This is a genomic window from Nocardia sp. NBC_00881 (genome assembly GCF_045207455.1).
Classification (GTDB): Bacteria; Actinomycetota; Actinomycetes; order Mycobacteriales; family Mycobacteriaceae; genus Nocardia.
This window is the reverse complement of record NZ_CP108798.1, coordinates 1,495,796-1,553,466: the sequence shown is the minus strand read 5'-3', so window position 1 is coordinate 1,553,466 and position 57,671 is coordinate 1,495,796. Positions and strand designations below refer to the sequence as shown.

Genomic DNA, 57,671 nt, shown 5'->3' with positions numbered 1-57,671 from the left:
CGGCCCGCCCCGTGCCCGGCGAACAAGCGCCGCAGGTCCACCGGTATACCCGCCACCTGCGCGTAGGCGAGGGCCGTGACGAACCCGACCGCCTCGTCGACCGATCGCCGCGACGCCGCCACCACGGTCGACTTCGCCTCCACATCGGGACGCGCCGCCAGACATTCGCGGGTCATGGCGGTCAGCACCGCGTCCGGACCCACCTCCACGAACTTGCGCACACCCGTTTCGACCAGGGTGACCACACCCGGAGCGAACCGGACGCAACCACGCACCTGCGCCACCCAATACTCGGGATCACACATTTCGTCGCCGACCAGCACACCCGAGACGTTCGACACGATTGGCAACAACGGCTTCCGATACGTCAACCCTCGGGCCACGGCGCGGAACTCGTCGAGCATGGGCTCCATCAACGCCGAATGGAATGCGTGCGAGACCCGCAACCACGTGTTCTTTCGGCCGGTGTCCGAGAGCCGCTGCTGGATCTCGCGGACGGCATCCGCCGTGCCCGAGAACACCACCGAATCCGGACCGTTCACCGCCGCGAGCGACACCCGACCGCCGTACGCGTCGATCAACTCCACGGCCGCCGCCTCCGATACGGCGGCCGCCAGCATGGCACCTCCCTCGGGCAACGCCCCCATCAACCGGCCACGCGCCGATACCAGCGCACACGCGTCGGCGAGCGACCACACCCCCGCCACGTACGCCGCCGCCAATTCGCCGATCGAATGCCCCGCGACGACATCCGGAGCAACACCGAACGACTCCAGCAACTGGAACATCGCCACCTCGACGGCGAACAACGCCGGCTGCGTCCATTCCGTTCGACCCAGCACCCCGTCGGGATCGGTGAACACGACCTCCCGCAGCGGGCGGTCGAGGTGGCGGCCGAACTCGGCACAGACCTCGTCCAAGGCCGCCGCGAATACCGGAAACGCCTGGTACAGCCCCGCACCCATCCCGGCACGCTGCGCACCCTGACCAGTGAATAGGAAGGCCGTCCTTCCTGGGACTGTCGCTCCTGCGACCACGCCCGATGGCGCCGACCCGGAGGCGAGCCCCGCCAGGCCGGCGAGCAGCTCCGCCCGATCCCGCCCGACGACGACGCCGCGCCGATCCATCGCGGCCCGCGAGTCCACCAACGACCGCGCCACCGCCCACACATCCACGTCCGGACGATCGGCCAACCACGCCCGCAACCGATCCGCCTGCCCCCGCAGCCCGGCGTCCGACTTCGCCGACACCACCAACGGCACGACCGCGATATCGACATTCGACCCCACCGGCGCGAGTTCGGCACCGTCAGAAGGTGTTCCGGTGTGTGTGAACGACGGCGCCGGCGCTTCCTCGATGATCACGTGCGCGTTCGTGCCGCTGATCCCGAACGACGACACACCCGCACGCCGCACCCGGTCGCCCGCAGGCCACGGCTGGGCGGCGGTCAACAGCTGGACCTCGCCCGCCGACCAATCCACGTGCGGGCTCGGCGCGTCGATATGCAGTGTCCTTGGCAAGGTCTCATGCCGCATGGCCTGCACCATCTTGATCACACCGCCGACGCCCGCCGCGGCCTGCGAATGACCGATATTGGACTTCAACGACCCGATCCGCAGCGGCTCACCCGCCCGGTCCCGACCGTAGGCGGCGATCAATGCCTGCGCCTCGATCGGGTCACCCAACGCCGTGCCGGTGCCGTGCGCCTCCACCACGTCCACATCGCCTGGACCCACACCCGCATTCGCCAGCGCCGCCGCAATCACCCGCTCCTGCGAAGGGCCGTTCGGCGCCGTCAAACCATTGCTCGCACCGTCCTGGTTGATCGCACTGCCCCGAACGACCGCTAATACGTTGTGGCCCAGCCGCTTCGCATCCGACAGCCGCTCCACCACCAACACCGCGGCACCTTCGGACCACGCGACACCATCAGCAGCCGCCGAGAACGACTTACACCGACCGTCCCGGGCCAGACCACGCTGCCGGGAGAACTCGACGAACACCGTCGGCGTCGCCATCACTGTCGCACCGCCCACCAATGCCAAGGAACTCTCTCCCTCACGCAGCGCCCGGCAGGCCACATGCAGTGCGACCAGGGACGACGAGCAGGCGGTATCCACCGTCATCGCGGGCCCTTCCAAGCCCAACGCATAGGCCACCCGCCCGGAAACCACGCTGCCTGCCGAACCGGTGGCGACATACCCTTCGATCTCCGGTCCGGCGTTACGCGCCAGGGCGTCGTAGTCCTGGTACATCACGCCGGTGTAGACACCCGTATCGCTGCCGCGCAGCGCGGTCGGGTCGATCCCCGCGTGCTCCAACGCTTCCCACGAGACCTCCAGCAGCAACCGCTGCTGCGGGTCCATGGCGATGGCCTCACGGGGTCCGATCCCGAAGAACCCCGCATCGAAATCGGCGGCATTCTCGAGGAACCCGCCCTCCTCGGTGTAGGACGTTCCCGAGTGGTCGGGGTCCGGATGAATCAGCTGATCCAGGTCCCAGCCACGATCCGAGGGGAACTCACTGATGGCATCGGTGCCCGACGCCACCAGATCCCAGAGCCCATCCGCAGATTCGACACCACCGGGATATCGGCAGGCCATGCCCACGATGGCGATCGGCTCGTCGATGTGCGTCCGACGACGGGTGGGCGCAGCGGTCTTCTTCGCGCCGCCGACCCGCGAGCGGAGATACCGGGCCACGGCCGTCGGGGTCGGATAATCGAAGGCCAGGGTCGACGGTAGCTGTAGACCCGTGGCTTTGGTGAGCCGGTTGCGGAACTCCACCGCACCCAGCGAATCGAAACCCAGTTCACTGAATGGCGTCTCGGCCTGGATCAGAGCTCCAGAAGCGTGCCCGAGCACGCTGGCCATCAGATCCCGGACGAAATCGAGAACGATCGTGTCGTAGCTGTCCGGCGACGCCGACGCCAATCGCCTCGCCAGATCGCCACCACCACCACTGTCGGTGCGACGCGGTGACGGCACCAACGACTGCAGCAGCCCCGGCAGCAGGCCCGCACGCGCCTGGACGGACAGGGGCGCCGGATCGAAGTCGACCGCGGCGACGAAGGGTGTATCCGCGCCACCCGCCGAGTCGAACAGTGCGAGACCATCGGCTGCGGCCAGAGGTCGGAAACCCATCCGCGACAGCCGGTCCACGCCCTCATGGCCCAGGTCGGCCGTCATGCCGCTGCCTTGGTTCCACGGACCCCACGCCATGGAAACGGCGGGGAGACCAGCGTTCGCCCGGCGCCGCGCCAGAGCGTCCAGCACCGAGTTCGCCGCCGCGTAGTTGCCCTGCCCCGGCGATCCGAGTACCGCCGCGACCGAGGAGAACAGGACGAACGCCGACAGGTCGTGACCCAGCGTGAGCTCGTGCAGGTTCAGGGCCGCGTCGACTTTCGGTGCCAGCACCCGGTCGACCTGCTCGGGCGTGAGCGCCTCTATGGTGGCGTCGGCCAGCACACCTGCCGCGTGTACCACGGCGGTCGGCGCCGGACCGTCGGAGAGCTCGTCGAGCATTGCGGCCACCGCGGCGCGATCGCTCACATCGCAGGCCACCACTCGGGCCCGGGCCCCGAGTTCGCTCAGCTCGGTGACGAGGTCGGCAACACCTTCGGCCCGGTCACCGCGCCGGGACACCAACACCAGCTCACGTGCACCGTGCGCCACCGCGAGGTGTCGGGCCACCAGTGCGCCCAGCCCACCGGTGCCGCCGGTGATCAGCACCGAACCGGTCCCGATCGCCAGACTCGATCCGGTCGCCGCCGTATCGCGACGGGTCAGCCGCGGCACCAGCAGTGCACCCGCGCGTACCGCCAGCTGCGGCTCGTCGGCGTCCAGCGCGGCCGATATCAGTTCGGGCCCGGCCTCGCTATCGCTATCGCTGTCCACCAGCACGATTCGGCCGGGATGTTCCGACTGCGCGCTACGCAGCAGGCCCCAGGTGGCTGCCGCGCCCAGATCGGGATCTTCGCCCGGCAGACCCGCCCCGTGGCGCGTCGCAACAACCAAGGGGACATCCGCCGCAGAAGGCAGGCGCAACCAGGAGCGAATGGTCGCCAATACCGAGTGCACACGCCCACGCACAGTCTCCGCCTCCGACGGCTCTTCGTCGGACGACGCCGTGTCGACACTGGACTCCGTGTCGACCGGGTCGGTGAACCACACCACGGCATCGACCGGCAACCGCGCCGCTCCATCGGCACCGGCTGCCTCGATGAGGGCGGACAGATCCCGGTGGGTTTCGTCGAATCCGAGCCTCCCCGGCGAGCCGAAGGCGGCGATTCGACGGATGCCCGTGCCGGCCTGCGCCCGCGATTCGACCGCGGACCACCGCACCTCGTAGAGGTTGTTCGGTCCAACGGATCGTCCCTTGTGCAGTGTCTGGCTGCTTACGCGCCGCGACTGCAGTGCTTCGACGGTCAATACCGGCGCGCCCGCATCGTCGACGGTCTCGAGCCGTACGCTGTCGGCGCCGGTGCGCCGGATTCGAACCTGCACGGCCGTCGCCCCGGGCTGGAACAGCCGCACGCCGTGGAACGAGAACGGCAGCGGCAGATGGTCCTGCGGCAGGTCGGTGACCGATTCATGCACGGCGGCATGCAGCGCGGCGTCGAATAGCGCGGGATGGATACCGAAGCCGACCGCGTCCGCACCGATTTCGGCGGCCGACGCCACATCAGCCACGACATCCTCACCGTCACGCCACAGCCGGCGCACACCTTGGAACGCGGGTCCGTAGCCGAAGCCGCGCGCGGCCAACCGGTCGTACAACGCCTCGCCGGAAATCGCTTCGCCCTCGGTGGACAGCCCGGTGCCGCCGCCGAACGCCGGAGCGTCGATCGGTACGCCCGGCGCCAGAATGCCACGCGCGTGCGTGGTTCCGGATCCGTCGTCCGGCCGCTCGCCAGTGGCTTTGGACGCGATGACGAACCGCCTGCGCCCGTCGTCGTCCGGCGCCTCGACGGTGATCTGGATGTCCACCTCGACGTGGTCGTCCATCCGCAGCGGTGCTACCAGAAACAGCTCGTCGACCAGGGCAGCGCCTACTCGAGCGCCGACCGCCAAAGCCAGCTCCACGAAACCGGTCCCCGGTAAAAGCACCCCACCGAATACCGCGTGATCGGCGATCCACGGATGCGATGCCATAGAAATCCGACCGGAGAACAACCATTCGTCTTTGCCGGCCACAGAAATCGCCGCACCGAGCATGGGGTGGTCGATGGGCAGCAGTCCGGCACGACTCACGTCGCCGACTTCGCTGCTCGACGATATCCAGTACCGGCTGCGCTGGAATGCATAGGTCGGTAACGGAATTCGCTGTAGCCGCCGTCCTGCGTACAGGGAGCACCAGTTCACCTCGAGACCCGCGGCATGCGCAGCCGCCAGAAACGCGGTGAACTGCGCAACCTCATCCGCACCGCGCCGCGCGGCGGCAGCCACCATCGACCGTGCCTCGACCTCGGGTTCCTCGGCCACGCACTGGCGCGTCATCGCCGCCAGGACGGCATCCGGGCCCACCTCCAGGAACCGCCGGGTCCCGGTCGCGGCCAGTGCCCGTACCCCCGGAGCGAACCGCACGGCCGACCGTACCTGTCGCACCCAGTACTCCGGATCGGTCAGCTCACCATCGACCACCTCACCGGTCACGTTCGACATGATCGGAATCGTCGGCGTCCGATAGGTCAAACCCGCTGCCACCGACCGGAATTCATCGAGCATCGGCACCATCCGTGCCGAGTGGAACGCATGGCTGACCCGCAACCGGCTCGTCTTGCGGCCCTGCTCACCGAGCTGTCGGTCGACCTCGTCGACGGCGTCCACATCGCCGGACAACACCACCGACGACGGCCCGTTCACTGCAGCCACCGACAACCGGTGGGAGTGTCCGGCCACCAGGGCGACCGCCTCGTCTTCGGACAGGGCCGCCGCCAGCATTGCCCCGCCCGCCGGCAACGCGCCCATCAACCGCCCGCGTGCTGCGACGAGCGCACATGCGTCCGGCAGCGACCAGACCCCGGCGGCATAGGCGGCCACCAGCTCACCGATGGAGTGACCGAGCAGCACGTCCGCGGTCAGGCCGAAAGATTCGACGAGCCGGTACAGCGCTACCTCGAACGCGAACAGCGCCGGCTGCGTGAATTCGGTGCGATCCAGCAGTGCCACTGCGCCACTGTCGGCGCCATAGCCCGAGGCTGTGTCGCCTTCGGCGAACATCAGATCTTTCAACGGCCGTCCGAGTAGTGGATCGAACACGGCGCACACCTCGTCCAGTGCCGCCGCGAACACCGGAAATGCCGCAGACAGCTCCCGGCCCATTCCGGGCCGCTGGGAGCCTTGACCGGTGAACAGGAACGCGGTGCGCCCCGTACCCACGACGCCGCTGACCACGCCATCGGAGGACGCGTCGGCGACGAGGGCAGCCAGACCTGCCAGCAGCTCCGCTCGATCCCGCCCCACGACCACACCGCGCCAGTCCAACAGCGCCCGCGAGGTCGCCAGGGTATGCGCTACATCCCACACGTTCGCGTCGGGTTCGCCGAGCAACCATTGCCGCAGTCGATCCGCCTGCGCCCGTAGGGCGGGCTCGGACTTCGCCGATACGATCCAGGGGACGACATCCGACGCAACACTCGGCGCCGTCGACGGTACCTCCGCGGAGTCGCCCTCCGCCGAAGTGTCCTCGGCCTCCGCAGTGACCGGATCGCCGGGCGCCTCCTCGACAATCACATGTGCGTTGGTGCCGCTGACCCCGAACGACGACACGCCTGCCCGGCGCACCCGCTCACCGGCGGGCCACGGTTCGGCCTCGGTCAGCAACCGCACCGTATCCGCAGACCAATCCACATGGGGGGTAGGCGCATCCACATGCAGGGTTTTCGGCAAGATTTCGTGCCGCATTGCCTGCACCATCTTGATCACACCGCCGACGCCCGCAGCCGCCGAGGTGTGACCGATATTGGATTTGAGCGAACCCAGACGAAACGGCCCGCTCTCCCGCTGCCGACCGTATACGTCGATCAACGCCCTCGCCTCGATCGGATCCCCCAGCATCGTGCCCGTACCGTGCGCCTCCACCGCATCGATCTCGGAGGGATCCAGTCCGGCATTCGCCAGCGCCGCGGTGATCACCCGCTCCTGCGAGGGACCATTCGGCGCCGTCAATCCCCTGCTTGCGCCGTCCTGGTTCACGGCACTGCCCCGGATCACCGCCAGCACAGTGTGACCCAGCCGCTGGGCGTCCGACAGCCGCTCCAGCACCAGCATCCCGAGACCTTCGGAGAAGCCGGTCCCGTCGGCGGCCGCCGCGAATGCCTTACAGCGTGCATCCGGCGATAGCGCGTGCTGACGTGAGAACGCGATCAGCAAGGACGGATCCGACATCACGGTCACCCCACCCGCCAACGCGAGCGATGTATCGCCCTGCCGCAACGCCTGACACGCCAGATGCAACGCCACCAGCGACGACGAGCACGCAGTATCAACCGACAAAGTGGGGCCCTTGAAGCCGAACGTGTAAGCGATCCGGCCGGACAACACACAGCTCGCCGCGCCCAGGTAGGCATGGCCTTCCGCCTCGGCCGTCAACGTCGGAGAGCCGACGCGCGGACCGTAGTACTGGTGGAAGACTCCGGCGAAGAGCCCGGTATCGCTGCCGCGCAGCGACACCGGGTCGATACCCGCGTCCTCCAACGCCTCCCAGGATGCCTCGAGCATCAAACGCTGCTGCGGATCCAGCACTGCGGCTTCCCGAGGACCGATTCCGAAGAAGCCCGCATCGAAATCGGCTGCCGAATATAGAAACCCACCCTCACGGGTGTAGATCGTGCCCGGCACATCCGGATCCGGGTTGAACAGCCGCTCGAGGTCCCACCCTCGATCGGTCGGAAGAGCACCGACCGCGTCGGTGCCGGAGGCGACCAGATCCCACAGTTGCGCCGGGGTATCCACGCCGCCCGGATAGCGGCAGCTCATACCGACAATGGCGATGGGTTCCCTGGCACGCTCCTCCAACTCGTGGATGTGGCTGTTCGCAGCGCGCAGGTCGCCGGTGAGCTTCCGCAGATACCGGGTGAATTTTTCTTCGTTGCTCATGCTGGGCCGAACTCCTCGTCGATCAGGTCGAACAGCTCGCTACTGGAATGCGCGGCGAGATCGTCGTACTCGTCGGTCTGCCGGCCCTCGCCCAGCTGGGCCCGAAGCCGGTCGCCGATGCCGAGCAGGGCGGTGACGGTCGTCTCGTCGTCGCCCGCCACGGCCAGAACGCGGTCCACCATCGCTTCGAGGCGGGCGAGGTCGCCGGGTGCGGCCCCCGCCGCAGCGCGGTCGGCGGCGGGGGTCTCCGCAGTAACGGTCAAGGCCAGCCGGTCGTGCAGAAATCGGGCCAACTCGGTCACCGTCGGATAGTCGAATACGAGCGTCGAGGGCAACTGGAGGCCGGTGGCTTGGGAAAGCCGGTTCCGGAACTCCACACCACCCAGCGAGTCGAAGCCCATATCGTCGAACCACTTGTCGGGCCGGATATCGCTCGTCGACGCATGACCGAGGACCGCAGCGGCTTGCTCGAGAACCAGGTCGACAACGGCCCGCTCTCGTTTGGCCTCCGGTATTCGGCCCAGCTCGAAACCGCGGGATCGCGTCTCGCTCACCACGTTGCGCTCCGAATGCGCTACCAGCCCTCGCAATACGGCGGGGACCGCGTCAGCGCGGATGTCCCGTCGCAGGTAGTTCATATCGAGGCGAAGCACAACCAGCGCCGATGCGCCCGCCGGATCCGATCCGATGCCGGCAGCAGTATCGAACAGCCGAAGGCCCTCCGCCTGGGTCAGTGGACGCATACCCAGCCGGGCCAGCCGTGCGATTCCGGCTTCGTCCAGGGTGTCCGCCATACCGCTGGATCCTGCTCCGGTCCGCTCCCACAGACCCCAGTCCAGAGCCACCGCGGGCAGTCCTTCGGCACGACGCCGCGCGGCCAACGCGTCCAGGAAGCTGTTCGCGGCGGCATAGTTGGCCTGGCCCGCAGACCCGAAGACACCGGCAATCGATGAGAACAGCACAAACGCCGAAAGGTCCGCGCCCCGCGTCGCCTCATGCAGATTCCACGCCGCATCGACCTTCGGTTCGAACACCCGATCCAGCTGGTCGTCGGTGAGGGTTCGGATCGTTGCATCATCGAGCGTGCCGGCTGCGTGGACCACAGCCGTCAATGGTTTTTCGGGCTCGATCGAGTCGAGCAGGGCGCGCAGTGCCGGCCGGTCCGCGACGTCACAGGCCGCAATGCGCACCTCGGCCCCACGCTCACTCAGTTCCGCGGCCAATTCCGCTGCACCCTCGGCGTCTGCGCCGCTGCGGGACACCAGCAGCATATGCCGGACATCATGCTCGGCAACCAGGTGCCGGGCCAGCTGCCCACCGAGCCCGCCGGTACCTCCGGTGATCATCACGGTGCCGGAACCGAAAGACGGCCTCGTCGCGGCGGACGCCTGCACCTGCACCAGTTTCGGCACCAGTACCGTGTCCCCCCGAACAGCCACCTGGGGCTCATCGGTTGCGAGGATCGTCCGCACGGTGTCGCTCGATAGCGGCGGTGCGTCGAGCGAGGACTGCCAGTCGAGCAAAACGATCCGGCCGGGGTATTCGGTTTGCGCACTGCGAACCAACCCCCACACCGCAGCTACGGCGAGATCCGGCGTCTCGCCCGGCAGTCCCGCGGCGTTGTGGGTGACGACGACCAGCCGGGTTTGCTCCAAGGCATCCTGGTCGAGCCACGTCCGGAGCATATGGAGCGTCGAGCGCGCTCGGTCGTGCGTGGCAGCCGTGATGTCGTCGTTTCGGGCAGCGATGGCGTCGACGACGGACCACACCACCGCCTCCGGTACAGCGGCGGCAGTCGTTACCAGGCTACCGAGGTCCGGATATCGCTCCCGTACACCCGCAACCGAGATCGAGCCGAGTGCGGCAATCCCATCGGAGACAGCGCCGGCGGACGACGCGTCCACCTGCGTCCACCGGAGCTCATATGCCCCGATATCACCGCCCGACAGGGAGTCGCGCAGCTGGGCGACGCCGTATGACCGGACAACGACCTCGTCGACGGAGACGAGCGGGTTCCCGTTGTCGTCCATCGCCGCAACGGCGATGGCGTCCTCCCCCTTCGACGTGACGATCGCCCGCACCGCCGTCGGCCGTGCGACATCGTAGAATCGGGCACCGCCCCAGCGAAACACCAACATGCCTCGGTCCGGATCGTTCCCGAGCTCCGGCCACATCAGACGGGCGAGACCGGCGTGCCCGATAGCATCCAACAGGCCCGGATGCAGCACGAAACCCGCAGAGTCGACGGCCGGATCCAAGATGATCTCGGAGAAAACGGTGTCGCCGCGCTGCCACGCCCGCTCGGTGCCGCGAAAAGAAGTCCCATATTCGAGTCCCGCGGCCGCCCGGATATGCGCGTGGATCCGTTCCGGATCGATCGGGTCGGCCTCCAGCGGCGGCCACGGCTCGGCCCGGAGCCGCTCCATCAGCGGCTCCGTTGCCGGTAGGGCGCTGGCCAGGACTCCGCTCGCGTTGCGTACCCACTCGCCGTCACCGGCGACCCGATAGTGGAAGCGGAAGTGACGCCGCCCCGTTTCGTCCGGCTGGTCGACCAGCACTTGAAGTTCGATATCACCGTCCTCAGGCGGAAGGATCGGGGTCTCCAAGGTGAGTTCTTCCACGCCGCAGGAGCCGAACTGGGGTCCGGTCGCCAAAAGCATCTCCAGCATCGTGGTACTCGGCACAACCATGACGCCATAGCTTCTGTGGTCCGCCAGCCAGGGATGTGTCCGCCGTGCGAGTCGGCCCATGAGCATCCATTCGTCCTTACCCGCAACCTGCACCACCCCCGTCACCACCGGGTGCCCCGATGCGTTCGGCGATGCCTGGACCGCCGGCTCCAGCCAATACCGCTGATGCTGGAATGCATAGGTGGGCAACGGCACCCGCGACGTCGCGCGACCTGCGTACAGCAGCGCCCAGTCCACCCAGATCCCCGCTACGTAGGCCTGCGCCAGCGCGGACACGAATTGGGTCGGCTCGTCGGTCGAGCGTCGAGCCGTCGCGACCACCGTCGAGCGGTTCTCGACATCTGGAGTCTCGGCCAGACACTGTCGAGTCATCGCGGACAGCACAGCGTCCGGTCCGATCTCGACAAATCGACGCACGCCCGCGTCGACCGCAGTGTCGATCCCCGGCGCGAACAGGACACACGCTCGCACCTGCTCGACCCAATAGCCTGGATCGGTCATCTCGGAATCGACCAGGACCGCCGAAACGTTCGACACGATCGGCAGCGACGGCTCCCGATATGTCAATCCTTCGGCGACCGTTCGGAACTCGTCGAGCATCGGCTCCATCAGGCCCGAATGGAACGCGTGACCGACCCGCAGCCGGTGGGTTTTCACACCCTCCACCGCAAGCTTGTCCGCGAGCTTGTCGATCGCGAACACATCCCCGGACACCACCATCGACGATGGACCGTTCACCGCAGCCAGCGACACCTGACCGGAGAACTCCTCGAGTACCGTGGTCACTCGATCCTCGGCCGCGGCCACAGCCAGCATCGCCCCACCGCCGGGCAGTGCTCCCATCAACCGCCCACGTGCCACGACCAGGACGCACGCGTCGGGTAACGACCACACCCCCGCGACATATGCCGCCGCCAACTCCCCGATCGAATGCCCGATCAGCACATCCGGTATCACACCGAACGACTCCATCAACCGGAATAACGCCACCTCGAACGCAAACAACGCCGGTTGGGTGAAGTCCGTGAGATCCAGCAGCGCCGCGTTGTTCTGATCGAACACCACATCCTTCAGCGACCAGCCGAGCAAGGGATCGACATGGGCGCACACCTCGTCGAACGCCGCCGCGAATACGTCGAAGGCCGCGTACAGACCCGCCCCCATCCCGGACCGCTGCGCACCCTGACCGGTGAACAGAAACCCGGTCTTGCCCGAACCCGCCGTCGCCTCGATCGTGCCCGGCGAACCCGCCGCCACATCGGCCAGCCCGGCCAACAGTTCCTCGCGTTCTCGGCCGAGGACGGCTGCACGCCGATCCAATTGGGCCCGCGACGTCACCAGCGAATGCGCGATATCCCACACGTCCGTGTCGGGATGGCCGACCACCCACTCCCGCAGTCGATTCGCCTGTGCCCGCAAACCCGACTCGGAACTCGCCGAGATCACCCAGGGCACCGCCACGGCACTGCCGGGCCGGTCTGCGGATTCCACCGGCGACACCGGAACTCGACGGGCCGGCGCTTCTTCCAGGACGGCATGTGCGTTGGTGCCGCCGAGGCTGAACGAGGACACCCCGGCGCGGCGGATTCGCCCGGCGCGCGGCCACGGCTGGGCCTCGGTCAGCAACTGGACGTCGCCCGCCGACCAGTCCACGTGTGGGCTCGGCGCATCGACATGCAACGTCTTCGGGAGAGTTTCGTGCCGCATCGCCTGCACCATCTTGATCACACCGGCGACACCTGCCGCAGCCACCGTATGTCCGATATTCGACTTGATCGATCCGATCCGCAGCGGTGCTCCTGACCGGTGCTGCCCGTACGTGTTGATCAACGCCTGCGCCTCGATCGGGTCACCCAAGGTCGTACCGGTCCCGTGACCGTCCACCGCATCCACGTCCGACGGCGCCAAACCGGCATTCGCCAGCGCTGCCGCGATCACACGCTCCTGCGAGGGACCGTTCGGCGCGGTCAACCCATTGCTCGCACCGTCCTGGTTCACGGCCGTACCACGCACGAGAGCGAGGATGTTGTGCCCCAGGCGCTGGGCGTCGGAGACCCGTTCCAGCACCAGCACTCCGATGCCCTCGGCGAATGCGACGCCGTCGGCCGCGGCGGAGAACGCCTTACACCGTCCATCGGGCGCCAGGCCACGCTGCCGCGCGAAGTCGACATGGAGGTACGGACTGCCGTAAACGGTCACGCCGCCGGCCAGCGCCAGCGAGCTCTCACCCTGCCGTAGCGCCTGGCAGGCCAGATGCAGCGAGACCAGCGACGACGAGCACGCGGTATCCACGGTTATCGCAGGCCCTTCCAAACCGAAGGCATAAGCCACCCGGCCGGAGATCACACTGTTCGTATTGCCGGTGAGCCGATAGCCCTCCAGCTCACCGGTTACCCGAGAGACGTAGTCCGCGAAGCTGGCGCCGGTGAACACACCGGTATCGCTGCCGCGCAGCGAAATCGGATCGACGCCCGCGTTCTCCAATGCTTCCCAGGAGACCTCCAGCAGCATCCGCTGTTGCGGGTCCATGGCCGACGCCTCTCGAGGGCCGATCCGGAAGAACCCCGGATCGAAATCCGCTGCATTGTCCAAGAACCCTCCGCGGCGGCTGTAGACCGTACCGGGCTTGTCCGGGTCCGGATCGAACAGTCGTTCCAGATCCCACCCGCGATCCGACGGGAATTCACCGGTGGCATCAACTCCGGCGGCTACCAGCTCCCATAACTCGTCCGGCGAGGTAACCCCACCCGGGAACCGACACGCCATGCCCACGATCGCAATCGGCTCGTCGACTCGCACCCGCCGTTGTGCCTTCCTGGGCGCGGTGTGCGTTTTCAGCTCGATCCGCGAGCGCACCACAACCGCCACTGCTGCTGGAGTCGGATGATCGAACACCAGAGTGGATGGCAGCGACAACCCGGTGGCCTTACCCAATCGGTTACGGAACTCCACCGCACCCAGGGAATCGAAACCGATCTCATCGAAGCGCTGATCCGGCCCGACGTCATCGACCGAGTCGAACCCGAGCGTCGCGGCGGCCTGTTCCCGGACCAGATCGAGAACGATCGCGCCATGCCGCGCCTCCGGCACACCTGCCAGCCGTCCGCCCAGCAGGCCGGTCGCCGACAGGCTCGCCGAGGAGTCGGCCACCTCGGTGCGCCGCGTCTGCCGCACGAAACCGCGTAGAACCGCCGGAATCGTGTCGACATCCGCAGTGCGGCGCACCGCGTTCGCATCGAACCGCATTGCGGTCGACGCGCCGTCCGAGCGAAGCACAGCCTCGTCGAACAGCCGGACACCCTCGGCATCGGCAAGCTGATCCAGCCCCCACCGCTCCAATCGGGCGAAGGCCACCCGATCCAGACCGCCGGTCATACCGGTGCCCTGGTTCCAGGGCCCCCATGCCACTGCGGTTCCCCGCAAACCCGCGGCCCTCCGCTGCCGCACCAAGGCATCCAACGCCATGTTCGCGGCGGCGTAATTGCCTTGTCCGGCTGATCCCAAGAGACCGGCAACAGACGAAAAACCTACGAACGCCACGACGTTTCGATCACGGGTCGACTGATCCAGGTGCCAGGCCCCCGCTACCTTCGGCGCCAGCACCCGATCTACCTGCTCATCGCGCAGGGTCGCGATGGTCCCGTCGTCCAATACCCCGGCCGCGTGCACGACGATCAGGTCACCAGCCGGATCAATGGTGTCCAGCAGACTCTGCACAGCCTCGCGGTCGGTCACATCGCATGCGACAATCTCGGCCTGGCCGCCCGCCTGCGCCAACTCGGCAACCAATTCGGCAGCACCCGGCGACGCTGATCCCTGCCGTGAGGTCAGCACCAGTCGCCGCACGCCGTGCTCGAGAACGAGATGGCGCGCGAACAGCGTACCCAAACCGCCCGTACCGCCGGTGATGAGCGCTGTCGCCTCCTGGAAGGAGGGCGATTCGCCGGTGTCCTTCGAAGGATCCGCCCGAACCAGCCGCGGTACCTGAATCACCCGGTTGCGCACTGCGACTTGTGGTTCACCGGTGTGCACGGCCGCGACGATCCGATCGGCATCCAACACTTCGCCCGGGTCCTCGTCGATCAGTACGAACCGTTCCGGATTCTCCGACTGAGCACTGCGCACCAGACCCCACACGCCTGCTGCGGCGAGACTCGGGACCTCACCGGGCAAGCCCGCACCCCCGGTCGTGACCACCACCAACCGAGCCTCGGACAGCTTCGGTTCGGCGAGCCAGGATTTGAGCACCGCCAATGTCGCATGTACCCGCGTCCGCACTGCTTCGGGATTATCGGCCGCCTCTGCGGCTCGCCACACCACGAGATCGGGAACCCGATCCGCCGCCACCACATCGGCAACCGATGCATAGCACGTATCGATCCTGCTCTCGGGTTCGGCCGCCAGCACCACCATCTCGGGTGTGGGACGGTCGATGGCCGCCACCCCGGGTGGCTGCCACCGAACTTCGTACAAACCCGCCTCATTCCTGGACAGGGTGCTGCTGATTTCCCCGAGGTTGTACGGTCGCGCCGCCATCGCGTCCACTGAAACAATCGGGTTCCCGTCCCGGTCGACGGCGGCGACCGAAATGGTATGCACACCGTTGGGTACAGCTATGACCCGGAGCTCGGTCAGTTCCGCGGGCCAATTGCCGTCGGCGGACTTGTGAAAGCGTGTGTTTCCCCACCGGAACAACAACCAGCCGATGTCCGGATCGGGCTCCAGCTCACGGCAGATCAACCAGGAAACGCCTACGTGCAGGACGATATCCAACAGCGCCGGATGCAAATCGAATTGTTCTGACCGCGTTGCCGCGTCGGTGTTCAGGGCGACGTCCGAGAAGACCGCGTCATCGCGGCGCCACGCGGCGCGGACTCCGATGAACGCCGGGCCGTACTGCAGCCCGGTGTCGGTGTCCATCTGTTCGGGAAGCCCGGCGATGTCCAACGGTTCGGCTTCGATCGGCGGCCACTGTTCATCCTGCAGTCTCGTCATCAAACCCGAATCACCGCCCGCCAGGCTGGTGAGGGCGCCGGTGGCACTGTGTGTCCACTCTCCGTCGGCCGAGGCTCGGACGTAGATCTCGAACCGTCGCAGCCCGAAGTCATTCGGGGCCTGGACGAGAGCCTGCATTTCGACATCGTCGTCGAAGGCCGGCGAGACAGGTGCCAGCAAGGTCAGTTCGGCAACCGCGTCACAACCGATCTGATTGCCCGCGACGAGCAGAAGCTCGATCAGCGTCGCGCTGGGCAGAACCACCACACCGTGGGACATATGATCGGCGATCCACGGATGGGTACGTACCGAGAAGCGACCGGTGAACAGCCATTCATCGGTGCCCGCCAACCCGACCACGCCCGTCAGGATCGGATGATCCATGGCGTTCGGGTGCGTATCGACAGTCTGTTGATCGACCCAGAAGCGACGATGTCGGAAGGCGTACAGCGGCAAGGGGACTCGCCGAACTCGGCGACCGGAGAACGCCGGCGTCCAATCCACCCGCACCCCCGCGACGTGAGCCTGTGCCAGCGATGTGACGAACTGCGCGATTTCGTCGGTCGAACGGCGGGAGGCCGCCACCACGGTAGACGCCGACTCGATGTCCGGTGTTGCGGCCACACAGCCCCGCATCATCGCAGCCAGCACCGCATCCGGCCCCACCTCGACGAACCGCCGGACACCGCCCGCGATGAGAGTGTCCACACCAGGTGCGAACCGGACACAACCCCGAATCTGCCGCACCCAGTATTCCGGATCGGTCACCGCGTCTCCGGCGACCTCACCGGACACGTTCGACACGATGGGCAGCCGCGGCGACTGATAAGCGACGCTCTCGGCGACCGTCCGATACTCGGCCGACATCGGATCCATCCGCGCCGAATGGAAGGCGTGGCTTACCCGCAGCCGATTCGTCTTCACACCCTCGGCGGAAAGGCTTCGTTCGATCTCCTCGATGGCATCGGTGTCACCGGAGACGACCGTCGACGACGGATCGTTCACGGCGGCGATCGACACACGGCCACCGAACTGGGCGACGAGCTCCGCGGCACGCGTTTCCGCGACCGCCACCGCGAGCATCGCCCCACCTTCCGGCAATGCGCCCATCAACCGACCGCGCGCCGCCACCAGGGCACAGGCGTCGGACAGCGACCACACCCCCGCGACATATGCCGCCGCCAACTCCCCGATCGAATGCCCGATCAGCACATCCGGTATCACACCGAACGACTCCATCAACCGGAACAACGCCACCTCGAACGCGAACAACGCGGGCTGCGTGAATTCCGTCCGGTCCAGCAGATTCTCGGGGTCGGCAAACATCACCTTCCGCAACGACCGCCCGAGCAGGGGGTCGATCTGAGCACACACCTCATCCAATGCCGCCGCGAACACCGGGAAGGCGCCATACAGGCCGGCGCCCATACCGACCCGCTGCGCTCCCTGACCGGTGAACAGGAACGCCGTCTTGTCAGAACCCGCACAGGACTCGATCACGCCGGGCGATCCGGCCGCCACATCGGCCAGACCAGAAAGAAGTTCGTCCCGGTCACGTCCCACGACCGCGCCGCGCCAGTCCAACAGCGCCCGAGAGGTCGCCAGCGAGTGCGCGATATCCCACACATTCGCGTCGGGATCGCCGACCAACCACTGCCGCAGTCGATCCGCCTGAGCCCGCAGAGCCTCTTCCGACTTGGCCGATATCACCAGTGGAATGGTCTCCGCTGCGACGGGTTCTGCGGTCGTGACCTGCTCGGACCCGCCTCCGGACCCCGCTTCGACCGGATCGGCCGGTGCTTCCTCGAGAATGAGGTGAGCGTTGGTACCGCTGGCGCCGAACGACGAGATGCCGGCCCGCCGGATCCGGTCCCCCGCGGGCCACGGCTCGCTGTCCTGGAGCAAGCGCACCGTACCCGCCGACCAATCCACATGAGGTGTGGGCGCATCCACATGCAACGTCTTCGGCAGCAGTTCGTGCCGCATGGCCTGAACCATCTTGATCACGCCACCGACGCCTGCCGCAGCCGACGTGTGACCGATATTCGACTTGAGCGAACCCAGCCGCAACGGTGTCGCCGGGCGCCGAGCGCCATAGGCACCGATCAGTGCCCGCGCCTCGATCGGATCCCCCAGCATCGTGCCGGTACCGTGTGCCTCCACCGCATCGACATCGGACGGGGCCAACCCGGCGTTCGCCAATGCCTGCGCGATCACCCGCTCCTGCGACAGACCGTTCGGCGCGGTCAACCCATTGCTCGCGCCGTCCTGGTTCACCGCACTGCCCCGAATCACCGCCAGCACGGTGTGGCCGAGCCGTTGCGCGTCGGACAACCGTTCCAACACCAGCACCCCGAGGCCTTCGGAGAATCCGGTCCCGTCAGCAGCTGCCGCAAACGCCTTGCACCGACCGTCGACGCACATGGCGCGCTGGCGGGCAAAAGCAATCGGCAGCGACGGATCGGACATGATGGTTACCCCGCCTGCCAAAGCAAGCTCCGTATCGCCGTGACGCAATGCCTGACAAGCCAGATGCAGCGCCACCAATGACGACGAACATGCCGTATCGATCGAGATCGCTGGACCTTTGAATCCGAAGGTGTAGGCGATGCGACCGGACAACACACTGTCCGAACCACCGAGATAGTGGTGAGCTTCTGCCTCGGCGGTCATACCCGGCGAACCGATGCGGGGACCGTAGTACTGGTGAATTGCTCCCGCGAATACACCGGTGTTACTGCCATGAAGTGACACCGGGTCGACACCCGCGTCCTCCAAAGCCTCCCAGGAAGCCTCCAGCATCAGTCGCTGCTGCGGATCCATCGCTGTCGCCTCCCGCGGACCGATCCCGAAGAAGGCCGCGTCGAAGTCCCCGATGGAGTCCAGAAATCCGCCGTGTCGCGTGTAGACAGTGCCGGGCACGCTCGGGTCGGGGTTGTACAACCGCGCCAGGTCCCACCCCCGGTCGGTCGGGTAGTCCCCCATGGCGTCCACACCGTCGGCAACCACCCGCCACAGCTCGTCGGGGGTCCGCACGCCACCGGGATACCGGCAGGCCATACCGACTATGGCGACGGGCTCGGTCGACCGATCGGTGAGCTCACGCAGTTGCTGCTTGGTCTCGTATAGCTCATTCGCGGTCTTCTTCAGATACCGGCGCAGCTCGTCATTGCCTGCCATTGTGGAACTCCTGCTCTGATGCGTTCAGCTGAGACGGTCGATGAACTCGAAAAGTTGATCGTCTTCCGCGGTTTCGAGGTCGGGGCGGTCCTCCTCGACATCGCCGGCGGCCTTTTCCTCGAGTTCGCGCCACAGCGCGAGCACCTTTTCTGCGATATCCGAACGCTGCTCGGGCGACAGTTCGGACACCGCGCAATCGCGGGTCAGCGACTGGACCTCGGCCGCTATCCGCTCCGCGGGATCATCGATGGGAACGATCTCCCGCCGGAGGTACGCGCCCAAAGCTCGCGGCGTCGGATAGTCGAACATCGCTGTCGCGGGCAACTGCACGCCGACAGCGGATTTCAGTCGGTTACGGAACTCCATGACGCCGAGCGAATCGAATCCGATCTCGGTGAACGGCCTGTCCGCGAGGACCGCGTCCACCGCGGCATGTCCCAGCACAGCCGCGGCCTGCCTCCGGATCACGTCCAGAATCATTCGTTTCTGCTCGTCGACCGACCGGTCGGCCAATTGCATTGCCAGGCCGGATGACTCGCTCCGCTCCGCGGCGACTCGCCGACGCGCAGGCCCGGTCAGGCCGCGCATTATCGCGCGCAGGCCGGAGTCCGTCTCGGCGAGAGTTGCCCGGTCGATCCGCGCAGCCACGAACGCAGAGTCACCGGCCACCAGCGCCGCGTCGAACAGCGCCATACCGTCGTCATCGCTCAGCGCGAGGATGCCTTCCCTCCGCAACCTGGCCAGGTCGGTCGCTCCGAGGGTCCCCGTCATGCCGGTGCTCTGCTCCCACAGCCCCCAGGCCACCGAGGTCCCGGGCAGGCCGTTCACGTGCCGATGCTGGGCCAGCGCGTCGAGGAACACATTGGCGGCAGCGTAGTTCGCCTGCCCGGGGGTGCCGATCACGCCCGTCAGCGAGGAGTAGAGCACAAACAGCGACAGATCCAGGTCCTTGGTCGCCTCGTGCAGGTTCCACGCCGCATCCACCTTCGGCCGCAGTACGTCCGCGATCTGCTCCGCGGTCATCGCGGTGAACAAACCGTCGGCGAGCACGCCCGCCGTGTGGACGACGCCGGTCAGCGGATGGCCCGGCGGGATCGTCGCCAGCACCGCGTCCAGTGCCGCCCGGTCGGCGGCATCACAGGCGACGATGTCGACGTCCGCGCCGAGCGCCGTGAGTTCGGCCCGCAATTCGGCCGCCCCGGGCGCGTCCGGACCGCGTCGGCTCGCCAGAACCAGCCGGCGCAGGCCGTACTCGATGATCAGATGCCGCGCGGCCACCGCACCCAAAACCCCGGTGCCGCCGGTGATCAAGACGGTGCCGTCGGGCCGCAATGGCGTGGGCACGGTGAGTACATTCTTGCCGATATGTCGGGCTTGGCCGAGATACCGGAACGCCTCCGGCGCCTGCCGCAGGTCCCATGCGGTGGTCGGGAAAGGCGCCAGCGCTCCGGTGTCGAACAGGTCGACCAGCGCCGTCAGGATCTCGTGGAGCCGATCCGGATCCACGTCCAGCAGCACAAAACTCCGGTAGTCCACGCCAGGATGTGCAGCGGCGACCTCGGCCGGGTTCCGTCGGTCGAGCACCCCCATCTCGACGAACCGGCCGCCCCGCGGCAGCAATCGCAGCGAGGCGTCCACAAACTCCCCAGCCAGCGAGTCCAGCACGATATCCACACCGCGACCGGCGGTTGCCTCGAGGAACTTCCGCTCGAACTCCAGTGTGCGCGAGTCACCGATATCCGAGTCGTCGAACCCCATCTCGCGCAGCGCGCTCCACTTGGGGGTGCTGGCGGTGACCAGCAACCGCAAGCCCAGGTGTCGTGCGAGCTGCACGGCTGCCATCCCGACACCACCCGTAGCCGCATGCAGCAACAGGGTCTGGTCCGGTTGCGCCCCGCCGAGGTCGACCAGCCCGTAGTAGGCGGTCGCGTACACCACCGGCACGGCGGCGGCCTGGGTGAACGACCAGCCGCGCGGCATTCTCGCGAGCAGCCTGCGGTCGGCTACGGCCACCGAGTCGACACCCCAGAAGAGCCCGAAAACCCGGTCACCCGGAACGAATTCGGTCACGTCGGGTGCGACCTCCAGCACGATTCCGGCCGCCTCCCCGCCGATTCGGGCATCCGGGAAGGGATAGGTACCGAGTGCGACGAGCACGTCACGAAAGTTGAGACCAACGGCCCGCACTGCCACCCGGACCTGTCCGGCCTGCAGTGGTTCCGCCGCGCGCGGGTCGTCGACCAGCCCGAAATTGTCCTCGGCCAGTGTGCCCTTACCCATATCGCGGAACGTCCAGGCCGCGGCCCGCCGAAACGCAGCGCCACCAGGTATGCCCGCACCGGCACGCCGCAACCGCGGTACGTACGCCATGCCCCGCCGCATCGCCAGCTCCGGCTCATCGTCCACTGTCATAGCCATTGCCACGCAGCGCCGATAGTCGGTCCACTCATCGATATCGACGACGAGTATCCGGCCCGGGTTCTCGCTCTGCGCGGTGCGCAGCAAACCCCACACCGCGGCCGTGGCCAGGTCTACGGGTTCGCCGGGATGCACCGCCATCGCCCGCCGGGTGACGACAACGACACGCTTGTCCGCCGCCAGCAGTCGCTGTACCCGCGCGGCCGACGCGGTCACCGAATCGCGCACCGCTGCCGGGAGATCGCGATCGCCGGGCGCCTCGTCGAGGCGTAACACGGTTGCCACCCGCTCCGCGACGGTGACGGTTTCTCCCTCGTCCGCGGATGCCCAGGACGCGTCCGCAGGATTCTCGCTCGCGGGCGTGGACAGTGCGAGCCAGTCAACGGCGTAGCCGATGCCCTCGGCCCGGCCGTGCGCCGCGCCGAGGGCGTGGATCGACATGGGCCGCAAGGTCAACGCCTGTACCTCGGCCACCGACAGGCCGGTCGGGTCGGCGAGGGTGAGTGCGATCTGGTCGCCCCCCGCCGCGGCACCGGTCACGGCCGCGCGCACCCGTAGTGCTGTTGCGCCGGTCGCGTGCAGGGTCACGCCCTCCCACGAGAACGGGACCGCAACCGCGCCTTCCGGTGCGGCGGGGGCCAGCCCGCCGAGCAGGATTGCGTGCAGCGCGGCATCCAGCAGCGCCGGATGTATGCCGAACTCTGTGACCTCCGGCCGGGCGGCTTCCGGCAGGACGACCTCCGCGAACACCTCGTCGCCGCGCCGCCACAGCGCAGTCAGTCCGCGGAACAGCGGTCCGTACTCGTAGCCCTGGTCGGCCAGTTCGTCGTACCCATCCTCGACAGATATCGCCGCCGCGCCCGCCGGCGGCCAGTCGGCCAGAACAGCGCCGACCGGCGTCATCGCCGATTCGGTGGTGACCGTCCCGACGGCGTGACGCACCCACGCTTCCGAATCATCGTGGCTCGGCCGGGAATACACCGATACTGTCCGCGTGCCCGTTTCCTCCGGGCCGGTCGCGACTACGCGCAGGTCGACCGCTCCGGCGGACGGGATCGGCAACGGCGCCTCGAGCGCCAACTCCGAAACCCGCGAACACCCGAGCAGGGTTCCCGCCTGCAGAGCCAGCTCCATCATGGCGGCACCCGGCAGCAATGCCAGTCCGGCTACCGCGTGGTCGGCCGACCACGGCTGATCGGCCGGCGACAGCCTGCCGGTGAACACCACGTCCCGGGAATCGGGCAACTGCACCATCGCGCCCAGCAACGCGTGCCCGGTCTCCTCCAGACCGGACCGCCGCCCATCCGGCACACCGACCGGTCGCAACCAATAGCGCTGCCGCTGGAACGCATATGTCGGCAGTTCCACCCGAGCGGCCGCCGGAGCCAACGCCTGGGCCGCCACGTCGATGCCGGCACAGTACGCACGTGACAGCGCGGTGACGAACTGTTCCGGTCCGCCGTGCTCGCGCTTCAGCGTGCCCAGGACCGCTACCGTATCGGCCAGGTCGATCGCCGCGGCGGTCAGCTCCACCCCCATGGTGAGCACCGGATGGGGACTCACCTCGATGAACGCATTCACGCCTGCACGCTGGAGCGCCTCGATCGACTCCGCGAACCGCACCTGCTCACGGAGGCCCCGATACCAGTACCCGGCATCCAACGTCGCCGTGTCGGTATATTCCGCGAACACGGTCGAGTAGAACGGAACCGAACCCGACACCGGTGCAACGGACTCCAGCTCCGTCAGCACTCGAGCCCGGATCGACTCTACGGCCTCGGAGTGCGAGGCATAGTCCACCGGAATCCGCTTCGCCCACACCCCCTCGGCCGCACATTCGTCCAGGAACTCGCTTACCGCCGACGCCTCTCCCGACACCACGATCTGCCCCGGCCCGTTCACCGCCGCGATGGACAGTCGATCCCCGAACCGCGCCAACCGCTGCTCGACCGCCTCGGCCGAAGCGTTCACCGAGCCCATGGCGCCCGCGCCTGCCAATTCCTCGGCGACGATCCGGGAACGACGGGCCACCACCCGCGCACCGTCGGCCAGCGAGAGTCCGCCCGCGACCACAGCCGCCGCGATTTCGCCCTGCGAGTGTCCCACCACCACGGCAGGCTCCACCCCGCTCGCGCGCCACACCCGCGCCAGTGACACCATCACCGCGAACAGCGTCGGCTGAACCACATCTACCCGCTCCAGCGACGCCGCGCCCGGATCACCACGAAGCACCCTGGTCAAAGACCAGTCCACAAACGGTGCCAACGCCGCCTCGCATTCCGCGATTGCCCCGGCGAAAACACCACCCGCAGCCAATAACTCGGCGGCCATACCAGACCACTGACTCCCCTGCCCAGGAAACACAAACGCCACGCGGCGACCCGCCACCGAACGCCCCGACACCACATACTGCGAACCGGAGACAGGTTGGTCCACAGACTCCGCCAGACTCGCCAACCCAGCCTTCAGGTCGGCCCGCTCCCGACCCACCACCGCACCACGCCACTCCAACTGCGAACGATGACGCAGCAACGTGAACGCCACATCCGCAACCTGCGCTTCCGGATGCGTATCCAGCCACTCCCCGAGCCGAACCGCCTGCCCCGACAACCCCTCCGGGCTATTCGCCGAGAGTGTCCAGGCCAGCACGTCCGCTCCCCGATCATCCGCATCCTCGGGAACCAGCGCGGATCCGGTCGTCGTCGAGGGTGCAGCCTCCTCCAGGATCACGTGCGCATTCGTGCCGCTGATACCGAACGACGACACACCCGCACGCCGGGCCCGGCCACGGGCAGGCCAGGGCTCGGCCTCGGTCAGTACCCGCACCGAGCCCGCCGACCAATCCACGTGCGGCGACAGCTCGTCCGCGTGCAAGGTCCTCGGCAGGGTCTCGTGCCGGAGTGCCTGCACCATCTTGATCACGCCGCCGACCCCGGCGGCCGCCTGCGAATGCCCGATGTTCGACTTCAACGACCCGATCCGCAGCGGCTCCGCCCGATCCCGCCCATAAGTGGCCAGCAACGCCTGCGCCTCGATGGGATCACCCAGCGCCGTGCCGGTTCCGTGCGCCTCCACCGCGTCCACATCCGCCGGCCGCAGCCCGGCGTCCGCCAACGCCGCCGCGATCACCCGCTCCTGCGACGGACCATTCGGCGCCGTCAAACCATTGCTCGCACCGTCCTGATTCACCGCGGTCCCACGTACCACCGCCAACACGTCGTGACCCAGCCGACGCGCATCCGACAGCCGCTCCACCACCAAGACAGCCGCGCCCTCGGCCCAGGCCACACCATCGGCTGAGGCCGAGAACGATTTGCACCGACCGTCCCGGGCAAGTCCGCGTTGCCGGGAGAAGTCCACGAACACCGTCGGCGTTGCCATCACGGTCGCACCACCGACCAACGCCAGCGAACTCTCCCCCTGACGCAGCGCCCGGCATGCGACGTGCAGGGCGACCAGCGACGACGAACACGCGGTGTCCATCGTCAGCGCCGGGCCCTCCAGGCCCAGCGCGTACGCCACACGGCCCGATACGACACTTCCCAGCGCCCCGGTCAGGGCATATCCCTCGACTTCGGGCCCGCTCTGGCGTGTCACTGCCTCGTAGTCCTGGTACATCACGCCGGTGTAGACACCGGTGTCACTTCCCCGTAGCGAGGTCGGATCGATTCCGGCGTGCTCCAACGCCTCCCAGGAAACTTCGAGCAGCAACCGCTGCTGCGGATCCATGGCCGCGGCCTCGCGCGGGCCGATCCCGAAGAATCCGGCGTCGAAATCGGCGGCGTTGGTCAGGAATCCACCCTCACGCACATAAGATGTCCCCGAGTGGGCGGGATCCGGATCGAACAACCGCTCCAGGTCCCAACCACGGTCGGCCGGGAACTCGCTGATCGCGTCGGTTCCCGTAGCAACCAGATCCCACAGTGCGTCCGGTGACGCCACTCCGCCGGGATACCGGCAGGCCATGCCCACGATCGCGATGGGCTCATCGGTCCGCGTGCGGCGCACGACCTTCCCTGCCTTTTCCGCCGGCGCCGGTGCGAGTTTCGACAGCACCAGCTTCGCCACCGCCGCCGGTGTCGGATGGTCGAACACCAGTGTCGAGGGCAATTGCACACCGGTCGCCTTGCCCAACCGGTTCCGGAACTCCACCCCTCCCAGCGAATCGAAACCCATATCGCTGAACGGCTTCTCCACCTCGATCAGATCTCGCGAGGCATGACCCAGCACGGCGGCCACGTGCTCACGCACCACCTCGAGCACCACGGAGCCGCGGTGCGCCTCCAGTGTCCCGGCCAGCCGGGCACCCAACGGACTCGCTGCCGCCGCCACCCGCTTCGGGGGGGTGGAACGCGGCACGAATCCACGCAATACGGCGGGAAGCGCATCGATCGACGGCTCGCGACGCAGCGCGGCGGCGTCGAACCGAATAGCGGCCGGACGCGCATCCGGCGCAGCGACGGCCGCATCGAAAAGACGTACACCCTCCGCATTTCCGAGTTGGCCCAGACCCAATCGCTCCCACCGGGCAAGGGCGACCCGGTCCAGGTCACCGGTCATGCCGCTGCCCTGGTTCCACGGCCCCCACGCGACCGAGGTGGCGGGCGACCCCGCCGCCCGCCGCCGTTGTGCCAGCGCATCCAGCACACTGTTCGCCGCAGCGTAATTGGCTTGCCCAGCCGACCCGACCACCCCGGCGATCGACGAGAACAGCACGAATGCCGATAAGTCTCGGTGCCGGGTCAACTCGTCCAAGTGCCACGCCCCGTCGACCTTCGGCGCGAATACTCGATCCACCTGCGCACCGGTCAGGGTCTCGACAGTGCCGTCGTCGAGTACGCCCGCCGCATGCACGACAGCGCTCAAGCCGCCGCGGGCTTCGATGGTGTCCACCAGGTTTCGCACCGCATCACGATCAGCGACATCGCAGGCCAAAACCTGGACGTCGGCGCCGGCCTGCGTCAACTCGGCAACCAGCTCGGCAGCCCCGGGCGCCTCGAGCCCCCGCCGGGAGGTCAGCACCAGACTGCGGACATCGTGTTCGACTGCCAGGTGCCGGGCGAACAAAGCACCCAACCCACCCGTACCGCCGGTAATCAACACAGACCCGTTCCCGAAGGACGGCATACCGGCGTCCCAGGACGCGGATGCGCGCACCAACCGGGGAACCAGCAGCTCGCCGCCGCGTACCGCGATCTGCGGTTCGCCCGATCCCAGCACCATCGCGACGCGCTCGGCATCCAGCGGATCTGCGGGGTCGTCGTCCACCAGAACGAAACGACCGGGACTCTCCGACTGCGCGCTGCGAACCAGCCCGGTAACGGCGGAAGCAGCCAGGCCAGGGGTCTCGTCGGGCAGCCCCGCACCGCCTGTTGTGATCAGCGCCAGTCGAATATCGGGCCCATGCTCACCGGCAAGCCACGATTTCAGCATCGCCAATGCGGCGTGCACAGCTTCCCGGACAGCTTCCGGACCGTCTGCGGACGGCTCGGCCGCCCGCCACAGCACGACATCTGGGGCGTCTTCCGATGCCACGACATCGGCAACCGAGGCGAAGCTCAGGTCGATCCCAGCCACCGTGGTGCCCGCGAGCGTGGCGACAGTCGGGGTGGACCGGTCGCCCGCACCACCCATGGCACGGTCCCACCGCACCTGGAACAGTTGTGCCGGGTCGACCCGCGGTGCGTCCGCCGCGCCGAGAGAATCTATGGCGACTGGACGCAGGGTCACGCCGGCGACCTCGACGATCGGATCGTCGCGAGAATCACTGAGCAAGATGGTGATTCGTTGGTCGCGCCCATCGCCCGGTGCCCCCGTCAACCGCACCCGAACCGACGCGGAGCCGACCGCGTGCAGATCGACGTTCTCCCACGAATAAGGCACCAGGATCTCGCCCGGCGCGGGCGGCTCGGTCATACCGCCGAGCAGGATCGCGTGCAGGGCCGCGTCTAGCAATGCCGGGTGTACTCCGAACCGTTCCGCTGACGATTGCGCCTGCTCGGCCGGACTCAATTCCGCGAAGATTTCGTCGCCACGCCGCCACAGTGCTGTCAACCCGCGGAAAGTGGGTCCGTAGTCGTAGCCGCGCTCGGCCAATTCTTCGTAGCCACTACCCGTATCGACCGGCACCGCGCCCGACGGCGGCCAATTGTCCGTCGGCACGTACCGCCCCGGCGACGCCGGTGACTGTACGGCCAAGGCTCCTGTCGCATGGCGAATCCACTCCCCGTGTTCCGCCGCACGCTCGCGCTGCGGACGCGAATACACCGACACCGCTCGGGATCCCGCCTCGTCGGGCTCGTCCACCATGACACGCAGTTCGACGGCTCCCTCCGCCGGGAGGATCAACGGCGCGGTCACAACGAGCTCGGCCAGTCGGGGACAGTCGACCATCGCCCCGGCTTGCAGCGCCAACTCCACGAACGCCGTGCCCGGTACCAGTGCCGCGCCACCGATTACGTGATCAGCCAGCCATGGGTGACTCGACAGCGACAGCCGACCGGTCGCCACCAACCCCTCGGACTCCGGCAGCCACACCGCGGCACCGAGCAGCGGATGCTCTATCTCGGCGAGACCCGTGCTCCGAACATCACCTGTCTCCGGGGCGGTCAACCAATACCGTTGATGCTGGAACGCATATGTCGGCAACCCCACTCGTCCGGTCGTCCGGTTCGCGAACAGATCGGTCCAGTTCACCTCGATACCCGCGATGTGAGCCTCCGCCAGCGCCGAGACGAACCGGGTCGACTCCTCCGTGGAACGCCGCGCGGCCGCAACTACCATCGAATCGGCCTCGACGTCCGGGGTCTCGGCGAGGCATTGCCGAGCCATAGCGGCCAGTACGGCATCCGGCCCGACCTCCACGAACCGTCGTGCTCCCGCCGCGACGAGAGCATCCACGCCCGCGGCGAACCGGACGCAATCCCGCACCTGCCGCACCCAGTACTCCGGATCGGTCAGGTCGTGTCCGGCAAGTTCGCCGGACACGTTCGACACGATCGGGATATTCGGTGCGCGGTAGTCGATCGTCTCGGCCACCGACCGGAATTCGGCCAGCATCGCGTCCATATGCGCCGAATGGAACGCGTGGCTGACCCGCAGGCGATTGGTCTTGACCCCTTCTCCCGCCAGGCGTTGCTCGAGCTCGCGGATCAGATCGGCGTCACCGGACAGCACCGTCGAGGTCGGGCCGTTCACCGCCGCGATCGACACGCGATGGGGGAAATCAGCGAGGACACGGGCCGCTCGTTCTTCACCGAACGCTACCGCCAGCATCGCGCCGCCCACGGGCAGCGCGCCCATCAACCGTCCCCGGGAAGCTACCAGGGCGCACGCATCCGGCAGCGACCATACGCCCGCCACATGGGCGGCGGCCAGCTCACCGATCGAGTGTCCGATCAGCAGATCCGCTGTGACACCGAATGAATCGAGTAATCGGCACAACGCCACCTCGAATGCGAACAACGCGGGCTGGGTGAATTCGGTCCGATCGAGCAATCCATCGACATCGTCGAACATCAACTCCTTCAACGACAGCGCGGAGTCCCGTGACCAGTGGCGTTCGGGCGATGGGTGGGTCAAGCCCAACCGGGCATCGAATTCGGCACATACCTCGTCCAAGGCGCTTGCGAAGACCGGAAACGCACGGTACAGCTCTGCGCCCATCCCGACGCGCTGGGCTCCCTGACCGGTGAACAGGAATGCGGTCTTTCCCGCCACGATCCGGCCCTCGACGACACCGGACGATTCGGCCCCGGCGGCGAGTTCCGCCAAGCCCGCCAACAGCTCCGCTCGATCGGTGCCCACGACAGCACCGCGCTTCGCAAAGTGCGCACGCGCTTCGATCAAAGCACCAGCGGCACTGCGTATATCGAGTTCTGGATAGTCGACTATCCACTGCCTCAGGCACTCTGCCTGGGCGTGTAGGGCGTCTTCCGTCTTCGCCGAAAGGAGCAGGGGGACCGTATCGGTCGCCGCCGCGGGCCGACCCGCGCCGCTGGAGCCCTCGAACGCGACAGCTGCCGGTGCTTCTTCGAGGATCACATGCGCATTGGTTCCGCTGATCCCGAACGACGAGACGCCCGCCCGCCGCACCCGGTCGGAGGTGGGCCACGGCTCGGTCTCGGTGAGCAACCGCACCGATCCCGCCGACCAGTCCACATGCGGTGTCGGGGCGTCCACGTGCAGTGTCTTCGGCAATGTTTCGTGCCGGAGGGCCTGCACCATCTTGATCACGCCGCCGATACCGGCCGCGGCTACCGCGTGACCGATGTTCGACTTCACGGATCCGATTCGCAACGGCTGGTCCCGATCGGTTCCGTAGGCGGCGATCAGCGCCTGCGCCTCGATCGGATCACCCAGGGTTGTCCCGGTACCGTGTGCCTCGACAGCATCGACATCTGCGGGCTCCAGTCCGCCGCCGGCCAGCGCCGCGGCGATAACCCGCTCCTGCGACGGACCGTTGGGCGCGGTCAGACCGTTGCTGGCACCGTCCTGGTTGATCGCGCTGCCACGCACAACCGCAAGTACGTGGTGGCCGCGGCGGCGGGCATCCGACAGACGTTCGAGCACCACGACGCCGACGCCCTCGGACCAGGTCACACCGTCCGCGCCGGCGGCGAATGCCTTGGACCGCCCGTCCGGTGCCAACCCGCGCTGGCGAGCGAAGTCGACGAACAGATCAGGGCTCGCCGACACGCTCACGCCACCCGCAAGAACCAGCGACGTCTCACCCTGGTGCAGCGCCTGGCAAGCGAGGTGCAGCGCGACGAGCGACGACGAGCACGCGGTGTCCACCGTGACCGCGGGCCCTTCCAGGCCGAAAACATAAGCGACCCGGCCGGAGATCACACTGTGTGAAGTTCCTGTCAGGCGATAGCCCTCGTACCCGCCGGTCACCCGGCGCTCGTAACCGGAGGAGCAGGCGCCGACGTAAACACCTGCGTCGGTGCCGCGCAGCGCCGTGGGATCGATTCCCGCGTGCTCCAGGGCTTCCCAGGAGACCTCCAGCATCAGCCGCTGTTGCGGATCCATCGCGGCCGCCTCGCGCGGGCCGATGCCGAAGAATTCCGCATCGAATACGTCTGCTTCGGAAAGGAATCCGCCTTCCCGGGTATAGACGGTGCCCGGCTTGTCCGGGTCGGGATCAAACAACCGCTCCAGATCCCAGCCGCGGTCGGACGGGAACGGCGTAATCACGTCCCGGCCCGCCGCCACGAGTTCCCACAAGTCCTCGGCCGAGGCGACGCCTCCGGGGAACCGGCAGCCGATGCCGACGATCGCGATCGGCTCCTCGGAGTGTGTGCGACGAGTCACCCGCCGCACACCGAGGTCCACGCCCTCGAGCCGTGACCGCACCAACCGAGCCACCGCGGCCGGCGTGGGATGGTCGAATATCAGTGTCGCCGGCAACTCCACGCCGGTGGCCGCCACCAGCCGATTCCGCAGCTGCTGACCGCTCAGCGAATCGAACCCGGAGGCAGTGAACGGAAGCTCGGAATGCACGGCATCGGGCGAATCGTGGCCGAGTACCGCCGCGGCCTGTTCGGCCACGACCGCGAGCACCAGCGCGTCGCGTTCGCGCTCGGGGGCAGCGAACATCCGCGGTGCCAACGGACCCGCCACGACAGCGCGCCGGCGGGTCGTGCGAACGGCGCGCTCCGGGCCGGACAGCGCAGCCGTGGCCATGGGTTCGGCGGGTGCTACGGAGGCGAACACCAGCCGCCCGAGCGTGAGAATCGGTGCGCCGTCCGCCGCCACAGCCGCGACCCGGACGGTGTCTGCACTCAGCCGGTCGATCCGGACCCGCGCAGTATCGGCACTAGCGCGATGCAGTCGAACATCGGTGAACGACACGGGCAGCTCGCTGCCGACGGGCTCGTCGAGTACCTGAGTGCCGGCGTGCAGCATCGCGTCGAGAAGGGCCGGATGGACGCCGAAGTGCGCGGTCCGATCATGAACGGTTTCGTCGAGTGACACTTCGGCGTATATCTCTCGGCCACGTCGCCATGCTGCGGTGACTCCCTGAAACGCCACTCCGTATGTCACTCCGCGGTCAGCCAGCCAGTCGTACAATTCGTCGGCCGCGAGCGGTTCCGCCGCCGCGGGTGGCCAATCGGCGCCCGACCACGACAGCGCGTCGTCGGCGAAGGGCACAAGAACGCCCGTCGCATACTTCTGCCACTGCGGGACGTCGCCGTCGGACCCGGTCTCGGGACGGGCGTGGATGGTGTAGTTTCGCCGCGCGTTCTCGTCGGGCGGTGCGACACCGACCTGGATGCTCATCGGTGTGGTGTGCGGTGGCAGCGGTGCGGTGAGCCGCAACTCCGCCAACGAGTAGGCGCCGAGCCACGCACCAGCGCTCAGTGCGGCGTCGACCCAGACCGCGGCGGGCACCGCGGCCGACCCGAAGATCACGTAATCGGCGAGCCAAGGGTGGGTGTCGGGGCCGAGGCAGCCGGTGAACAGCCATTCATCGCGGTCGGCCACCGGCACGGCGGCCGCCAGCACCGGATGGTTCCCCGGCAGCAGGCCCGCGCGGCGCATATCGCCCGATGCCGCGCCCGCCCCGACCGCCGGCACCCAGCACCGACGCCGTTGGAACGCGTAGGTCGGCAGGTCCACCCGCGCGGCGGGCAGCGCCAACACCTCCGGCACCACCTCGAGGCCCACGCAATGGGCACGTGCCAGCGCGGCGGTGACGTGTTCCGGGCCACCCTGGCCGCGTCGCAAGGTACCAAGGACGGCTACCTGGTCGGATTTACCGAGTGCATCGGCCGTCACCTCGATCGCGGTGGACAGCACGGGGTGCGGGCTGGTCTCGACGAAGGCATTCATCTCAGCGCGCAGCAATGCCTCGATCGCGTCGGCGAACCGCACCGGTTGGCGAAGGCCTCGATACCAGTACCCGGCATCGAGGTCCGCCGTATCCATAAAGTCCGCGGTAACGGTCGAAAAGAACGGCACCATACCGGTTTTCGGCTGTATCGGCGCCCACCCCGCCAGCAGGCGATCCCGGATTCGCTCGACCGCCGGCGAGTGCGACGCGTAATCGATCGGAACGTTTCTCGCCCACACCCCGTCCGCGGCACACCCTGCGAGGAACTCGGCCAGCGCGTCCGAGTCGCCCGTTACCACCGTCTGCCCGGGGCCGTTCACTGCCCCAATCGACAACCGGTCACCGAATGCCGTCAAGCGATCGGCCACCGCATCCGCTGCCAACCCGACAGATGCCATCCCCCCCGATCCCGACAGCTCCTCGGTGAGGGCTCGCGAGCGCACCGCCACAACTCGAGCCCCGTCCGCCACAGACAGTCCGCCGGCCACCACTGCCGCCGCGATCTCCCCTTGGGAATGGCCGACCACCGCGGCCGGCTCCACTCCGCAGGCCCGCCACAGCTGCGCCAACGCCACCGATACCGCGAACAGAACCGGTTGGACGACATCCTCACGCTCCAGCGACGCGGCCCCATCGGTCCCCCGCAACACCTCGGTCAACGACCAATCCACGAACGGCGCCAATGCCGCTTCGCACTCCGAGATCGCTGCCGCGAACACCCCACCGGACGCCAACAGCTCCGCACCCATCCCCACCCACTGACTGCCATGCCCCGGAAACACGAAGACCGCCCTCCGGGACGCGGCGCGACCCGTCACCGTGCGGCGATCGTCCGCGATCGGATCAGCCAACGCCGTCAGCCCGGCGACCATCGCCTCGACATCGTCCCCGACGACCGCGCCCCGCCACTCCAACGGCGTGCGCAAACGCAGCAACGAATGGGCCACCTCGCCGGCATCGACCCGCGGATGCTCGACCAGCCACTCTCGCAACCGGACAGCCTGCTCCCGCAGCGCCTCCGGGCTCTGCCCCGACAACACCCAAGCCACCGGACGTGCGTCGTTCGTCGTGGTGGTCGCCTCGCCCGCACCGTGTGCGGGAGCTTCCTCCAGAATCACGTGAGCGTTCGTGCCGCCCATACCGAACGACGACACCCCCGCTCGACGCAGCGCGGTAGCGGACCAGGGCTCCGTCGCGGTCTGCACCCGCAGACCCAGTGTCTCCAGTGAGATCCGCGGATTCGGCGTGTGAAAGTTCAGGCTGGGCGCGTACTCCCGATGCTGCAGGCACAAGGCGGTCTTGATCAGACCCGCAATCCCCGCGGCGCCTTCCAGATGTCCGATATTCGTCTTGACCGACCCGACGACCAGCGCCGCCTCACCATTCCGCCCCACGCCGTAGGTTTCGCCGAGAGCCGTCGCCTCCACCGGATCGCCCGCGGGAGTACCAGTGCCGTGCAGCTCCACATACTGCACCGACTCCGGTTCCACCGCCGCGGCAGCCAGCGCGGCCCGAACAACCGCTGCCTGCGCCGACACACTGGGCGCGCTCAAAACCTGTCGCTCGTTGCCGCTGTTTACCGCGCTGCCACGGATCACCGCGTAGATCCGATCACCCTCGGCGGCGGCCAGAGCAAGTGGTTTCAACACGACCATGCCGCCGCCCTCACCGCGGACCGTGCCGTCCGCGCGTTCGTCGAAGGTGTGGCATTTCCCGGTCGGCGAGTGCGCGCCGAATTGTTCGTAACGCTCGCCGCTCAACGGGGAGAGAATGAGATTCAATCCGCCCACCAACGCCACATCGCATTCACCGTTGCGCAGCGATTCGCAGGCCAGATGCACCGCGACCAGCGACGAGGACTGCCCGCTGTCGATCACGAGGCTCGGGCCGGCGAACCCGTAGTGATTGGAGATCCGGTTGGCGGCGACTCCCCTGCCGACTGCCCACAGCGAATGCCTGCCGATACCTGGCTTTCCTTGTGCGGCCGATATTTCGGCGAAATCGGTGCCCGTGCTGCCCAGGAACACTCCCACCCGCGCGCCGCGCCGGTCCCGGTAGCCGGCGTCTTCCAATGCCTCCCAGCTCAGTTCCAGACCGAGCAGCTGTTGCGGATCGATCGACCGCGCCTCATTGGGCGGTACCCCGAAGAAGTCGGCATCGAATTCCGAGGCCGAATCGAGGAATCCAGCCGTCTCATCGATCCCCAAACGGTCGGCGGGAACGGTGCCGACAGCGTCGCGACCGTCGCGCAACAACCGCCAGAATTTCTCGAGGTCGGCGGCGCCCGGCATCCGGCACGATATTCCGACAATGGCAATTTTCTGCCCAGATTCAACCACGGAATATCCTCAATCTTGCTTAAAAACCGTAAAGTGATGTGCGGTAATGAATTTCATCGACCAAGTCATCCATAGCCGTAGCGGTCCCCCGGCCCGGAGCGGCGGACGATCACGAATAGCCATCGCGATTCACCGTGTGTCCGCAATGGATCGAAGCCATTCTCGAATCCGCACCGCCGCAATTGGTGCTGCGTCGTCGATGAGGGTGAGATGATCGGCCGATATCTCGATTGTGGCGCCGCGATGCTGCCACTCCGGTATCGGTTCGGCCAGATCGAGACCCGGCATTGTGGTCGTGGCGCGGAGCACCAGGGTGGGCGCGCTGATCGGGCGGGCGGGCCGCTCACTGTAGATCCGCACATAATTCGCCATCACCACCAGGGCGCGGTCGTCTACGGAGATCAACTCGGGGCCCAGGCCGAGCGCCAGGCGCATCGCACTCGCGAAAACATCGCGATTACCGTCCTCGTCGTCAGGCGAGTAGGTATCGAGCATCGCGACACCCACCGGGCCGCGACCATGCTGCTCGAGGCGCGCGGCGAGCGCGTGGGCGATCGCTCCTCCGATCGAGTAGCCCGCCAGCGCGAAGGTGTCGGCGCCGACGGTGTCGAGTGTGACGCCGGCCAGCTGATCCAGCATCGAATCCCAGGTGGCCGGCAGCGGCTGACCCGCTCGGGTTCCCGGCAACCACAATGCGGAAACGCCGAACTCATCGCAGAGTTCGCGCGCCAACCGCCCGAACTGATGTGGCCCATTGCCGATCAGGAACGACGGCACGCAGATCACTGTCGGGCCGGCACCGCCGCGCGCCAACAGCATGGGCTTCGCGGAAGTATCCGAACCAGCCGACTCATCGAAATCGACGCTCAGTCTTGCGCTTTCGATCAGGAGAGGCAGCACGGCATTCACATCGCCGCGCTCATGCGCGGCCAGAACCAGTTCGGTGATACTCCCGCGCGGTCCCGATGCGCCGGCCACCGCCGCGTCCGGAACCTGAACGGCCGCGCTCAGCCGCGACTGCAGCATCGCCGCGACCGCCGCGGCGGTCGGATACTCGAACGCCAGCGTCGACGGCAAGGTCAGGCCGGTGATCGAGGCGAGCCGGTTGCGGAACTCCACCCCGCCCAGTGAATCGAACCCCACCTCGGCGAACAGCGCATCGGCGGCCACTGCCGCCGCAGAACCCAGCCCCAGGACGACCGCCGCGACGGACCGGACCTCGTCCAGGACGATGTCGTAGTGTCCGGACTCCGGCACCGCCGTGAGACGCCTCGCCAGCGAGCCTCGCTCGGCACTCGATTGCGCGGCGGTCGGCGGGCGCACGATATCGCGCAGCACCGGCGGCAGTACGCCCGAGCCCAACAGCGCGGTGAGCGCGTCCGGATCGAGCAACGCGGTCAGAACCAGCGCATGCTCGGTCGCCACAGCCTTGTCGAACAGCGCCAATCCCGTTTCCGGGGTGATCGGCACCAGCCCGAGCCGAGTGCGGATCTGACGCACCACATGTTCGGCCCCTTCCTGTCCGAGTCCGGCCGACATACCCAGGGTCCACAGACCCCACGCCAGCGAATGCGCGGGCATGCCCGATTCCCGGCGGTGGTGCGCGAGTGCGTCGAGAAACCGGTTCGCGGCCGCGTAGTTGCCTTGGCCCTGCCCACCGAGCAAGGGCGCGGCGGACGAGAACACGATGAATGCCGAAAGATCGTCTTCGCGGGTGAGCTCGTGCAGGTTCAGTGCCGCATCGACTTTCGGCCGCAGGACCCGGTCCATCTGGTCCGCGGTCAAGGTCTCGATCGTGCCGTCGTCGATCACGCCCGCGCTGTGCACCACCGCCGTCAGCGGGTGTCGGGCTGGTATGGAACGGAGCAACTCGCTCAGCGCCTCGCGGTCGGCCACATCGCAGGCGGCGACCCCGACCTCCGCACCCGCCGCGGTGAGGTCGGTGACGAGCTGGTCCGCGCCTTCAGCCGCTGGTCCGCGCCGGGAGACGAGCAGCAGCCGCCGGACACCGTATGCCGCGACCAGATGCCGCGCCAGCAACGCTCCCAGTCCGCTGGTACCACCGGTGATCAGAACCGTTCCGGTACCGAATGTCACCGGTTGGCCACCCGAAGCACCGGCCCGCACCACTCGGGGGACCAGAGTGCCGGAGTCCCGCACCGCGACCCGCGGCTCACCGAGACCTACGGCTTCGACAACCGCACGGGAGGTCAACGCGGAGGCCCCGGCACAGTCGATCTGGACGATCCTGCCGGGATACTCCGCCTGCGCGCAGGCAAGCAGACCGGATACGGCGGCCGCCGCCGGGTGGCACGACTCTCCCGGGATATCGGCGGCGTTCCGGGTAACCACGACCAGTGTGGACTGTTCGGTCCGCTGCTCGGCCGTCCAGTCGCGCACTGCGGCTAGCGCCGTATCGACGCGCAGCCGGGCGACCTGGGCCATATCCCCCGAAGCCGGTGCCTCGTCCACGTGCCAGACGGCGATTTCGGGGAGGGACGGCGCGGCGAGCAGGGCCGCGAGATCCGGGTACACCACCGCACACCCCGGCACCGGCACCGCACCCAGCACGGCGACAGTCCGCTGTGGAACGGTCGTCGGGGTCGGGGTCGGGGTCGGGGTCCAGCCCATGGTGTAGAGCGGGTCGGTCGCTGCGCGAGCTCGATGTAGGGTCCGGGCGTCGACCGGACGGGCGAGGACCCGTTCGATCGTGACCACGGGATCGCCATGCCGGTCCACGGCGTCGACGCGGACGGTATCCCCTTCGGCGAGGCCGACGCGCACCCGAAGACCGGTGGCCGCTTCTTGGTGCACCCGCACTCCGGTGTAGGAGAACGGCAACGGCACCCGCCCGGCGCCGATATCGGCGAGCCGGTCCAGTGCCGGGTGGAAGGTGGCATCCAACAACGCCGGATGAACCCGGAACCGCCGCGCATCACTGTTCTCAGGTAGGTCCAGTTCCGCGTACACCTCGGTGCCCGCGGTCCAGGCGGCGCGGACCACTTGAAAGGCGGGACCGTATCCGAAGCCCATCGCTGCCAATTGCTCGTACAGGCGCCCGGGGTCCATCGGTTCGGCCCCGGACGGCGGCCATACCAGCCCATCCCACATCGGGTCCCGCGCATCACCTCCGGCGGGGGCCAGCACACCTACCGCGTGCGAGACCCACCTCTCTTCGTCGGCAGATCGACCGGAGGCGGTGCGGGAGTGCACCGCGAACCGGCGGCATCCCGCGCTGTCGGCCGGCTCGACAACGAGCTGAATATCGGCCGCCGCGTCATGCTCGAGCAGCAACGGCGCCTCGAGCACCAGTTCCTGCACGACGTCCACACCGAGCCGGCTTCCTGCATACAATGCCAACTCGACGAATCCGGTGCCGGGGAGCAGAACCGACCCGAAAACGGTGTGGTCGGCAACCCACGGTTCGGTCTGCGCTGAAAGCCGACCCGTGAACAGCCATTCGTCCCGACCCACCACCGGCACCGCACCGGTCAGCAGATGATCCGTTACCGGTATCACCGTGTCGGGACGCGGCGCCAGCCAGAAGTTCTGCCGCTGGAACGCATAGGTCGGTAGCGGAAACCGGCGGATTGCCCGGCCCGCGAACAGCCGCCCGAACTCGATGCGGACGCCGGCGCTGTGCGCCTGCGCCAGAAAGGTCACGAACTGAGCTGCCTCGTCGGTCGATCGCCGGGACGCGGCGGCCACCAGCGACTCCTTTTCCGCTTCGGGATGACCGGTCAGGCATTCCCGCGTCATCGCCGTCAGCACCGCGTCCGGCCCCAACTCCAGGAAGCGCCGAACCCCGCGTTCGACGAGTGTGTCCACACCCGCCGCGAACCGCACACAGCCGCGAACCTGGCCCACCCAGTAGTCCGGATCGGTCGGCGCAGCATCGGCGACAGCGCCGGACGAGACGATCGGGATAGCGGGCGACTTGTATTCCAGGCTTTGCGCGACGGCACGGAACTCGGCCAGCATCGGCTCCATCAGGACCGAATGAAATGCGTGACCGACCCGCAACCGGGAGGTCATGACACCGTCATCGACCAGTAGCTTCTCCACGGCGTCTACCGCATCCGCGGCGCCGGAGAACACCACCGACTCCGGACCGTTCACCGCCGCGATCGACACATGGTCTCGATGGTCCGCCAGGAGGAGCTCGGCCTGCGCCTCGGTTATCGCGGCCGCGAGCATCGCCCCACCTGGTGGTAGGGCGCCCATGAGTCGTCCCCGGGCCGCCACCAGGGCACAAGCATTCGCCAGCGACCACACCCCGGCCACATGAGCGGCGGCGAGTTCGCCGATCGAATGCCCGGCCACCACATCCGGGGTGATCCCGAAGGATTCGATGAGCCGGAAGAGTGCGACCTCGTAGGCGAACAGCGCCGGCTGGGTGAACTCCGTTCGATTCAGTGATTCCGCTGAATCCTCGGCGAACAGCAGGTCCCGCAACGAGCACCGCAGCAACGGATCGAACTGTGCACACACTTCGTCCAATGCCGCCGCGAACGCGGGAAACGCACGATACAAACCGGCGCCCATCCCCGCCCGCTGCGCACCCTGGCCGGTGAAGAGAAACGCGGTGGTACCCGATACGGTCTTGCCCTGGATCACGCTGCCCGCCGACACACCTGAAGCCAGATCAGCCAGCCCCACAAGCACCTGTTCGCGGTCACGACCCACCACCGCGCCGCGCCAGTCCCACTGCGTCCGGGTGTCGATCAGCGACGAGGCCACACTCCACAGGTCATCGACCTCCGGATTGTCGATCAGCCATCGGCGCAATCGGTCCGCCTGGGCGTGCAGCGCGTCGCGGGACTTCGCCGATATCAGCAGCGGCACCGCGGCGAGCGGGGCCGTCTCACCGGCTGCGGTCTCCACGCCGGGCGGCTCACCAGGCCGGGGTGCTTCTTCCAGGATGACGTGGGCATTGGTTCCGCTGATCCCGAACGAGGACACCCCTGCGCGGCGCGCCCGACCGCCGCCGGCCGGCCACGCCTGCGGCTCGACCAGAATCCGCACCGCACCCGCCGACCAATCCACATGCGGTGACGGCGCGTCCACATGCAGCGACTTCGGCAACATTTCATGCCGCAGCGCCTGCACCATTTTGACCACGCCGCCCACACCCGACGCCGCGACCGAGTGGCCGATATTCGACTTCAACGACCCGATCAGCAATGGCGCTGTCCGGCCCTGCCCATAAGAGGAGATCAGCGCTCGCGCCTCGATCGGGTCCCCGAGGGACGTCCCTGTCCCATGCGCCTCGACCGCATCCACATCAGCCGGCTCGAGACCGGCCGCGGCCAGCGCCGCCGCAATCACTCGTTCCTGCGCCTGCCGATTCGGCGCGGTGAGCCCGTTCGACGCGCCGTCCTGATTCACTGCCGAACCCCGGACAACAGCCAGGACGTCGTGTCCCAACCGCCGGGCGTCGGACAACCGCTCGACGACCAGCACACCGACGCCCTCCGACCATCCCACGCCATCTGCCGCGGCGGCGAACGATTTGCACCGTCCGTCGACGGCCAGACCCCGCTGACGAGCAAAGTCCACATACAGCTGCGGAGCACCCGCGACCGCCACACCACCTGCCAACGCCAGCGACACCTCTCCGTTCCGCAGTGCCTGGCACGCCACGTGCAGGGCCACCAGCGACGACGAGCACGCCGTGTTCACTGTCAGAGCCGGCCCCTGTAACCCGAGCACATAGGAGACCCGGCCGGAGATCACGCTTTCCGCGTTGCCGGTCAGCCGGAAACCTTCGTGCTCGCCGGTCACCCGCTCGCCGTACCCGGACGGCGCAGCACCGACAAACACACCGGTGTCGCTTCCGCGCAGCGACACCGGACTGATACCGGCGTCTTCCAAAGCCTCCCAGGCGGCCTCCAGGACGAGACGCTGCTGCGGATCCATGGCCCTCGCCTCGCGTGGACCGATACCGAAGAAGCCGGCGTCGAAAGCGCCTGCTCCGGTCAGGAATCCGCCTTCCCGAACGTAGGTGGTTCCGGGCCGGTCCGGGTCGTGGTCGAACAGTCGCTCGAGGTCCCAGCCACGGTCCGGGGGGAAGGGTGTGACCGCGTCCGTGCCGGACGCGACCAGATCCCACAAGTGTTCCGGCGATTCGACGCCACCCGGGAAACGGCAGCTCATCCCGATAATCGCGATCGGCTCGTCGATCCGCCCCCGCAACTGGTTCAGTTCGTCGCGAGTGGTCATGAGCTCAACGGTGACCTTTTTCAGGTACTCGAGCATGCGGTCGGACGAATCACCAGGGCTTGTGTCCACTTTTCCATCCCAGGTCTTCAAGGTCGCCGAAGAGGCCCGGCGGCGCGCGCGGAGACGCCGGGTTGAAAGGTGCCGAATCGAGTCAGCGGATGAACTTCCCGGGTCAGCGTGATCCGAAGTTAACCAGCGGTTCGCGGGAAAGGAAGGTGTCGAGAGGCCAGACTTGATGAAGAGATCTGTGCAGATTGCACAGATGGGATCCGGTGGCGCCCGCAGGTCTCGTTCATGCCCCAGCTCGACCGTACGACCGCTCGTCAGGAGGCGGATGGGCCAGCATCACCCCGAGACGCTGTGGCACCTGACCGGGTATGGCGGTACTGGCAGATGCAGGCAGGGTTGTGCGCGGGGTTTTGTTGTGAGAGCGGAGGTCAGACCGGGTGAAGGTCCGCGAAAAGGTTTGGGTCGGAATCGATGTCGGCAAGGCCGCGCATCACGTGTGCGTGGTGGACAGGCGGGCAAGGGCGTGTGCTCCCAGAAAGTGTCAACGGCCAGTTCGCGGTCGAGGCGTTGATCGGCCGGGTCCAGGCGAAGGCCGTGGAGGTGGTCTGGGCGGTGGACATGACCTCTGGGGCGGCGGGGCTGTTGCTGGCTTTGCTGGCGGCGCGCGACTGAAGAACACGAATCCGGCCAGCAGCGCCGCCGCGACGGCGAGGACACCCCTGGTCTGTCCCGAGGCCCAGCCGACCTCGAGTGCCTTCACGATGGCGTAGACGGCAGCGGCCAAGCCCGCGGTGACGGTGACCGAACCGCGCCGACGACAACGCTCGGCCGTTACGACACCTGGACCCGCGGCTCGCGATGTCTGCGGTCCTCCGCGGGCTTCGCGAGGACCAGCTCGGCCTTCCGCACCACGACACCTTCGCCCTCACTGCCGACCGTGACCGGCGACAGCCGCAGCTCGGTCAGCTCAGGCAGCTCCTCGACCAGCCACGCCACCCGCAGGATCGCGTCGACCAGTCCGTCCACATCGTGCTCCGCCAGCAACGGGAACGCGCGCACCGACCGGACCATCCGCATCGCGTCCAGATCGCTGACCGGAGTGATGTGGAAGGCGATGTCCCCGTACAACGCGATTGGATCGCCGAGCACTCCAAAGGCGAGCAACGGGCCGAAGACCCGGTCCGCCACGACCGAAACGGATATTTCCGGCCCGGAGGTCTCCGAGTCCGGCCGCACGGTAAGCCCCACCGCGGCCAGCAGTTCGGCGGCGGCGGCGCCACGGACGGTTCCGATCCCGGCCCGAGAGGCCACGGCGCGCACCCGGTCGGCTGAGATCCCGCCGGGCACCCGCACCACACCGGCGGGCTGCCGCCGCCAGGCGCCGTAGGCGGTCGCCCGTCCGAGCGCGGCGGCCGCCGCCTCGGGGAAGGTGTAGGTCGGGACCGCGCGCCCCTCCGCGCCGGACGCCGTGAGCACACCCTCGGTACCGTCGAAGCTGGCCACCAGGGTCTTGTTCGGAGCCGAGGCGCCGGCACGCACCAGCGCGGCCGTGATCGCGTCCCGGCTCTGCGCCAGCGGAGGCGTGAACAGCGCGACAACCGAGTCCACGCCCTCGTCCGCAAGCAGGACGCACAGGGCCGCCTCGTACCGTTCCGCGTCCGCCCTGGGCGAGAGGTCGAACGGATCGACCGGTTCGCCGCTCGGCACGAGGTCGCGCAAGGTCACCAGCGTCGCCGCGCTCACGGTGGCCGGGCGGAGTCCGGCCACCCGGCAGGCGGCCGCGGTCAGCGCACCGGGCTGGCTCGCGTTGGTGACCACCGCGACCCGGTCGCCGCGCGGTACCGGTTGATGCGCGAAAAGGCGTGCGACATCGAACATTTCCGCGAGCGTGCGGGTCGCGACGATTCCGGTCTGGGAGAACAGCGCGTCGATCACCGCGCCGCGGTCCACCAGATCCGGATCGGCGGGACCGTTCAGCGAGGTCCGCACCGCGCTGGTGACGGTCACGATCGGCTTACGTACGCTCACCCGCCGAATGAGGCGGGCGAATTTCCTTGCGTTGCCGAACTTTTCGAGGTCGAGCAGGATCACCGAGGTGGTCGGGTCCTCCTCCCACCACTGCAGCAGGTCGATCGGTGAGACATCGGCCGAGCGGCCCAGGGACGCGAAAGCGGAGAAACCGAGCCCGATCCGGCGCGCGTGTTCCAGAACCGCGAGCCCGAGCGTGCCGGACTGGCTCGCCATGGCCACCACTCCGGGTGCGGGCAGCGACAGCGAGAAGGTCGCGGCCAAGCGCCGCGCACCCTGCTGGGCGAGAATGCCCATGCTCGCCGGCCCGATCACCCGCATGCCCTGGCCGCGGGCGTACCGGACCATGTCCAGTTCGGCGATGCGCCCCTGCTCGCCCAGCTCACCGAACCCGGCCGACATCACCACCACGGCCGCCACCGACGCGGCGGCGCAGTCGCGCAGGATCTCCGGGACGAGGCCTGCCTCGACCGCCACCACCACCAGATCGATCGGTTCACCGATGGCTCTCACGGTGGGGTGGGTCGGCAACCCCATCACGGCCGAGGCGTTCGGGTTCACGGCATAGACCCGCCCCGGAAAACCGTGCGTCACGAGGTTCTTCACCACCGCTCGGCCGAGGTTGTCCGAGCCCCGGCCCGCACCGACGACGGCGACCGTGCGGGAATAGAAGATTCGCTGCATGGACGAGCGGACGGACTGGTGTTCCCGGCGATCCGAGCGGGCCAGCACCTGCGCTCTCGGCTGGATGGCGATGTCCGCGTGCAGGATCGAGCCCGGCGGGCCGAATTCGACCGCGTATCCGGAACTCTCCAGGGTCCGCACCATGGCGAGGTTCTCCGCGAGGATGTCCGCTTCCAGAACCGCGATCCCGCCGTCCCGCGCAGCCGCCGCGATGTGCTCCAGCAGCAGGCCGCCCAGCCCGAGGGACTGGAATTCGTCAATTACGGTGAAGGTGACCTCGGCGCGGTCCGGATAACCGTCCACCCGCGCGAAGTCCGCGACCCCAACCGCCCGGTTCTCATGGATCGCGACCAACGACAGCTGCTGGGCCGGGTCGAAGTTCATGAGCCGGGCCAGTCCCGCCCGGTCCAGTGTCACCACAGGCCCGAGCATGCGCATCGAGATGGTACGGCGCGACAACCGATGGCTGAAGTCGACGATGAGTTCGAGATCCTCCGGAGTCAACCGTCGGACGAGTATCGATCGCCCGTCCTCGAGCAATCCCGGTGCGCCGTCGTCGAGGTTCCGCTCACCATGCACCACACCCATCCCCTCTCCGTTGGAAGAACATTGCGGTCCGGGCGGGTCGTCACAGCCCGACCAGCAGGGTGCCGCCGTCGGTGGTGACCGGGCCGGATCGGGGACCGGGATAGACGCCCTCCGGCTTCCGACATCCTCCGGCCCACTGAAGTCTGCCGCCACCATCGCCGGGGCTCTCACGCCTGATCGTGCGACGCACCCGCGCGAGCAAGCCGTCGAGCGTGATCCGACGCACAGGCTAACAGATTAATTATATAGCTGTATTGCGGGTAGGGTTCTCGGGCCGGTCCCGGGAGTCGCTCTGTGTCTGCAGCCACTGGTAGTGCATGTCGAAATGGGTGTCGGGCCGGCTGACCATGATCGCGTCGGCCTCCGCCACGACGGCGCCGGAGTTCTCCAGTTCCAGCGTCGCCCGGACGAAGACCTTCCGGTTCTCCCGCCCGATGGACCAGGCCCGGCCGATCAGCGGCCACCCCACCGGCACCGGACGCACGAACTTGACCGTCAGCGTTCCGGTGACCCCGAACTCGTTGTTCAGCAGCAGCACGTGACCCACTAGTTCGTCCATCACACCTGCGGTCCAGCCGCCGTGCGCCACCTGCGGCCCGCCCTCGTCGGCCGGCGAGCACAATACGCGACTGATCACCACCCCATCGTCTTCCAGCCGTTCTCTCTCGACACCGAGGCGGCATTGGTTCAGCTCTCGGCAGCCGTAGCAGAGACGCACTCCCCCCGGCGACTCGGGCGCATAGAAGGCCGACGACGGATCGGCACCGGCCGTCGCGTCGCGTTCGATGCCTTGCGCGATCTCGTTCATTCCGGTTTCGGCCACGGATATTCCCTTCGACGTAGAAAAAGGTTCGGACCCGACGGTCTAGGGGGTCGCGGGCGAGGATGGGATCGAGCAACCGATACCCCATGTCGCCACGGAATACCGCGTTCGCGCCCGAGACGTGCCCCGCGGTGCTGGGCCGCTCAGGCGGCCGCGGCCGCCGGGAACAACTCCTCGAACGCGCCGTGCAGCACCCGATCGCGGATCCGTACGTCGACGTCGTCGAAGATGGTGTGCAGCGTCTCCTGGGTGTGCCCGTAGGTGCCCTCCAGGTGCGGGTAGTCGTCACCCCAGAGCACGTTGTCGTAGTGGGTGTCCTCAATCACCTGCACGGCGCTGATGTCGTGCTGGAACGAGGCGTACACCTGCTGGCGGATGATCTCGCTCGGCAGCCGCGAGAGCCGGGGTCGCACGAACATGCCGTGCTGCCGGTATGCCTCGTCCATCCGGTCGCCGATCGCGGGCACCCAGCCGGCGCCGCCCTCGGCCACCAGCACCTTCAGGCCCGGGTGCCGATCCAGCGCGCCGCCGGCGACGAGGTGCGTGACCACCCGCATGCCCGGGTAGGTGGTCTCCATGTAGTTCACCACCGCGCCGCCGGGACCGCGGTAGACCACGTTCTGCGCGCCGGTGCCGATGTGCCAGCAGAGCGGAAGCTTCAGCTCCTCGGCGACCGTCCACAGCGGCTCCCACAGATCCATGCCCCAGGCCCGGTCGTCTTCGATGCCGCACGGGAAGTACAGTGCCCGGAAACCCATCTCGGCCGCGCGCTCGGCCTCCGCCACGGCGTTCTCGATGTTCATCAGCGGAACGATGGCGGGGGCGAAGATCCGGTCCTGCTTGCCCATCACCTCTGCCATGGCCCAGTCGTTCCAGGCGCGGGCGACCTCGTTCTCCAGTTCCGGATCACGGATGCTGCAGGTCCAGAAGCCCATCGAAGGGAAGCCGAGCTGGTTGCGCACGCCTTCCTGGTCGAGATCCCGCAGCCGGATCCGCAGGTCCTTGAACCCTGGCGGGCGCATGGCATCCATGAAGTCGTTGAGCTGGCGATCGATCTGCATGCCGTCGATGTAGAGGACCTCGTACTTCTCACCACGCTCCGAGCGGGGCGCCCGATCCGCGAGCCGCTTCGGCAGCCGCGAGATCCACAGATCCTCGGGCTCCATCAGGTGGGAGTCGCCGGAATGCGCCCAGATCTTGTCGTCCTCGTGTTGTTCCTGAACGGCGGGCATCGCCTCTGTCATGGGTCTCTCCTCGATCGAGTGACTTCCGGACCGCGCCGCTGCGGCGGGACGGTCCCGCTAAATACTTTACACTGTAACGAAAAGGGGTCATTCTGTATAGCGAACGTCGAAACAACAGTCTTGGGAGGCGCGATGGAACCGACGACAGGCAGCAAGGCACTCACCCGCGAACAGCGCGACAACTACCTCGGCACCCTCAACGAGGAGACCTTGTCCGCACTCATGCGATCTACCTGGACCTGGGACGATCGGGCACTCCGGCGCAGGCTCAGCGAGCTGCTGACCGGGCTCACCGCGGTCCGCGAATTGCGGGTCGGCGAGGTCGGCTGCCCCGCGCCGGCGCTCGACGCGGCGGAGGCAAGGGTGCTGGCGGCGGCCGGTGAATTCGTCGCCGAGGTGCTCGGCCCGCGGCTGCTCGCCGACGCGGGCAACGCCTTCCGCGAGCCGCTGCTGCCACTCGTCCGGGCCACCGGCGAGCTCACCGCCCAGGCCACCCGCGCCCTGGATACCCTCGCGGTCGACGTCACCGGGCACGTGATCGAGCGCAATGAGGCGCTGACCTCGATCCTTCCCGAGGACAAATGGGAGGCCGAAGCGTTCGGCTCGCACGCAACCGGGCTCGCGCGGTTGGCCTACTCGGCCGGCTACACACTGGCGCAGACCGACTGGTTCCCCGCCGCCGGGCTCGGCGCGCAGGCCTTCGCCATCGCGGGCTCGCCGACCGATGACAGCGTCGACGTACGACGCTCGACGCTCGCGGCGGCCGAGAAGACCGGGTCCTGGGATCCGGCCATGGTCCGGACCCGGGCGACAGGCGCCGGTGACGGCTGGCGACTCACCGGCGAGAAGTGGTACGTCCCCGGCGCCGCGACCGCGGAGAAGATCTTCGTGATCGCCCGCAACATCGGCGGGCCGTCGCTGTACCTGGTGGACAGGAACGCCGCGGGCATCACCGTCGAGCAACTGGACTCACTGGACGAGGCGCGCCCACTCGCGCGCATCACGTTCCAGAACACCCCCGCGGTCCTGATCGGGCTCGAGGGCGCGGGCGGCCGCATCATGCGACGCACAGTGGACCGGGCTACCACGGTGCTCGCGGCCGAGCAGATGGGCATCGTGGACCGGGCGCTGAAGTGCCTCTCCGAGGTTCTGCCCGCGTCTACCGACAGCGAGTCGTGGCGGGGCTACACCAGGAAACTGGCGGAGCTGGAGCTGCTCCGGGCCGGTGCCACCGCGCTCTGGTACCGGGCGGTGAAGCTGCAGGGCGACGACGATCTCGACGCGAGCGCGGTGGCGGCGGCGATGGCTCACATCGGGTGCTCGAACGCGGTGCGGCAGGTAGCGCTGCGGGTCACCTCAGTGGCGGCTGACCTCGACAGCGCGAAAGTCGACACCATCGCCACCCGTGCCCGGGGCACCGACCTGCTGCTCGGCGGTCCGGCACTGGCGCACGAGCGACTGCTCGAACGCCTCGGAATCTGATGTCGTGAGCGAGCGTCAGCGAGTGAACCGTGGGCACAGCCGAGCATCGCTCGGTCATGGCGGAGCCGAGCGCCAGCGAGGCGGAGGCATGAGTTCCCTGAGTCAACCCCTACGCGGCGATCGGTCGTTGACCTGGTTGATGCTTGCCGGGGTCGTAGGCGGTTTTGGTGCGCCAGCAGGCCCAGATGATGCGCAGCCAGGCTCGTCCGAGGGTTCGGATGGCGTGGGGGTGTCGTTGGCCGCGTTGGCGGGCGGCGGTGTAGCGCTGGTCGGCCCAGTCGCTGGCTCTGCGGCTGTTGTCGATCCAGGTGACCAGGGCTTGGCGGGCGTGGTGGTTGGTGGCGTGGCGGAACGCGACGGTGTGGGTCTTGCCGGAGGCCCTGGTGACCGGTGCGAGACCGGTTTCGGCGGCGAGCTGGTCGAAACTGTTGGCGCGCTCCAGGATTGGGCCGATCTCACCGATGATTTGGGCCAGGTTGAGCACGCCGATGCGCGGCAGGTCAGCCAGCAGCCGGGCATACGGGTGGGCCGTGGCGGCTTCGGCGATCACGGTGTCGAGCTGGTCGAGGCTGGTCTGCAGCGACCGAACGGCCGCGACCTGTGCGCGGATGAGTTGCGCGATGATCGGTTGGCCGAGGCGGCTGGCCGAGGTCGGTGCGTCCCGCAGCCGGGCCAGCAACTCAGCGCCGCAGCGTCGACCGCTGTAGCTGCGCCGACGGCAGAACGCCTCGAGACGGGCAGCGGTGAGCGAGGCGGCCGACTCGGGGTTGGGATAGCGATCCAGGAATGCCAATGCGATCGGCGAGTGCAGGTTGGCGAAGATTGTTCTGCCGCCGGGCCAATGCGCGTCCAGCAGGGCGGAGAGCTGGTTGACCGCGGCGATCCGCAAGCCCAGGTGATCGCCGCGCTGGCGGGTCAGCGCCTGCAGTTCCAAGGTCTGCGCCAGCGTGGGGGCCAGGGTCGGCAGCCGGTGGATATCGGTGCGGATGTAGTCGGCCAGTTTGAACGAATCGCCTGGGTCGTTCTTGGCGCGGGCAGCACCCCAGCGGGGACGGGCAGCGTGAAAAGCGTTGGGATGGACCGGGATTACCGGGTGCCCGGCGGCCAGCAACCGGTCCACGACCAGCCCGCGGGTGGTTTCGATCGCTACCGGCAGCGTGCCGGGATCACCGTGAGTGGCCAGGCGAGCCAATGCCCGCGCGATGCCGTCTTCGGTGTGTGGCGGCGCGAACCTCTCGACTTTGCCGCCGGCATCGTCGATCACGGTCACGTCGTGGGCAACAGTGCCCCAGTCCCAGCCAGCGAACACCAACAATCTCCTTCGAGGTCGATGCGCTGCCTCTCCGGAAGCGAGGGCCGTCGCCGGAAGCTCATTGATCGGCCCTCTGCGTGCGCGGGGCATGTCCCTGATGCCGGTCTGCGGCCCTCGGCCCGGTGGGGCTGGCAATACTCATGCTGGCCATCTAGTGGCACGCGATGCGGGCCATGCACCCACCGGAACCGAGAGACAACAACCCTATCTGTTCGGGCTGCAGAAGGGATGGTGCCCCAATGAGCGAGCGTCAGCGAGTGAACCGTGGGCACAGCCGAGCATCGCTCGGTCATGACGGAGCCGAGCGCCAGCGAGGTGCAGGCATGAGCGAGCGTCGGCGAGTGAACCGTGGGCACAGCACGCACTCGCGCACGACGGAGCCGAGCGCTAGCGAGGTGCAGTCGTGAGCGGCACCGAGCGGGCGGTGGTACCAGCCCGTCCCGCACGAACGGATGGGTACCCTCCCCCTATGGGATCCAGCGACCGCCTGGCAGCCGTCGACGGGTCAGCGAAGGCGTTCCGACGGGCCCGGGGTCGCCCTCCGTCGCTGACCGAAGACCAGATCGTCGACGCCGCATTGGAAATCGTCCGGGCCGATGGGCTGGACGCGCTCTCCATGCGACGGTTGTCCCAGCAGCTCGGCCGCTCCCAGATGGCCGCCTACTCGTATGTGGCGGACAAGCAGGCACTGCTCGATCTCGTGGCCCGGCGCACCCTCGCCGACGTGACCGTGCCCGATCCCGCCGACGAGCCGTGGGACGTCCGGCTGCGCCTGCTCATCGACGGCATCGACGCCCAGCTGCGCCGGCACCCAGGGATCGCCGGGCTGCTGCTGCAGCGGATGCTGCACTCGGATCGTCGCCTGGTGGACGCAATCATGGCCATCCTGCTCGAGGCCGGGCTACGCGAGCGAGAGGTCCTGCTGTCGTACTCGATGATCCACACCTACCTGTTCGGCCGTTACCAGGTCGCCCTGGTCGACGTCCCGCGCGACAAGAACGACCTGCCGCCCACTCTCGTCAAAGTGATGCCGTACCTGGACGAACTCCACGGCGCCGACTACTACAACTTCGGCATCGAGACCCTCATCGACGGCCTGCGCGCTCGGGTCGCGGAGAATTCACGCGAGGGGCCCGGCTGATCCGCCGGGCTCGTCACGGGCTTCCCGTGCGCAACCCGTCCTTGTCGAGTGCGCCGATCGGCAGCTTCGGCAGTTCGCCGACCACAATGATGCTGTTGCACCAGGGGTGTCACTGCAGATCGCGGCCCGTTGACAACTGTTCGGCGACCGGGGACTGGCGCGGCTTACTCCTCGACGTGGAGCGCACGCTCCGGGCAGGCGCCGTCTTCCCCGGAGCGCACGGTCGGCATCGGCGGGGTCGAGTTCGACGGAATCGACACGGTTCGGCAAGGTTCTTCACCTGCTGGGAAAGGCCGGCGACGCGCGGATCGAATCGGGTGGTAGCGGGCTGCATCGTTTCCTTCGGGACAGGAAGCCGGTGCCGACGACCGGTGGGTCGGCGTCGGCTCGGTCGGAACAGATGGCGATAGGGACCGAATCGCGGCGAGCGATCAGCGGTCGATCTGCTCGCGCAGGTCTTCGGGGATCGAACCGGAGGTGATGTCCTCGCTCTGGCCGAGATCGGTGGGGAAGATGATCGAGGTGCGCGCGAACTGCCCACCGTCGGTCGACTGGATCGTCTGCCCGGACATGTAACTCGACTCGTCCGAGGCCAAGAACAACGCGAGGTTCGCGTTGTCCCGCAGCACCGGCGGACGCTCGAGGCGCAGCGGCATGGCCCGCTTATCCGGATCCCAGGGCTGCATCTCCTCGTAGGACTTGCCCAGCACCTCCGCCTCCGCTGGTAACGCGAAGTTCACCGACATCCCGTGCGTCGGGCACAACGCATTGACCCGGATCCCGAACTTGCCGAACTCCAGCGCCGCCGCGCGGACCAGACCGTTTACCGCGGCCTTCGACGCGGTGTACATCGGGAAGCCTGGGTAGGCCGTGAACGACGCCGCCGACGAGGTCGCCAACAACGCGCCACCACGCTTGTTCGCGATCATCCACCGGGCCGCCGCTTTCCAGGCCAGGTAGATGCCGGTGGTATTCACCGCGAAGATGTTGTTCCAGTCCTCCAGCGACGACTCGGCCAGCGGCTGCATCCCGAAACCCGGCTCCGGGATGCCGGCGTTGGCCCACATCACGTCGATGCGCCCGTAGGCCTCGACCGCTATGTCGACCAGCCCGTTCATGTCGGCCTCGACGCGCACGTCCGCGTCCACCGCGGTGGTGCTGCCGCCGAGTGCTTTGATCTCGCCGGCCACCTTCTGCGAGCGGCCGGGTACGGCGTCACTGACGACCACCCGCGCGCCCTCCGCGGCGAAGAGCAGCGCGCCCTCCCGCCCGAGGCCGGAGCCCGCTCCGGTGATGGCGACGATCTTGTCCTGCATACGCATGGTCATTTCTCCGCTTACTTCGCCGGGCTCGCGATCGACTTGATACGCAGGTACTCCCGGAATCCGGCGACGCCGTGCTCCACACCGTCACCGCTGATGCCGTAACCACCGAACGGCGCGTCCGGCGACAGGTAGAAGGAGTTGTTGATGTTCACCGTTCCGGCGCGCAGCTTGTGCGCGACCGCCCAGGCGCGTTCCTCGTCGGCCGACTGCACATACGCCGACAGCCCGTAGCGTGAGTTGTTGGCGACCCGCACGGCCTCGTTGTCGTTGCCCTCGTACCGGATCACCGACAGCACTGGACCGAACACCTCGGTCTGGGCGATCTCGGCGTTCTCGTCGACATCGACCAGCAGCGTGGGCTCGTACCAGAAACCGCGATCGAATTTGTCGCCGCGCTTACCGCCCGCCAGCAGACGGGCCCCGGCCTGCCGCGCACGCTCGACCAGACCCTCGATCCGCTGCACCTGTTCTTCCCGGATGATCGGCCCGACCATGTTCCCCGGGTCCTTGGGATCGCCCCAGGGCAGATTGGCGATCATCGCCTCGAGCCGCGCGACCACCTCGTCGTAGATGTCGGCGTGTACGACCATCCGGGTGGCCAGCGCGCATCCCTGGCCGCTGTTCGACATGCACATCGCCACGCCCAGACCGCAGGCCATGTCCAGGTTCGCGTCCGGCAGCAGCACATTCGCCGACTTACCGCCCAATTCCAGCACGGTGTGGCGGATTCCGTTGGCGGCCCGCTCCGCGATCCGCTGTCCGACGCCCGGCGACCCGGTGAAGTGGTACAGATCGATACGCGGGTCGGCAGTCATAGCGTCACCGACTATGGCCTTGTCCGCGGAACTGATCGCATGGTAAGCGCCCTTCGGAATGTCGGTGAACTCGCTCACCACCTGCGCGAGCAACGCCGCGGTGAGCGGGGTGTCCGGCGCGCTCTTGAGGATGACCGCGTTGCCGGTGGCCAGCCCGTGATGCACCTTCCAGATCGCGGTCATGAACGGCGCGTTCCACGGCGTGATCGCCCCGACCACGCCGTACGGCTCGTAGCGGATCCGGCGCAGGCTCCGGTTCCCGAGGATGTCGTAGGCAGGCAGATCCTCCTCCCACTGGAACGACGTGGTCAGGTCATTGAAGAAGTCCATCCCGTCGATCATCACGTCGACGTGCGTCGCCATGTTCCCGGCACAGATCCCCGCCTCGGCGACGAGCAACGCCTTGATCTCGTCGGATCGCTCGCGCAGCGCCTGCTGCAACTGCGCCAGGCACTTATGCCGGAACCCGTGGTCGAGGCCCCAGTCCGAGGTGTCCGCGAAACGCCGCGCGGCCTCGATCGCGTCCGCGGCGTCCTCCGCCCCCGCGTCGGCCGCCTCCGCGATCACCGACTCGTCGGCCGGATTGATCACCTCGTAGCGACGCCCGGATCGTGCTTCGCGGAATTCACCGTCGATGAACAACCGGCCTTCGAACGTCGACATCTCTCGATCTCCTCATGGTGGTTTCGACTAAAAGGCGCAGCGCCGGGTGGATTCGTCGCTGGAACGATGACCGAGTACCGCCGTCCCTGTCGGTCACGCGCCAGCTCGCCGAGGCGGACACGTGACGTGAATCTCTTAAATTATCTAACTGTAAACAGGGTTACATGTCAAGGGAGTTCGACTCCCTAGCTACCGCAGTGCGAGATGGGGCCCATGACGACGAGCACCGACCGCAAACGCCGATCGCCTGGCGAGGTCAAGCAGCTCATAGCGAACGCCGCCTCCGCGGAGTTCGTGGAGAACGGTTTCGAGCGAACGACGATCCGCTCGGTGGCGCGCCGTGCGGGCGCCACCGAGTCGATGGTGTTCCGCCACTTCGAATCCAAGGCCGAACTGTTCCGATCGACCGCAGCTGCGCCGCTGGTCTCGTTCATGGACGACTTCGCCAGCACCCTGGGCGACGACACGCGGCACGATCCTCATGATGTCACCCTTTGTTTCGCCCGCGGGCTGTACGAGCTGTGTTCCACCAATCGCCACATCCTCGTCTCACTCGCCGCCGGAACCGACGACGATCGGGCCACTGCGGAAGCCTCACCGCTGACATGTCTGCAGGCCTTGATCGACGGTGTGCATCGCTACATGGCGGGAAATGGACGGAGGCCACCAGCGATATGCGGTCGACCGTCCGACTCACGGTTGCCCTGGCTGGCCGGCGAGGCGTTGTTCCCGCCGGGCATCGGCGAAACCGAAATAGGCTCGGCGCTGGCACAATTCATCCTTTTCGGGGCCGGCTACGCACCGGCGGCCGCGGCGGACGGACGCTGAACAGCCCTTGGGTTATCGGCTCAGCGCGGCCCGAAGCGCTGCGCGCCGTCCAGCCGGACCACCTCGCCGTTGATGTAGCCGTTGGTCAGCAGGTGCTCGGCGAGTGCCGCGAATTCCTCGGGGTCACCGAGCCGCTTCGGGAACGGGACGTTGCCAGTGAACTTGGCCAGAGCGTCCTCGCCCACCGATTCCATGATCGCCGTGCGCATGGTGCCGGGCGCGATGGTGTTGACCCGGATGCCGACCGAACTCAGGTCACGAGCCGCGGCCAGGGTGAGGCCGACGATCCCCGCCTTGGCCGCCGCGTAGGCAGTCTGGCCGATCTGGCCCTCGTACGCCGCGATCGACGCGGTGAACACCACCGATCCCCGCTCCCCCGCAGCGGTCGGCTCATTCGCCGCCATCCGCGCCGCGGCCAGTCGCAGCACGTTGTAGGTGCCGACCAGGTAGAGGTCGAGGGTCTTGGTGAAGCCCTCCAGCGAGGCCGGGCTGCCATCCCGGTTGACCACCCGCTCGGCGACACCCCAGCCACCGTGGGCGATGACGACGTGGCGCAGCGTGCCCAGTTCCGCGGCGGCGTCCAGTGCCGCGAGCACCGAGTCCTCGGAGGTCACGTCGGTGCGCTGGTACACGGCGCCGGCGCCGAGAGCGCCGACCAGGGCCTCGGCGCGTTCATCGGCGAGGTCGGCGACCACGACCTTCATCCCCGCCTTGCGCAGGCAGCGGACGACGGCCTCACCGAGCCCTCCCGCGCCGCCGGTGACCAGTGCTACATCGCTCGCTGGGATAGTCATGCGTTCTCCGTTCGATGTCGCCACGGCGATGCGATGCGGGCTCACTTGCCCGCCCACACCGGTTCGCGCTTCTGCGCGAAAGCTTCAGCCCCTTCGCGGGCGTCCTGGGAGTCGAAGACCGGCTCGAGCACGTCCCGCTGCCGATCGAACGCCTCGGCGTCGGTCCAGCCGCTCGACTCCACGATGATCTGCTTGGTCGCTGCCACGGCGAGCGGGCCGTTGCGGCAAATGCGCGCGGCCAGTTCGAGCGCACCGGCGAGCGCCTCGCCCGGCTCCACCAGGCGGTTGATCAGCCCGTACCGGAAGCCGAGTTCAGCGGAGAAATTCTCGCCGGTCAGCGCAAGCTCCATGGCGACCTGGTACGGGATGCGCCGCGGCAGCCTGAGCAGACCACCGCCACCCGCCACGAGGCCGCGCTTGACCTCGGGGAGTCCGAAGGCCGCGGTGCGCGAAGCGACGATCAGGTCGGTCGCCAGGGCCAGTTCAGCGCCACCGGCCAGAGCGAAACCTTCGACCGCGGCGATGACCGGCTTGCGCGGCGGCGCCTCGGTGAAGCCCAGCCCACGGCCGTCGACGGCGATGGCCTCCCCCGCCAGGTACGCCTTCAGGTCCATACCGGCGCAGAAGTTGGCGCCGGCGCCGGTGAGCACGCCCACCGACAGGTCGGCGCTGCTGTCGAGTCGATCCATCGCGTCGGCCAATCCCTGGCTGACCGCGGTGTTCACGGCGTTGCGGGCCTCGGGACGGTTGATCGTGACCACGAGAACACGATCGCACTGTTCGACGATGACAGCGGGGGCTTGGGTCTGGTCTGACACGACGCGACCTTCCTGGGAGCGGCGAGACAATCTCATTTTATAGTACAACTATATATCTATTTCGGAAGTGTCCCGCCACGGGTCTCCCGGGTGTGGTCAAACGGGCCCGAGTCGGCCTTGAACGTCCGCCACGGCTCCGGCTGCCGTACTCAGATCCGTTCGTAGATGGTGGCGTTGGCGGTGCCGCCGCCCTCGCACATGGTCTGCAGGCCGTACCGCTTGCCGGTGCGGACCAGGTAATGGACCAGCGTGGTCGCTAGGCGGGCGCCGGAGCAGCCGAGCGGGTGTCCGAGCGCTATGGCGCCACCCAACGGGTTGAGCTTCGCCTCGTCCGCGCCGGTCTCGATCTGCCAGGCCAGCGGCACCGCCGCGAAGGCCTCGTTGACTTCGAACGCGTCGATGTCGTCGATGCCGAGCCCGGACTTGCGCAGGGCCAGCGCGGTCGCCGGAATGGGCCCCGTGAGCATCTTCACCGGGTCGTCGCCGGTCACCACCGCGGTGTGCACCCGGGCCAGCGGGGTGAGCCCGAGGCGGGCTGCCTTCTCCGAGGTCGTGATCAGCACGCCGGCCGCGCCGTCGGAGATCTGCGACGCGTTGCCCGCGGTGATCCGCCCGCCCTCCTTGAACGGCGTCTTCAGGGTCGCCAGCTTCTCCACGGTGGAACCGCGGCGAACGCCCTCGTCCAGTTCAACCTTGGTGTCCGCGCTCTGGACCGGGATGATCTCCCGGTCGAAGTCACCGCCATCCTGAGCCGCGGCCGCCAGCTCGTGCGAGCGGATGGCACACTCGTCCAGCCGGGTCCGGGACAAATTCCACTGTTCGGCGATCAGCTCGGCGCCGACGCCCTGGTTGAACGTACCGCCGAAGGCTGGGTCGGTGAGCCGCTCGGCGTACCGGTCGACCGCGGGACCACCCATCTCACCGGTGCCGGAAACCCGCCCGGCACCCATCGGTACAGCCGACATCATCTCGACGCCACCGGCCACCACCACATCGACCTGGCCGGAGATCACTGCAGCGGCCGCGGTGGAGATCGCCTGTTGCGACGACCCGCACTGCCGGTCGAGGGTGAAGCCCGGGACGGATTCCGGCCAGCCGGCGCCGAGTACCGCCATCCGGCCCACGTTGCCGGACTGCTGCCCGATGCTCAGTACATTTCCCCAATGCACGTCGCCCACGACGGCCGGGTCGATGCCGGTCCGCTCGGCGAGCGCCTTGAGTACCAGGGCGGACATCTCGACGGCATGCACGCCGGCCAGACCGCCCCCTCGCTTGCCGACCGGTGTGCGCACAGCCTCGACGATCACAGCGTCACGCATCTGGGAGTCCTCTCGGATCGATGGCGGAAATAGTTAAATTATTACATTTCACCAGGACCTCTGCGCAATACCCGGGCTCGACACCCCAGGAGACTGCTGCGCCGTGGCAATGGACCACAAGGAGTAGTATCAGTTAAACAGTCTTACTCATTGCGCCCTGGGGAATGACTCATCACTTCGGACGCCTAGCACGATTTCGTGCGAATGGGCACGTACGAGACGAGCGAGGACTCCGTGGTCAATCCGGTCAAAACGAACGTAGTCAAGGTGCCGAAAGCCGGTGAACTGGTGGCAGCCGACCTACGGCGGCGGATCATCACCGGTGAGCTGTCCGTGGGCGACCCCCTGCCCAACGAGGCGGCGCTGATGGAGCACTTCGGCGTCTCTCGGCCGACTCTGCGCGAGGCGTTCCGCATTCTGGAATCCGAGTCCCTCATCACGGTACTGCGCGGCGCACACGGCGGCGCCAGGGCGCTCGCGCTGGACGACGCGGTGGCCGCTCGCCACACCGGACTCCTGCTGCAGTATCGAGGAACTCCGCTGATCGACGTCTACCGTGCGCGCACCGAACTCGAGGTGGCCGCGGTCGGCATGCTGGGCACTGGCAGGGACCGCGCCTCCGCGGCCGGCCTGGACAAGCTGGACCGGCTCGTGCAGGAGGGGACCCACCTCGTCGACGACAACGAGGCCTACGCCCAGCACGACGTGCGGCTACACCGGACGGTGGTCGAACTGACCGACAACACCACGCTCAACATTCTCGCGGAGATGTTGTTCAAGATCATCGCGGTGCACAACGTCGTCTTCATCGCCGAGCACGAATCCGGCCAGGCGAGGTCGGCGAATCGCGCGGCGCAGCGGGCCTGGACCAAGCTGGCCAAGCTGCTCGGGGACGCGGATGTCGCGGCTGCGCAGGCATATTGGCGGCGCCACCTAGAGGGTGTGGCCAGGTTCATGGTGGGCAACTCCGAAGCGACCGTGGTCGACGTGCTCTCGTGACTACCGGCTCCATCACCTC

At 67.8% G+C, this 57,671-nt stretch carries 19 protein-coding genes (1 of these 19 cut by a window edge); 5 read left to right on the top strand and 14 right to left on the bottom strand.

What is annotated here, in order from left to right; translation table 11 throughout:
• From OH799_RS06350 to OH799_RS06335, 4 genes are all read right to left on the bottom strand, one after another.
• Nucleotides 1–8,099: the 5' portion of an SDR family NAD(P)-dependent oxidoreductase gene (locus tag OH799_RS06350; protein ID WP_406276664.1), read on the bottom strand. Its footprint begins 3,775 nt before the window's first position; only the first 8,099 of its 11,874 coding nucleotides appear in the window; the start codon lies at nt 8,097–8,099; its stop codon lies off the left edge, out of view.
• Nucleotides 8,096–18,964 (bottom strand): SDR family NAD(P)-dependent oxidoreductase, encoded by a 10,869-nt coding sequence (locus OH799_RS06345; RefSeq protein WP_406276662.1) that lies wholly within the window; start codon nt 18,962–18,964, stop codon nt 8,096–8,098. Before OH799_RS06345 ends, OH799_RS06350 begins: the two co-directional genes overlap by 4 nt.
• A gap of 24 nt (nt 18,965–18,988) precedes the next feature.
• Nucleotides 18,989–34,558 carry an SDR family NAD(P)-dependent oxidoreductase gene (locus OH799_RS06340; RefSeq protein WP_406276660.1) on the bottom strand — a complete coding sequence of 5,190 codons (15,570 nt, stop codon included), beginning with the start codon at nt 34,556–34,558 and terminating at the stop codon, nt 18,989–18,991.
• 129 nt (nt 34,559–34,687) lie between these two features.
• On the bottom strand, nt 34,688–40,849 hold the full coding sequence (locus OH799_RS06335) for an SDR family NAD(P)-dependent oxidoreductase (RefSeq protein WP_406276658.1): 6,162 nt from the start codon (nt 40,847–40,849) through the stop codon (nt 34,688–34,690).
• 465 nt (nt 40,850–41,314) lie between these two features.
• Between OH799_RS06335 and OH799_RS06330 the strand changes: the two genes are divergently transcribed.
• The gene (locus OH799_RS06330; protein ID WP_406276656.1) at nt 41,315–41,461 is read left to right on the top strand and encodes a hypothetical protein; all 147 of its coding nucleotides are present in this window, start codon (nt 41,315–41,317) and stop codon (nt 41,459–41,461) included.
• A gap of 159 nt (nt 41,462–41,620) precedes the next feature.
• On the opposite strand, the gene OH799_RS06325 is transcribed toward OH799_RS06330, so the two are convergent.
• The 4 genes from OH799_RS06325 to OH799_RS06310 form a co-directional block, all read right to left on the bottom strand.
• Complete coding sequence (locus tag OH799_RS06325) at nt 41,621–44,089, bottom strand: GNAT family N-acetyltransferase (protein WP_406276654.1); 2,469 nt, start codon at nt 44,087–44,089, stop codon at nt 41,621–41,623.
• A gap of 40 nt (nt 44,090–44,129) precedes the next feature.
• The gene (locus OH799_RS06320) at nt 44,130–44,315 is read right to left on the bottom strand and encodes a hypothetical protein (RefSeq protein WP_406276652.1); all 186 of its coding nucleotides are present in this window, start codon (nt 44,313–44,315) and stop codon (nt 44,130–44,132) included.
• A gap of 15 nt (nt 44,316–44,330) precedes the next feature.
• The gene (locus tag OH799_RS06315; protein WP_406276650.1) at nt 44,331–44,912 is read right to left on the bottom strand and encodes a PaaI family thioesterase; all 582 of its coding nucleotides are present in this window, start codon (nt 44,910–44,912) and stop codon (nt 44,331–44,333) included.
• 143 nt (nt 44,913–45,055) lie between these two features.
• On the bottom strand, nt 45,056–46,156 hold the full coding sequence (locus OH799_RS06310; protein WP_406276648.1) for an amidohydrolase family protein: 1,101 nt from the start codon (nt 46,154–46,156) through the stop codon (nt 45,056–45,058).
• Nucleotides 46,157–46,288: 132 nt separating this feature from the next.
• Between OH799_RS06310 and OH799_RS06305 the strand changes: the two genes are divergently transcribed.
• Nucleotides 46,289–47,638 carry an acyl-CoA dehydrogenase family protein gene (locus OH799_RS06305; RefSeq protein WP_406276646.1) on the top strand — a complete coding sequence of 450 codons (1,350 nt, stop codon included), beginning with the start codon at nt 46,289–46,291 and terminating at the stop codon, nt 47,636–47,638.
• Between the two features lie 109 nt (nt 47,639–47,747).
• On the opposite strand, the gene OH799_RS06300 is transcribed toward OH799_RS06305, so the two are convergent.
• Entirely contained in the window at nt 47,748–48,947 is a 1,200-nt protein-coding gene (locus tag OH799_RS06300) for an IS110 family transposase (protein WP_406272567.1), read from the bottom strand.
• A gap of 472 nt (nt 48,948–49,419) precedes the next feature.
• Between OH799_RS06300 and OH799_RS06295 the strand changes: the two genes are divergently transcribed.
• The gene (locus OH799_RS06295; RefSeq protein ID WP_406276644.1) at nt 49,420–50,091 is read left to right on the top strand and encodes a TetR family transcriptional regulator; all 672 of its coding nucleotides are present in this window, start codon (nt 49,420–49,422) and stop codon (nt 50,089–50,091) included.
• A gap of 431 nt (nt 50,092–50,522) precedes the next feature.
• On the opposite strand, the gene OH799_RS06290 is transcribed toward OH799_RS06295, so the two are convergent.
• Both OH799_RS06290 and OH799_RS06285 read right to left on the bottom strand, forming a co-directional pair.
• Nucleotides 50,523–51,413 carry an SDR family NAD(P)-dependent oxidoreductase gene (locus OH799_RS06290; RefSeq protein ID WP_406276642.1) on the bottom strand — a complete coding sequence of 297 codons (891 nt, stop codon included), beginning with the start codon at nt 51,411–51,413 and terminating at the stop codon, nt 50,523–50,525.
• Nucleotides 51,414–51,427: 14 nt separating this feature from the next.
• Nucleotides 51,428–52,894 carry an aldehyde dehydrogenase family protein gene (locus OH799_RS06285; RefSeq protein ID WP_406276640.1) on the bottom strand — a complete coding sequence of 489 codons (1,467 nt, stop codon included), beginning with the start codon at nt 52,892–52,894 and terminating at the stop codon, nt 51,428–51,430.
• A gap of 213 nt (nt 52,895–53,107) precedes the next feature.
• Here OH799_RS06285 and OH799_RS06280 point away from each other — a divergent pair, with 213 nt between their 5' ends.
• Nucleotides 53,108–53,722 (top strand): TetR/AcrR family transcriptional regulator, encoded by a 615-nt coding sequence (locus tag OH799_RS06280; protein ID WP_406276638.1) that lies wholly within the window; start codon nt 53,108–53,110, stop codon nt 53,720–53,722.
• Between the two features lie 20 nt (nt 53,723–53,742).
• Here the strand turns inward: OH799_RS06280 and OH799_RS06275 are convergent, their stop codons facing one another.
• The 3 genes from OH799_RS06275 to OH799_RS06265 all read right to left on the bottom strand — a co-directional run bounded on the left by OH799_RS06275 (nt 53,743) and on the right by OH799_RS06265 (nt 56,653).
• Nucleotides 53,743–54,516, bottom strand: a complete 774-nt coding sequence (locus OH799_RS06275; protein WP_406276636.1) for an SDR family NAD(P)-dependent oxidoreductase — start codon at nt 54,514–54,516, stop codon at nt 53,743–53,745.
• Nucleotides 54,517–54,557: 41 nt separating this feature from the next.
• The gene (locus OH799_RS06270) at nt 54,558–55,370 is read right to left on the bottom strand and encodes a crotonase/enoyl-CoA hydratase family protein (protein WP_406276634.1); all 813 of its coding nucleotides are present in this window, start codon (nt 55,368–55,370) and stop codon (nt 54,558–54,560) included.
• Between the two features lie 113 nt (nt 55,371–55,483).
• Nucleotides 55,484–56,653, bottom strand: a complete 1,170-nt coding sequence (locus OH799_RS06265) for a thiolase family protein (protein WP_406276632.1) — start codon at nt 56,651–56,653, stop codon at nt 55,484–55,486.
• Nucleotides 56,654–56,857: 204 nt separating this feature from the next.
• On the opposite strand from OH799_RS06265, the gene OH799_RS06260 reads away from it, so the two are divergent.
• The gene (locus OH799_RS06260; RefSeq protein WP_406281862.1) at nt 56,858–57,652 is read left to right on the top strand and encodes a FadR/GntR family transcriptional regulator; all 795 of its coding nucleotides are present in this window, start codon (nt 56,858–56,860) and stop codon (nt 57,650–57,652) included.
• The last annotated feature ends 19 nt before the right edge of the window (nt 57,653–57,671 follow it).

Excerpts from the sequence above, each read along its gene's own strand:
- OH799_RS06290 (WP_406276642.1), bottom strand. The coding sequence starts at position 51,413 with ATGCGTATGCAGGACAAGATCGTCGCCATCACCGGAGCGGGCTCCGGC.
- OH799_RS06310 (WP_406276648.1), bottom strand. The coding sequence starts at position 46,156 with ATGACAGAGGCGATGCCCGCCGTTCAGGAACAACACGAGGACGACAAG.
- OH799_RS06260 (WP_406281862.1), top strand. The coding sequence starts at position 56,858 with ATGGGCACGTACGAGACGAGCGAGGACTCCGTGGTCAATCCGGTCAAA.
- OH799_RS06305 (WP_406276646.1), top strand. The coding sequence starts at position 46,289 with ATGGAACCGACGACAGGCAGCAAGGCACTCACCCGCGAACAGCGCGAC.
- OH799_RS06345 (WP_406276662.1), bottom strand. The coding sequence starts at position 18,964 with ATGGCAGGCAATGACGAGCTGCGCCGGTATCTGAAGAAGACCGCGAAT.
- OH799_RS06280 (WP_406276638.1), top strand. The coding sequence starts at position 53,108 with ATGACGACGAGCACCGACCGCAAACGCCGATCGCCTGGCGAGGTCAAG.
- OH799_RS06325 (WP_406276654.1), bottom strand. The coding sequence starts at position 44,089 with ATGGGTGTGGTGCATGGTGAGCGGAACCTCGACGACGGCGCACCGGGA.
- OH799_RS06275 (WP_406276636.1), bottom strand. The coding sequence starts at position 54,516 with ATGACTATCCCAGCGAGCGATGTAGCACTGGTCACCGGCGGCGCGGGA.
- OH799_RS06295 (WP_406276644.1), top strand. The coding sequence starts at position 49,420 with ATGGGATCCAGCGACCGCCTGGCAGCCGTCGACGGGTCAGCGAAGGCG.
- OH799_RS06270 (WP_406276634.1), bottom strand. The coding sequence starts at position 55,370 with ATGAGATTGTCTCGCCGCTCCCAGGAAGGTCGCGTCGTGTCAGACCAG.
- OH799_RS06265 (WP_406276632.1), bottom strand. The coding sequence starts at position 56,653 with ATGCGTGACGCTGTGATCGTCGAGGCTGTGCGCACACCGGTCGGCAAG.
- OH799_RS06285 (WP_406276640.1), bottom strand. The coding sequence starts at position 52,894 with ATGTCGACGTTCGAAGGCCGGTTGTTCATCGACGGTGAATTCCGCGAA.